Here is a 57,671-nt window from a genome sequence, read left to right as displayed (position 1 = left end):
CACCGAAGGCAGTATTACGCGCATAATAGGTGTTATCTGAGTGCATTTCTGATAATAACCAAGAACGGTCGTTGTAAATAGTTCTCAAGGGAACATAACATGCGTTGACCGCTTGCTCAAAGTCAGCTTGAGTTTTAAAGAAGGTCACCGAACTTAAATTGGTTTCCGGGGTAATATCCAAGAAACTTTCTGTACAGCCTGTCAACCCGACAGCTAGTAAACAGATTAATATGATTTTATTTTTCATGGTATCTAAAATAAACATGTTGATCAGCCTAATTAAAAGTTAAAGTTTGCTCCAATAGTGAAGGTACGTGGAACTGGGAAACTTGAGAAGTCAACTCCTTGGCTCAGGTTACCACCATCGCCTTGTCCATTTCCTTGCGAACTAACCTCTGGGTTTTGTCCACCCCAATAATTAGTGAAAATATATGCTTGTTGGCACGAAGCATACACACGAAGTGATTTGTAAACTTTAGAAGGTTTTGTGAATGTATAACCTAAAGTGATGTTTTTGATTGTAAAATAAGAAGCATCAGCAATGAAACGTGAGTTGATCCAGTCGCGCTCGATACCTGTTACGTTACCACCACCAACAGTTGTACCATATTTTCCATCACCTGGTTGAGCTTCTGATCTCCAACGATTTGCAACTTCTTTTAATAAGTTGAAAGGACCATCTAAGTTAGCAGTAGAGTAAATATGACGAACTAACAATTGGTTGCCATACGAACCAGAACCAATGATGTTGAAATCCCAATTCTTATAGGTTACATTGTTCGTAATACCATAAATAAAATCTGGGAATGGATTACCCATAATCACACGGTCGTCGAAGTTACCACCATTTGTGATGACACCATCACCATTAGCATCCCAAAGTTTGATGGTTCCAGGGAAAGAACGACCAGGTACTTTTGGGCTAGCATCCACATCTGCTTGGTTTTTGTACATACCTTGAGAAATGAAACCGTAGAACTGTCCGAAAGGTTGTCCCACCTTCGTGATGTGCCAAGTTCCATACACACGGTCAATACCAGGAGCTAAAGCAACTACTACGTTTCTATTGAAAGAGATGTTGGCATTTGTAGACCATTTTACTGCGCCAACCGTATTTTTAGTATTTACGCTAAATTCATGACCCCAGAATTTAATTTCTCCAATGTTGTCGTTGAAGTTTCCAAATCCTGATTCTTGTGCAATTTGAACTGAATACAATAAGTTAGTTGTATTCTTTAAATAGTAGTCATACGTAAAGTTTACGCGATCATTCCAAAGGTTTAAGTCTAAACCTAAGTCTAATTGGCGAGTTTTCTCCCAACCTAAATTTGGGTTAGCTAAAGAAGATACTGCTGCACCTGGAGCAACCGTGTTACCAAATACACCATTAACAGTATTGTTAATTAAAGCGTATTGTGTGTAGTTACCAATGTTATTGTTACCAATTTCACCGATACTACCTCTTACTTTCATAAAAGAAACTACTGGTAAATCTTTCATGAAAGATTCATCTGAAACAACCCAACCAATACCTACTGATGGGAATGTTCCCCAACGGTTATTTAAACCAAATCGAGAAGAACCATCGCGACGAATAGCCGCATTAATTAAATACTTTCCTTTGTAATTATAGGTAGCACGTGCTAAGAAGGAAGTCAAAGACCATTCTTGTACACCTGAGGTAGTTGCACCACGGTTGATGTTGATTGCCCCTTGAATTGTTGGAAGGCGGTCATCAGAATACGTATCAGCCTGAATGTTTGTAGATTCTTGGCGATAGTATTGATTGGTATAACCTCCTAATAACTCTAATTTGTGATCATCATTGAAAGTTTTGTTGTAGGTTAAGGTGTTTTCATTTAACCATGACAAGTTTTCAATGTTTTGACGAATAGAAACTGCAGTTGTTGGAGTTGGCGTATTCAGCGCATTTGTTGCAGTTGATGGATTAAAGAAGAAATATTTAGTTCTTAAAATTTCTCCATTCATACTTGATTTGAATTTCAATCCTTTGATTGGTTCATATTCAATAAATGCATTTGACAACAAGTTCGTTGTAGTTGTTTCATTGATAATTTCCTGTGCAGAACGAACCCAGTTTGCGTAAGCCCAGATGTTACCAGTACTTGCAGGGAACTTATTGAATTTTGTTAGAGTCGTTCCATCTGCTTCATAAATTGGCATAATTGGCCATGTGTGCATAGCGTTGAAAAGTATACCATTTGAACGGTCACCATCAGTTCTTGGCGTGTTGTCGTAAGAATATTGAGGTGCTACATTGAATCCAACAGTTACTTTATCTGAAATATCATACGCTGAATTCAAACGCATAGAATAACGCTTATAATCTGTACCAATTACAACACCTTTTTGGTCTAAAACCCCTGCTACTAATGAAGTTCTAGATTTTTCTTTATTTGAGGTGATAGATAAGTTGTAACTTGTGATAGGTGCATTCTTTTGAAGCAATGCATCGTACCAATCATTATTTTTACCCGCATATTGAGATGGGTTTTGGAATTCTACAGGAACAGGTTGTTTTGCATCTTCGTAAAATTCTTTTTTGAATTGTGCAAATTCAACTGCGTCCATCATTTGAACACGACCTTTCATAGGAACTTGTTGGATACCCGTGTAAGTATTAAAACTAACCGTTGTACCACTTCCTTTTCCTTTTTTAGTTGTGATTAAAACAACACCATTAGCAGCACGAGAACCATAAAGTGAAGTTGAAGCTGCATCTTTTAATACCGAAATATCTTCAATTTCATCTGGGTTCATAGCGCCGATGGAGCCTGTAATTGGGAATCCATCCACAACATACAAAGGTTCAGAACCAGCAGAAACGGATAATTGACCACGAACACGAATACTCATACCTTTTCCAGGTTGTCCGGTTGTTTGGTTAATTTGAACACCTGCTAATTGTCCTTGTAATTTTTGGCCAATTTGAGTTACTGGTAAATCTTTCAATTCTTTGTATCCTATTGTTTGTACAGCACCAGTAATTTCCTTTTTAGATTGGCTACCATAACCTACAACTACAACCTCGTTTAAGGTTTTGTCATCTGCCTCAAGAATAATGGATACATTATTTTGTCCAGTATAAGTGATGTTTTTAGAAGCATAACCAACCATACTTACACGAAGCGATTCATTTTTTGTAAGGTTGATTTTAAAGTTGCCACTGGCATCTGTTAGGGTTCCGCGGGAGGTTCCTACGACAGCAATTGTTGCACTTGCAAGTGGTTCACCGCCTGCACTACTTACTTTTCCTGTAAGTGCTTGTACAACTACAGTTTGTCCATTTGCAAAGGCCAAACACGAGAAAAAGAACGTCAATGTTGTTAAAAATTTAACGAATCGACCTCTTTTCTTTTCATAGTTAAAAGTGTTTTCCATAAAAAGGGGTTTAAGGTTAATAATTTAATTTGATGGAGTCAAGGTTTAGAGCTTAACTTGAGCAATTTAGAAGACTTATAAATTCGAACTATCCTTAGCTTACATAAGGATAGTCAAATTTTTTATTGAAATAGTTAAAAATAAGGACAAATCAGGGCAGATTTTTTCGATCGATTTTAGGTTTAAAATCGTATATTTGTAAGTCAATTATATTGATTATGAGCTTATTAATAGGTGTTTTGATTTTTTTGAATAGTTTTTTTAGTCAAAATCAAACGTCGAATTTTTGTCGTTTTGAAGACGGATTTTACACTTGTAAAATTTTAATAAAAAATATAAAAAAAAATGAAAAGGGCGAAGTAAAAAACGGGACTCTTGAAATACAAGGTTGCCATTTGATGCACGTTAAAATTGGCCAAAAAATTATTTTCACGAATAATCCGAAGTCGCCTATTTCTTTTGATGATGCGGGGGTGGTAGAAATTAAAGTCGGTGAGGAGGTGCTAGTGGTGGAGGCGGGTTATGAATTGTAAATTGTTAATTGTGAATGGTTAATTATGGAAGGTTCTTGAAAAAAAAATTAACAATCAACAATTAACAATTCACAATTATTTCCTACCTTTGCACCCCAAATAGAATTTTTATTAACTAAAATTCAACAAGTTAGCCCGGCTTGTTGATGTATCAAGGGCGACAAAATATGTCAAAATCTCCAAAAGATTTCAACTGGGACGAAGTTGAAGGTAAAGGATTCGGTGGAAATTATTCTGCTGCACAAATTGCCGAAATGGAATCAGCTATCGAAGCGACTTTGAATGCTGTTACCGAAAAAGAAGTAGTAAAAGGTATTGTAGTAAGCAAAACAGACCGTGAAGTAATCATTAACATTGGTTTCAAATCAGATGGTTTAGTTTCTGCTTCTGAATTCCGTGATATGCCAGATTTAAAGGCTGGCGACGAGGTAGAAGTGTACATTGAGAATCAAGAAGATGCTAATGGACAATTAATCCTTTCTCGTAAATTAGCTAAAGTGATGGGAGCTTGGACCAATATCGAAAAGGCATTGGAAGAGGATACTATCATCAATGGTTTCGTGAAGCGTCGTACTAAAGGTGGATTGATCGTGGATATCTTCGGTATCGAGGCGTTCTTACCAGGTTCTCAAATTGACGTGAAGCCAATCCGTGATTTCGATATTTTCGTAGGTAAAAATATGGAAGTGAAGGTGGTTAAAATCAACCACACAAATGATAACGTAGTTGTTTCTCATAAGGTATTGATTGAGAAAGATCTTGAAGAGCAACGTCAAACTATCTTAACTAACTTAGACAAAGGTCAGGTATTAGAAGGTGTAATCAAAAACATGACTAACTTCGGTGTGTTCATCGACTTAGGTGGTGTTGATGGTTTACTTCACATAACAGATATCTCTTGGGGTCGCATAAATCACCCACAAGAAGTATTGAAGTTAGACGAGAAAATCCAAGTAGTAGTTTTAGACTTCGACGAAAACAAAAAACGTATCTCTTTAGGTATGAAGCAATTGCAAGCACACCCTTGGGATGCTTTAGCTGCTGACGTAGAGGTAGGTTCTAAGGTTAAAGGTAAAATCGTTAACGTTGCTGATTACGGTGCGTTCTTAGAAGTATTACCAGGTGTTGAAGGCTTAATCCACGTTTCTGAAATGTCTTGGTCTCAGCACTTGAGAAATCCACAAGATTTCTTAAAAGTTGGCGATGAGATGGAAGCTGTTGTTTTAACTTTAGACCGCGCAGAGCGTAAAATGTCTTTAGGTGTTAAGCAATTGACAGAAGATCCTTGGACTAAAACTGATTTATTACAAAAATATGCAGTTGGAACGAAGCACAAAGGAACTGTTCGCAACTTAACTAACTTCGGTTTATTCCTTGAGTTAGAAGAAGGAATCGATGGTTTAGTTCACGTTTCTGACTTATCTTGGACCAAGAAAATCAAGCATCCTTCTGAATTTGTTAAAGTCGGTGATGCATTAGATGTAGTTGTAATTGAATTAGACGCTGAAAATCGTCGTTTAGCTTTAGGACATAAGCAATTAGAAGAGAATCCTTGGGATACTTTTGAAAGCGTATTTACTTTAGGTTCAACTCACAAGGCAACTATCGTTTCTAAAGGAGATAAATTAGCTGTTTTAGAATTACCATACGGCATCGAAGGCTTAGCGGCATTCAAGCAATTGGTAAAAGAAGACGGTTCTACTGCTGAGGTAGGAGAAACTTTGGATTTCGTAGTAACTGAATTCCATAAAGAAGATCGCAAGATCATCCTTTCTCATACACGTACTTACACTGAGCCAGCTCCAGAAGAGGTGAAGGCTGAGAAAAAGAAAAGTACTAAAGCAGCTGAAAAGGCTAGTACTTCTGTAGAAAAGTCTACAATGGGCGATATCGATGCGCTTTCTGCTTTAAAAGAGCAATTAGAAGGTGCTGAGAGGGCACAGGCTATTAAAAAATTAGAAAAGAAATCTAAGAAAGGCGAGTAATTTCTAATTATGAGTTATGAATTATAGCTCATATTCCAATTTAAACCTCCGGAGAAATCTGGAGGTTTTTTTGTTTTGAGAATGTAAGAAAATAGGAAAATAAGAATATAGGAATATAGGAATATAAGAATATAAGAATATAGGAATTTAAGAATATAAGAATATGGAGATATTGAAATTTAGGAACCATTAATTTTATCAAACAACTTTTAATTTTTACCATTATATTGCAGGGGGTAAGGGGAGTGATTTCCCCAACAAAAAAACCATTATATTTCCTATCTATAAATTGATAAAATATTAATGTTGGTAGATAAAATATCAAAAGCAATTCAAGTTATTTTATTCTATAATTAAACCCCTTTGGATGCTTACTAAAATCTAATTTCTTATATTCCTATATTCTCCAATTCTTCTATTCTCCAATTCTTCTATTCTCCAATTCACCGATTCTCCAACTCCTATATTCCCATAAAAAAATTGCCTTTTTCAATAAAATTTTCCAAATTGGATTTTCTAAATATTTGAAAATTTAAAAACCTCTAAATCAACAACAATATGAGTAATTCTTCAAGGCGTAATTTCATTAAAAACGCTTCTTTGGCGGCAGCAAGTTTTTATATCGTGCCGCGACATGTCTTAGGCAAAGGATTTACTGCTCCATCTGATAAGCTTAACATTATGGGTATCGGTGTAGGCGGAAAAGGTTACAGCGACGTAATGAGTTCTTTCAAAAATGGTGCTGAAAACATTGTTGCACTAGTTGATGTGGACGATAGACAAGCAGCTAGAGCCAGAAAAGAGCTACCAAAAGCAACTTATTACAGAGATTTTAGAGTAGCCTTAGATAAAGAAGGGAAAAATGTAGATGCTGTTATAGTGTCTACCCCAGACCATACGCACGCAACTATAGCTATGGAGGCTATGCGTAGAAGCAAACACGTATATGTGCAAAAGCCCTTGACTCACGATATTTATGAGGCCCGTATAATGGCGGAAAAAGCTCGTGAAATGAAAGTGGTGACTCAAATGGGTAACCAAGGAGCATCCGGAGATGGCGTTCGTAAAATGATTGAATGGTTCAATGGTGGTGTGATAGGTAAAGTGCATGAAGTGCATGTTTGGACGAACCGTCCCGTATGGCCACAAGGAATTTCTTATCCAACTGCTGGATTTGAAGTGCCTAAAGAAGTTGATTGGGATTTATGGTTAGGACCAGCAAAATATAGAGAGTACAACCCGGCCTTCTTGCCATTCAAGTGGAGAGGTTGGTGGGATTACGGTACCGGTGCTTTAGGTGACATGGGTTGCCATTTATTAGATCCTCCATTCAAGGTTTTGGGTATTCGTGATGCCATAGATGTAGAATGTTCAGTAGGGTCTGTCTTTTTACAAGATTGGACTCCAGAATGGATACCAGAAGGATGTCCCCCATCTTCATTGGTAACATTGAACTATGGTCCTTCAGAAAGAAATAAATCCAACGTGAAATTACATTGGTATGATGGTGGTCTTCGCGCACCACATCCAGAAGGAATTCCATCTTCGGAAATTATTGGAGAAGCAGATGGTGCGAACGGAGTTATCTTAATGGGCTCTAAAGGTATTATGACTTGTGCGACTTACGGTAAAGATCCAAAAGTTTACAAAGATGGCAAACGAGTTCCTGAAGAGTCACTTCCAAAAGCTTCTTTGCCACGTGTAAAAGATGGTGACGGTGGACACAACTACCAATGGGTAGAGGCTTGTAAAGCAGGCTTCGGAAACATGGAAGTAAGTTCTCCATTTGATTATGCTGCTCCATTTACTGAGTCGGTATTAATGGGTAACCTAGCAATTCGTTCGTATATGTTGAAAGATGGCAAAAACTTTGTAGGTCGCCAAAAATTAAATTGGGACGCTGCTAATATGAGGGTAACCAATTTCGATGCAGCTAATCAGTTTGTGAGAAGAGAGTATAGAAAAGGGTGGACGCTGTAGAATTGTTAATTATTAATTGTTAATTGTTAATTGTTAATTGTTAATTGTTAATTAGAAATTCTTGTTGGCAAACAATGTCAATTTAATATTTTCATAAAATAATTAACAATTAACAATTAATAATTAACAATTATCTTTGTCCATGGAAAAACAAAACATACTTAACCAGATAGAAAAGTGGGTTGCAGAGCAAGGATTTACTGTAGTAGCAAAAGATTTTGATCGCCCTTGGGGTGGTTTTTTTGTTTTAGATGAGTCGGAAGCTGCAAAATTTGCCGACAAGTTTTTCCCCGAATTGTCATTCGATGCAATTCAAATTACTCAAAAATTAAGTCCAAAGTTTTTAGTGGTTGCACCTCAGCAACGACTTTCTTGGCAGTATCATTTTCGCAGAGCAGAAGTTTGGAAAGTAGTGAACGGACCTGTAGCCGTTGCCATTTCTGAAACTGACGAGCAATCTGAGCCGAAGCAATATGACGACGGCGATTTTATTCAGTTAAACAAAGGCCAACGTCATCGACTAATTGGCTTAGGAAACTTTGGACTTGTTGCCGAAATCTGGCAACATACAGATATCAATAACCCATCAGACGAAGAGGACATCGTTCGCTTGCAGGACGATTTCGGGAGGTCTTATTAAAAAAATTATATAAAAAACTTTGTAACCTAAAATAGTTTCCATAGTTTTGTCAACCTTTTTAGTGGCAAAAAGATGAAAATTAGAATTCTTGATAGGGCAACAAAGTTATTTTTTCGTTACGGAGTGAAATCTGTAACCATGGATACCATTGCGTCAGACTTGGGAATATCCAAAAAAACTATCTATCTGCATTATCCAGACAAGGATACTTTGGTCAATGAAGTAGTAAAGAGCTTTATTGAAAAAGATACTTGCCAATGGAAGGAATTGAATCAAAAGTATCCCGATGTAATTGAAAAAATGTTTAAGTCATTTGAAATTATGAAGGAGATGTTAGTAGAATTGAATCCTGCATTAATGTTTGAAATCCAAAAGTATCATCCCGCATCATTTCAAATATTTGAACAACATAAAAAGGATGTGATGTATAGTTATTTGGTCAGTGATTTGAAATCTGGCATTTCGGATGGGTATTTCAGACCTGAATTATCTGTAGAAATGATTGCCAAATTGAGAATGGCAGAGGTGCATCTGATTTTTGATCCGGAATTCTTTGAAAATTCAACTAAATCAGTTTATGATATGCAATTGGATGCGCTTGATTATTTCATGCGAGGCATCATGACCGAAAAAGGTTTAAAAGTATATAATTCGTATTTAAATAAAACAAATAAATGATCCGCCTAAGAAAATTATCAACTTTGCTGCTTCTTATGGGAAGTACGAGCCTATGGGCTCAGCAATTCAGCTTAAAGGAGGCTGTGGATTATGCCGTTTCACATCACACGCAAATAAAAAATGCCCAAATTGATGTGTTGAATGCAGACGCCAAAATTAATGAAATCAAAGCAATCGGCTTGCCACAGGTGAATGGCAATTTTTCCCTTACAAACAATGTGCTAATGCAGCGTATGTTTATCCCTGCAAAGATTTTTAACCCTTCAGCCGCAGATGGAGAGTTGATCGCTGCAAAATTTGGAGTTGAAAATTCTGGATTTTCAAGCGTAGGTTTGAATCAATTAATCTTTGATGGTTCCTATTTATTGGGATTAAAAGCTTCTGCAGTTTATAAGGAATTATCACAAAAAAGTTTAACACAATCTAAGCAGCAAGTCGCAGAAAACGTAACCAAAGCCTATTATGGAATTTTGGTAAATGATAAGCGCATGGGTTTGTTGGATGCAAACATTAGTCGGCTAGATTCTATGTTAAAGGATACACGTGCATTGAATAAAGCAGGTTTTGCCGAAAAAATAGACGTACAACGTTTGGAAGTTCAATCTAATAATTTGAAAACGGAACATGAAAATTTGTTGCGTCTTCAGGAATTAGGTTATAGCTTATTGAAATTTCAGATGTCTTTACCCTTGGAAGAAAAAATTTCTTTAAAAGACAATTTGGAATCCGTAAATCTTCAAATTTTATCTAATGATTCTGCACCTTTTGATTATGCAAATCGAATTGAGTATTCCATGTTGAAAACCCAGGAAAACTTAGCGGAGTTGGATGTGAAAAATATCAAAGCAGGATATTTACCTCGTGTTGTATTTAGTGGAAATTATGGTATGAATACAGGAGCAAATGCCTTTGGCGATTTGTTTAGAAAGCAATGGTTTGACAATGCAGCTTTATCACTTGCCATTCAAATTCCAATATTTGATGGGTTCTCTAAAAAATACAAAAGCATTCAATCTGAAAATAATTTAAGAAAGGTTCGTCAAAGCTTTGATTTATTAAAATCTAGCATTGATCTTCAAAGAAATCAAAGTAGTATTTCTTTGAAAAATGCCTTGGAGTCGCTACGTGAACAAAAATCAAATTTGGAATTAGCAGATGAGATTTCTCGTGTATCTCGGGTTAAATACAAGCAAGGTGTAGGTTCAAGTTTAGAAGTATTGAACGCAGAGGCCTCTATCAAAGAATCACAAGTAAATTATTTCACCGCCCTATACAATGCCTTAATTGCAAAAGTTGAATTAGAAAAGGCAAATGGCACTTTATATAACGAATAAATAAAAACATTAAAGAAATGAAAAAGTACATTTATCTTTTAAGCAGTATCGCAATTTTGGCAGCTTGTTCAAAATCGGTAGATAAAAAGCAAGAATTAGCTGATTTGAAAAAACAAGCAGCAGAGATTACTCAGAAAATTGCAGTTTTAGAAAAAGAATTAGGAACCAATAAAAAGGATGAAAACAATCAAACAGTCGCTGTTTCGGTTACTCCTTTGATAGGACAAGATTTCAAACACTTTGTAGAATCTCAAGGCTCTGTGGTGGCTGAAAATACTGTATTGGTGAGCCCACAAACAGGTGGAACAATCCTTACCTTGCCAGTTGTAGCTGGACAAAATGTAAGCAAAGGGCAATTGATTGCTACCTTGGATAATTCGATTTTAAAAGAGTCGATGGAAGAAATTAAAAACCAATTGGGCTTAGCAAAAATTTTGTTTGAAAAACAAAAGACTTTGTGGGATCAACAAATTGGTACAGAGGTTCAGTTTTTATCTGCAAAAGCAAATAAAGAGGCTTTGGAAAAAAGATTAGTGACCTTGAAGGCACAATTGTCGATGTCACGTGTGGTAGCACCTATCTCAGGAACGATTGAAATTGTTCGCCAGAAAGCAGGCGAAATGGCTTCTCCAGGTATGCCAATTGTACAAATTGTCAATTTAGGTAAATTGAAAATTACAGCTAAAGTTTCAGATACCTATGTGGGTTCTGTTCGTGTGGGTGATCCAATTTCAGTGAAATTTCCGGATATCAACAAAGAGATTTCAGCAAGAATTTCAGTTGTTTCTAAAATGGTCAATCCATTGACAAGAACTTTTGATATTGAGGCTGCTATCCCAAATGCAGGAAATGAATTAAAACCAAACCAATTGGCTGTAATCAATATCAATGATGTAACGAAAGCCAAAGCCATTGTAATTGATGAAAATTTGATTCAAAAAACAGAAAAGGGAAGTTTGGTGTATGTAGCAGTTGAAGAAGGTGGCAAGAAAATCGCCAAAGCCAAAATTGTAACCTTAGGTTTATCGTACAATGGACAGGTAGAAGTGGTTTCGGGCTTGCAAGTAGGTGAGCAATTGATCACACAAGGCTACCAAGATTTGGTAGATGGACAGGCGGTAACATTTTAATTAATCGTATTTATTTCAATGGAAAATAATATAAAAAATGAACAATTGCCAGAAGGCAAAGGGTTCATCTATAACATGGTGGGTTGGTTGAGTACCAATCGCACAACCGTGTACATCTTTACGTTTATCATTTTCTTGGCAGGTTTCATGATTTACAGAAGCTTACCAAAGGAACAGTTTCCGGATATCGTTATTCCACAAATGGTGGTGCAAACGGTTTATGCAGGTGCAACGCCAACGGATATTGAAAATACGATTACCAAGCCTATTGAAAAACAATTGAAGTCGGCAACGGGTATTAAACGTATCAAATCAAACTCACTTCAAGATGTTTCTATCATCATTATTGAGTTTAACACTGATGTGGATGTGGCCGTTGCTAAGCAGCGAACCCAAGATGCTGTTGATAAATCGATAGCTGATTTGCCAAAAGATTTAACGCGTCAGCCTTCTGTGGCGGAAGTGAATTTCTCGGAATTTCCGATCATGAATATCAACATTGCGGGGGATTACCCTCTCGACAAGTTGAAGAAATATGCAGAAGATTTACAAGACGAGATTGAAGGAATGCCGGAAATTACTCGTGTGGATATTTTAGGTGCCTTGAAACGCGAAATTCAAATCAATTTAGATTTGGCAAAAATGCAAAGTTCAGGTGTATCTTTCTATGACATTCAAAATGTAGTTCAAGGAGAAAACGTAAACATTTCAGGGGGAGAATTGAATGTTGGGGGTGTTAGAAGAGCCTTACGAGTTACAGGAGAATTTAAAACTGTTGAGCAGGTAGGTAATTTGATATTACGTTCAAGCACTGGAGCAACGGTTCGTTTGAAAGACATTGCAGAGGTTACGGATAGCTATGAAGAAAAGCAAGATTTTGCTCGTTTGGATAAAAAATCTGTAATCACATTGAACGTGATTAAACGTGGTGGAGCCAATCTAATTGAAGCGGCAGATCGCATAGAAAAAACTATTGAAGAGTATCGCGAAAATCGTTTTCCGAAAGGATTGGTCGTTTCAATAACAGCAGACCAATCAGAAAGAACACGTGGCGACTTAGCAGATTTGATCAATACGGTTGTTTTAGGCTTCGTGTTTGTGGTGATTGTTTTAATGTTTTTTATGGGTGTTAGGGATGCGGTTTTTGTGGGACTATCTGTGCCACTTTCTGCCTTGTTGGCTTTCCTTTTCATGCCAGGACTCGACTTTACGCTGAACACTATCGTATTATTTGGATTTTTGTTGGGCTTGGGTATCGTGGTGGATGACGCCATTGTGGTAATTGAAAACGCTCACCGTTTGTACAACAATTTCAGGAAATTGAGCATTGCGGAGGCGGTAAAACTGGCAGCATCTGAGGTATTTGTGCCCGTTTTAACAGGTACATTAACCACTATTTCTCCCTTCTTGCCTTTGTTATTCTGGCCAGGTATGGTGGGTGAATTTATGAAGTTCTTACCAATGACCTTAATCATCACTTTGTTTGCTTCTTTGTTCGTAGCGTATGTAATGAACCCTGTTTTTGCGGTTTCATTTATGAAGCGACACGATGAAGAATCGAACGATGTGCATGCACCAGAGTTTGCAGATATTCGTAAGACCGTATTTATCTTATTGAGTTTGTCGGTTGCAGGCTATGTGCTTGGATTTGGGATTGGAAATTTCGGATTTGGAAATTTCTTCCTGTTTTGTTTAGGAATTTATGTGTTGAATCATTTTATCATCACCCCAAAGATGATTGTTCCTTTCCAGTTGAAAACTTTACCAAATTTCAAGAATAATTATAGAAAATTAATTCAGTATGTAATCACAGGAAAACGTCCTATTTACGTGGTTGTGGGTTCTTTCTTCTTATTGATCTTTACGTTTGTGATCATGGGAATTGTAAAGCCTAAGGTGATTTTCTTCCCTTCTGGTGATCCGGATTACATTTATATTTACAACAAAATGCCTGTCGGCACAGATGCACGTGTGACGGATTCTGTGACCAAGGTGGTAGAACAGAAAGTTTTCGAATTGTTGAAAAAGGAAAATGCAGGAAATCTTGTCAACTCAGTGATTTCTAACGTTGGAAAAAATGCGGGAGATCCAATGAATCCAGACCGCGCGGCAACTCCAAATAAATCGAAAGTTACAGTTGCCTTTGTGAAATTGACTGAAAGAGATGGAAGAAGTACCCAAGAATTATTGAATAAATTTCAAGATTACTTCTTTAAAAATCCACTTCCTGGTGTTGAAATGGCCATAGAGCGAGAGAGAAATGGTCCACCAACAGGTAAGCCAGTTGCTATTGAAATTTCAGGTGACGATTTCTTGACCTTATTGGATTTGGAGAAAAAAGTACGTTTTGCGGTTAAAAAATCAGGTATTCAGGGTATTCAAGAATTGAAATCTGATTTGGTTACGAATAAGCCAGAGATTATCATTGATGTGGATCGCGAAAAGGCAAGTAGAGAAGGTATAAGTTCTGCACAAGTTGCCATGGCAGTGCGTACGGGTTTGTTTGGTGCTGAGATTTCAAAGTTTAGAGATATCAAAGATGAATATCCAATTCAATTGCGATTGAAGGGCGAGTCGAGAAATCAAATTGAGCGTTTGCTATCGATGAATATAACGTATCGTGATATGAATATGGGTGGAGCCTTACGTCAGGTTCCCTTGAATTCAATTGCCTCGGTACATTATGCAACTTCATTCTCTCAGATCAATCGTAAGAATCAAGAGCGTATGATTACCTTGAGTTCCGATGTATTACAAGGTTACAACGCGAATGAAATCGTATCTGAATTGAGTAATTTGTTTGAGACCATGGATTTGCCGCAAGGATATAAAATTAGAATGGGTGGTGAGCAAGAAGATCAAAAGGAATCGATGAGTTTCTTAGGCTTAGCCTTTGGTGCAGCTTTGGTATTGATTTATTTGATTTTGGCCACACAGTTTAATTCTGCAACAAAGCCATTCATCATCTTTGCAACCATTTTATTGTCATTGATTGGCGTTCTTTTAGGCTTTATGACCTTTGGAATGACTTTCTCAGTAATTATGTCGGGCGTTGGTATCATTGCTTTAGCAGGAATTGTTGTGAAAAACGGAATTTTGTTGATTGAATTCATTGAAGAATTACGATTTAAACGCGGGTATGGATTGAAAGAAGCCATTATAGAAGGTGGAGGAATTCGTTTGACGCCGGTATTGTTAACCGCTTCTGCGGCTGTATTAGGTTTAATACCATTAGCGATTGGTTTGTCGATTGACTTTGTAACCTTATTTACAGAATTAAATCCACATATATTCATTGGTTCAGACTCTGCCGTTTTCTGGGGAATTTTAGCTTGGACAATCATCTTTGGATTAACGTTCTCAACAGTACTTACGTTGGTTATTGTGCCTTGTATGTATTATATCTCGGAGCGGATTAGAGAAAGGTTTTCTTAGTTATGGGTTATGGGTTATGGGTTATGGGTTATGGGTTATGGGTTATGGGTTATGGAGTTGATGTTAGAAGGTGAGGATTTATGAAGTAATTGATAATTTAGGGCTGTGGAGAAATTCCACAGCCTTTTTAAGTATCCCTAATCTTAATAAAGTAAGCCATTGTTAAATCCTACATTCGGGAAAAAATATCAAATTTCTTTTCAAAAAAAACCTTAAATTGCAGGGGGCCACCCTGGCGGGGATAGGGGTTGCATTTCCCCTAAAAAAAATAATTAAATTTCCCTATCACCAAACTGATAAAATAAGACATCAATTGTTCAGGAACCTCTCACAACCCAAAACTCATAACCCATAACCCAATATGCGTTTTCTCCTCCTATTTCTCCTCCCTCTACTTTCCTTTGCACAAACTATAAATGTTGGATTCAAGGATTTTCAATTAAAAGCAGGTTTGAATCAAAATCAGTTTCAATACCAAGTTTTATTCAAGGGTAAAGAAATTGTTGCACCTTCAAAACTTGGATTTTCTTTAGCGAAGCCTGCCATTGATTTGAATCGCTTTTCAATCATTAAAATAGATTCTTCTGAATCAAATTCTACTTGGAGGCCAATTTGGGGTGAAGAGGATGTAATTCAAGATCATCACAAAAAGTTGATTTTTCACTTGAGTACCATCGGTTTAAATTCAATCAAACTTGATGTTGAATTTCGAGTTTCTGGTAATGGGGTAGCCTTTCGATATAGTTTCCCGAAACAGGATAATTTACAGCACTTTATTATAAAAGAGGAATTGAGTCAAATTCAATTGACGGGAAATCATAAAGCATTTTGGATTCCGGGCGATTATGACACCAACGAATATCTGTACCAAACTACTTTGCTTTCAGAAGTGGATGCTCTAAAAGCAGCTGAGAAGGAAAAGGATATTGCCCTTACCACCTTGGTAGATGACCATACGATTCAAGTTCCGCTAACCTTGAAAACAAACGAGGGAATTTATATCAATATTCATGAAGCGGCATTAATTGGTTATCCCGCCATGATGTTGAAATTGGATCGATCAAATTATTCTTTGCATAGTCATTTAGTTTCTGATGCAGTTGGTAATAAAGCCTATTTAGAAACGGGTTTTTCTACCCCATGGAGGGTTATTCAGGTTGCTTCACAAGCAAAAGATTTATTGGCCTCTCGATTCATTTTAAACTTAAATGAACCAAGCAAATTGACAAATACTGATTGGATTAAACCGCAAAAATACATGGGAGTATGGTGGGAAATGCACATCGGAAAAGGTACCTGGCAAATGGCAGGTGGAAAACATGCAGCTACAACCGAAAACACTAAAAAATACATTGATTTTGCAGCTAAACACGGATTTGATGGCGTTTTAGTGGAAGGTTGGAACAAGGGTTGGGAAGATTGGTTTGGAAATTGGAAAGAAGAAGTATTTGATTTTGTGAGTCCATATCCCGAATATAACCTAGCCCAATTGAAAGAATATGCCAAATCGAAAGGCGTTAAATTGATCATGCATCACGAAACATCGGGAGCGGTGACCAATTATGAGCGACGTATGGACAAAGCCTTTCAATATATGGTCGACAATTCGATTAATACAGTAAAAACGGGTTATGTTGGTCGGATTATTCCACGTGGAGAGTATCATGATAGTCAATGGATGGTGAATCATTACCAACGTGTGGCTGAAAAGGCAGCTGAATATAAAATCATGGTGGATGCGCATGAGCCGGTTCATCCAACGGGCTTGCACAGAACTTTCCCTAATTGGATGTCGAACGAGGCCGCCCGAGGAACAGAATTTAATAATGCACCCACTTTAGGAATCAATCCTGAGCATCAAACCATTTTGCCCTTTACTCGATTAATGGGCGGGCCGATGGATTATACACCGGGTTTATTTCATTTTCAATTGAATCAGTTTGAAAAGGATAGAACTCAGAAAGTTTTGAGCACATTGGCAAAACAATTAGCGTTATATATTACAATATATAGCCCTTTGCACATGGCAGCAGATTTACCAGAAAATTACGAAAAACACATGGATGCCTTTCAGTTTATCAAAGACGTGCCGGTAGATTGGAGCAAAACGATTGTGTTGGATTCTGAACCGGGGGAATATGTTGGATATGCTAGAAAGGAGAAAGGTAAAGGGAACTGGTACGTTGGAGCGGTAACAGATGAGCATGGAAGAAGCTATAAAGTCAATTGTAATTTTTTAGAGAAGGGGAAAAAATATCAGGCTGTGATTTATAAAGATGCAGCAGATGCACATTTTGAGAAAAATCCGGAGGCTTTTGTAATTGAGAAAACGGAGGTAGATGCTTCCAGTATTTTAGTTTTAAATTTGGCGCCAGGAGGAGGAGTGGCGATTCAGATTTTAGAGAAATAATAATTTGTTTACCTTGGGGAAATTGGGTGCTTATTTGATTTTTTTATTTTTATAAAAATAAAATTTTATGATAAAAAGACTTTTAATTCTGTTTACATTTTGTTTTAATTTGGGACTATTTGCTCAAACTAAGACAAATCACCATCATGTTATTGTAATCATGACAGATGGCCTTCGTTGGCAAGATGTATTTCGTGGCATGGATCCGGAAATTGCCAATAATAAAAAATATCATCATGGCGATAGCCTGGAAATTTTTAAGAAATATTGGGCAAATACTGCCGAGGAAAGAAGACAAAAATTGATGCCATTTTTTTGGAGTACGATTCAATCGAAAGGTCAAATTCATGGAAACAGAGATAAGGGAAGTATGATGAATGTAAGTAATCCCTATTGGTTTTCTTATCCGGGGTATAGTGAATTGACAACGGGTCAAGTGGATACAGCTGTGAATTCTAACGATTATAAACCGAATCCCAATACCAATTTTTTTGAGTATTTAAATACTTTACCCACTTACAAAGGAAAGGTGGTGGCTTTTGGAGCTTGGGGAGCATTTGATCGAATTTTAAATGAAAATCGATCAGGATTTCCAGTTATAAATGCCTTTGACGAATATGTGAGTGTCGGAAAAGACGCAAATGCTCAATTGTTAACAAATATGGTAAAAGACACCCACAGGCCTTTTGGTGAAGGAGAAGTTTTGGATGTATTTATGCATTACCAGATTATGCATTATTTGAAAAAGGAAAAACCATTGGCTGCATTTTTATCTTATGGTGATACGGACGAATTTGCCCATGAAGGAAACTATTCTTATTATTTAGATGGAGCGCATTCATTTGATAAATATGTAAGCGATATTTGGAATTTTGTTCAATCTGATCCAGAATTTAAAGATAATACGACGTTATTAATTACCACAGATCATGGTCGTGGGGAGGCAATTAAATCTCAGTGGACCTCTCATGGACAAAAGGTTTTAGATTCCCACCAAACCTGGTATGTAATGCTGGGGAAAGGGGTTGCCAACTTGGGAGAAGTTTCAAGCAAAGAGCAAACTTACACCAAGGATTTAATTCATAAAGTTGCTGACTTGATGCGGGTGGATTTTAAATCTATTAAAAAGTAAACATTCCAATATTATCCATTTGCTTTCTTTTTGTTATTAAATTGTTATCAAGCTTTTGATTGGATAACAATTTAATAAAGATTGTTAAACATTGACTTAACATAGTTGCAAGTCGATGTGCCTAATTTTGTATTGTTAAAATGTTCGAATTTAAACAATGAAAAAAGTAGCAATTCAGTTCCCAAAACTATTTTTTATTCTAGCTATTACAGCATTTATTGCAATTTCTTGTCAAAAAGATTCTTCTCTTGTGCCTTCCCCGACAATTCAGGTAAATGCTCCCGTTTTTGGAGTAAAAGGAGAGCTGGTTCAATTAAAAGCCATTTTAAGTGCTGAGGCTGGAATTGAATACGTAGTGGTGTATAAAAACGGCATAGCATTTGATGTCCAAAATTTTGTTGGACAAAAGTCAGTTGAATATTTAAAATCTTATCAAATAGAGGATTTGCCCTCCGGTTCAAAAATAAATTTCACCTTTCAAGCAACAGATCAAAATGGGAAATCTTCTCAGGTAAAATTGCTAGAATTAATGGTAAAATAAAATATTAAGAAATTATATTGGTGTTTTAGGTCAATGCCATCGGGTTTCCTGATGGCATTACTCGTGTTATAAAAATAATTATATTTTTATTTTTTTGAATTTAATATTTAAGTAATATTTTGTTTATAATTTGTTAACATATACGTTTTTTGATGTTCGTAATTTTGTGTTGTAAAATTATAAATATTAAAAATGTACAATTTTAAGCAAGTAAAATGGACGCTGACGGCCTTATTTATAGGCTTCATTTTTCAAGTTTCGGCACAAATTACAACTTCTACTTTTACAGGTAAGGTAAAGGACAAAAAAGGGGAAGAAATTCCAGGTGCGACTGTATATATGATACATGAGCCAACAGGAACTAAATATGGTGCCTCCACACAAATCAATGGAAACTTCACCTTGGCAAACATGAATCCAGGTGGGCCATATACTGTAAGTGTAACCTTTGTGGGTTATGCAACTTTCAAGCAAGGTAACATAAATTTAACTTTAGGAGCAAATCCATTTGTTACGATTGAGATTGCCGAAGAGGCTACACAATTAAAAGAGGTAGTTGTGAAAGCTGATAAAGGTGGAACTCGTTCAGGCGCAGTGACTACTTTAGGCGAAACAACCATTAAAGCAGTACCAACTTTGAATAGAAGTTTGACGGATATGACGCGTTTAACCCCGCAAGGCTCTTCTTCAAACTCTTTTGCTGGTACAAACTTTCGATACAATAACGTAACCGTTGATGGTACGATCAATAATGATGCCATCGGATTTTCACCTTCTTTAGGAGGTCAAAGTGGAACTTCTGGAATGCCAGGTTCTTCTACTCGTACCAACCCAATTTCATTAGATGCAATCCAAGATGTTCAAGTTTACGTAGCGCCTTATGATGTGAAGATTGGTAATTTTACAGGAGGTTCTATTAATGCTGTAACGCGTACTGGAACTAATCAGGTGAAAGGTTCTGCCTATGGTTATGGCAGAAATGCAATTATCACCGGACCAAACAATGCCTCCGATGGAGCAAAGATACCATCTGGATATTCGGATTTTCAAACGGGCTTTAGATTAGGATTGCCTTTGATAAAGAACAAATTATTCTTTTTTACAAATCAAGAAATTACACAAAGAAATGAGCCTTTATTTTACGGTTCCAATGATCCAAGTTCTTTGATAAATTCTACTACTGCTAACCAAATCACAGATTTCTTGAAAACTAAATATGGTTTTGATCCAGGTGCTGCTGCAGATTATTCCATTTATTCTAAATCGACTAAATTCTTCAATCGTTTAGATTGGAATATTTCAGAAAAACATCAATTGTCGATTCGTAACTCTTCTGTGGCTTCAGAAGCAACTAACTTAGAAAGAGATGCAGCTAACTTCCGTTTTGGTTCAATGGACTTTAAACAAGTAAATAGAAATAGCTCTACGGTTGCAGAATTAAAATCACATTTCGGAAACTATTCAAACAGTTTAATTTTAGGTTATTCAGATATCAGCGATTACCGTGTGCCAAGTAGTGGAAACTTCGCTTTCCCTCAAGTTGAAATTTCTCACAACGGTGGTACTATTTTTTTAGGAAATGAGCGTGAGGCAACAGTTTTCAACATGAAACAAAAAACATTTGAATTCACGGATAACTTCACTTGGTTCAAAGGAAATCATACCTTCTTAGTAGGTACTCACAATGAGTTATATAAAATTGATTATGGTTTTGTGAACTCTTGGAATGGTCGTGTGGCTTATAAATCTTTAGCAGACTTCTTTGCATCAAACGTAAACCGTGTGCGTGGATCCTATTCATTTACCAACAATGACCGCGATGCAATTTTTAACAATCCGTATGCATCTTTTAACGTAGGTTTATACAGTGTGTATTTCCAAGATGAAATTCAGGTAAACGACAAATTAAAATTATCTCCAGGTTTGCGTTTCGACTTAGCCTCTACAGACTCTCCAACATTGAGTCCACAGACGGCTGCTACTAAACCAGATGCAAATGCAGGTACTACCTACACAGCAACTACTCCATTGAATCAGGTTTCTAATAAGATTTTCGGTCAAGTATTGGCATCACCACGTATCGGTTTTAATTATGATGTCAACGGAGATCGCTCTACAATCATCCGTGGTGGATCAGGTATCTTTACGGGTCGTATCCCATTCGCTTGGTTAGGTTATGCGTTCTATAATGACGGTGTTGGTTTCGGCGCTTTTGACGTAAACAATGTTGCTGGTAAGAACAAAGGAGATGTATTGGCAGATGGTGCAAAAACATTTGCATTCAACAATGGTCAAAAAAGCTTAACGCAGGTAGATGCAATGTCGAACAACTTTAAAATGCCACAGGTATTGAGAAGTTCTTTAGCAGTTGATAAAACAGTTAATGGTTACAAATTGACTTTAGAAGGTATCTACACAAAGACTATTTCAGATTTGAAATTCCAACAAGTGAATTTGAAAGACTCTGTTAAATATTATTCATTCGATACAGATCGCCAGATGCCAGTATATTTGTCGGGTGGTGCAACAGGACAAAAGTTAAATTCAAACTTTTCAAATGCCTATGAATTGTCAAATACTGATCAAGGTTATCGTTACAGTTTAACCGCTCAGATTTCTAAAACATATAGTTTTGGTTTCAATTTCATGGCAGCTTATACTTATGGAAAAAGTTATGATTTAACAAATGGTATTCGTAACTCAATGGAATCTAACTGGCAGTTGAATCAGTCGTTGAATCCTAATGATCCTAAATTAGCCTATTCAAACTTTGACATTCGTCATAGAATTATTGCTCAATTTGGTTACACAAAGGGTTGGAACAAAAATCATTCCACAACTTTATCTGGTGTAATCAGTGCACAGTCAGGTAATCCATTCACATGGGGATTTGTTAACTCTACCTTAGCAAATACACCACAAGCTGCTGGATTAGCCTATATATTCAAGGATGTTACTGAAGCAACTAAATACTTTGTTGATGATGCTAAATCAGGAACGGCAGCAGTTCAAGCGCAGGCTTTCATGAACTTCGTAGAATCTGATGAGTATTTAAGTACTCGTAAAGGAAATTTTACTGAAAGAAATGGTGGAAGAACACCTTGGAACACAACAATGGACTTGAAATTGTTGCATACGATTAAGTTAAACGAAAAAGGAAATGATTTACAATTCTCATTGGATATTATTAATGCAACGAATTTGATTAATTCTTCTTGGGGTAGAATTTATTTCTCACCAAATACATTTAACTCAACTGCAAGTTTAGGCTTAACAAGAACAAATTCAGGTTCTGCAGACCCTTTATTCAAGTTCTCAACTCCTCCATCAGCTTATTCTATCGATCAATTAGGTTCAAGATGGCAGATGCAGGTTGGTGCACGTTATTCTTTCTAAGAGAGAGTCAGTGAGCAAAGTGAGCTAGTGAGCAGAGTGAGCAAAGTGAGCCAGTGAGCCAGTGAGCAAGTAGTTCGATTTAAAAATCTGGCTTACTTTGCTCACTGGCTCACTTTTTATTTTTTAAATAAAAAATTGAATAAATCAAAGAATATTTCATTGATTGTAGTTTTTTAAGTTCATTTTAAGTTGGTGTTTTTCAAATTTGTATCAAGCATTTAAACACCAATGTATGAAAAAAGTAATTTTGGGATTTTGTACTTTTTTTAGTCTATCCCTTTCCGCTCAAACAGCTGTAGAATCTGAAGCTTTGAAATACAAGTTAAACGAATCAGGTTCTCGTTTTTTCCAAGTAACCTTTCTGAATCAAGCCTGGTTGCGTTTCAATCAAAGTAATCCTGGGACAACCGTTATTGGTGACCCACAGGCTAATACTTTTGACATTGGGCTGCGTAGAACTCGTATGCAACTGTTTGGGCAAATTACTGATCGTACTTTTGTTTATTTCCAATTTGGTCAAAACAATTTCAATTCGATGTACAATTCCACCTCGAATCGAAAAATTGCCCCATTCTTCCATGATGCCCTAGGAGAATATCGTGTAAGTTCAGGTAATCAATTGAAAATTGGTGGAGGCCTAACCATCGCCAATGGAATATCACGTTTTTCTCAACCAAGTATTGGAACTATTTTAACCACTGATGTGCCCGTTTTTGCACAAACAACGGTGGACCAAATCGACCAGTTTTCAAGAAAATTAAGCATTTACGCACGTGGACAAGTCGGTAAATTCGATTATCGTGCGGTTTTGAGTGATCCTTTCCCGGTAACTTCCAATGGACAAACGCCTCCAGCCTTATCAACTGTTTCTAATTTTGCTACAAAAGGACACAGTTTACAAACCGCTGGATATTTAATTTACCAGTTTTTTGACCACGAAAATCATACCACTCCTTATATGAATGGTACTTATTTAGGAAGTAAAAAAATCTTTAATGTTGCTATTGGTGGCGCTTATCAACCGAATGCCATGTGGAGCAAATCAGCATCGGGGGATACGCTTTATCAAGCCATGCAACATGTGGCTATAGAAAGCTTTTTAGACATGCCCGTAGGGACTAAAAACTCAATGATTTCTGCTTATTTGGGCTATTTCAATACCAATTATGGAAACAATTATTTGCGTTACAATGGAGCGATGAATCCAGCCACAGGTACAACTTTAACTGCGTCCAATTCAATTACAAGTCAAGGGCCAACTTATGGCAATGCTTATCCAATGTTCGGGACAGGAAACGTGATTTATTCGCAAATTGGCTATATGTTGCCTTCCCAAACGAAAGGATTAGCCAATCGTTGGATGCCCTATGCAGCAGCTACCTTGGCATCTTATGACCGCCTAAATGGATTACCTACAAATACATTTAATCTAGGAATTAATTATTACCTAAACGGCAACAAATCGAAATTGTCGCTCGACTACCAAAATCGCCCAAGCTATAAAGTAGAAAATAGTGAAATTAAAGCGGGAGACCGTTTGGGAACTGTGACGCTACAGATGCAGGTGTTTATATAAGTGAGGTATTGACCGCCCCCGGTTTCAGCCCTTCGACAAGCTCAGGGACCGAAGCCACCCCCTCCTTGCGAAGGAGGGGGCTGGGGGGAGGTAAAGTGATTCCAAATGCCCCAACATCAAATTCTTCCCCTTCTTGCACCACCAATGAAATTGCCCTTCGATAGACTCGTGATGTGGAAGGTATTCTGCCATAAGGTCTAAATCGAAATTTTCAGCAGCAAATCCTGCTCCAGCACGTTCTCCATCAAAGGCATTGATCATCTGTTCAACATGATTAGGAACAGGAACCATCATAACAGGTTTTCCTAAATACATAGCTTCTGCAACAGATTCGAATCCTGCTGTGGAAATCAAACCAGCGCATTTCGACATCTTATCCAAATATTTTACCGCATCAATCGGGTGAAAGGTTAAATTTGGTGAATATTCAAACGTTTCTTTTATTTCCGGATGATCCCAAAAACAATCAATTTTAACGTCTGGATTATGCAAATGCCAAACTGCAATTTCATCTGCTAATCGATAGTGTGTCAAATAAGCCAACCAAGAACCTTCATTGCAAGTTTTTATTTCTTTTACATCAGATCTTAAAAGAGGTGGTACGGTATATATTTTCTTTTTTTCATCGTTTTTTAAAGGAGCAAAAGATAGTCCCAAGAATTTTTGTGAGCCGTAGGCCGTAATTTTCGTATTGATGTTCAATAAAAATCGGTCAATTGCCTTTTCCTTGATGGTTACAAAATTTTTGTTCAACAATAAATACTGGTGTCCAATGGAAACACATGGAATTTTCGACTTACTAGTAAAAAAATACAAACCGGTGATTGATTCGTAAAAATTGACAATACTATCGGGTTGCAGTTCATCTATAAAATTGCCAAGTTTTTTAGCAGAATTTCTAAATATTTTAAATTTTTTAAAGGCTTGCATGGCAGTAGCGCCTAACTTTACCGAACGACCTGCGCCATAGATGATTGAAGGGGCCTCGTATTGAATGAGTGGCTTGTTGCCTATTACGTCCAAAAAAAAGTTAGGTATTTTACGATTTTCAAAGGTTCCTACTGCATATCCTACCACCTCATGTCCGGCCTCTGTAAGCAATTGAGTTAAGGAAATTGCTTGGGTTAAATGTCCCCTGCCTTCTCCTTGAATGGTAAATAGGTATTTTGCCATATTATTTACTGATAACTTTTGGCGCTAAGATTGAATCTAATTCAAATTCTATTTTTTGATTGGGTTCATGATAAACCAATTTCCATTCACCTTGATGGGTTTCTACCAAGGCCGACATCGACTCCACCCAATCGCCAGAGTTCATGTATTTAATGTTTCCAATATCCTTGATTTCTGGCTTGTGAATGTGTCCACATATAATTCCATGCGCCTCTTTTGCTAAAGCTAATTCTGAAAGTTTTTCTTCAAAATCAGAAATGAAATTTACGGCCAATTTTACTTTCTGTTTAATGGTTTGCGACAAGGAAAAATAGGGTTTTCCTCTCCATTCACGGTATTGATTGTACCATTTATTTAACCATAATAAAAAAGTATATCCAATGTCGCCCAAGTAAGCCAACCATTTCATTTGACTTGTAATACTGTCAAATATATCTCCGTGAATGACCAAATATTTTTTACCAAATGAATTCAACATATAATCTCTACGGATAGAAAATTGTTTGCCAATTTTAAAAGGAATAATTTGATCCAAAAAATCATCGTGATTCCCTCGTAGATAAATTACTTCCGTGTCATATTTATCCATCATTTTCAAAACAGCTCTGAAAAAACCAGTATGTTTTTTCTTCCAAACGCCGCCCTTTTTTAATTGCCAACCATCAATGATGTCGCCATTTAAAATAAGTTTGTCGCAAGAATTGGATTTCAAGAAGTCGTTAACCTCCTTTGCTTTTGACCCTGAGCTACCTAAGTGAATGTCAGAAATAACAATTGTTTTGTAGGTTGTTAAGTTATTGAATGACATGGTGTTAGTTTTTTTACAAAAATCGGAAACTCGTATTAACTGAATGTTATTGAATTATGAATTATGGGTTATGAGTTATGGGTTATGAGTTATGAGTTATGGGTTATGAGTTATGGGTTATGGGTTATGAGTTATGGGTTATGATTTAAATCCATTAGTAATTTTGGTGTCTTTAGTAGTTTCCTCATAATTCATAACTCATAATTCATAATTTTAAAATATCTTGCCAAAAATCCTCAAACTATGAAAAAACTTACATCATACATCTTCTCTATTACCTTTTACCTCTTACCTCTTACCTCTTACCTCTTACCTCATCCCTCATTTTCCCAGGATCGCCCCACTGGCAAACTTTGGGCGACTCGCTCGGAAGTAATTGCCCAATACGGAATGGCTGCAACATCTCATCCGCTGTCTACTCAAGTAGCATTGGATATTTTAAAAGCAGGTGGGACAGCAATTGATGCCGCTATTGCCGCTAATGCGATGGAAGGGGTGGTGGAGCCGCATGTAAATGGTATTGGGGGCGATTTATTTGCCATTGTTTGGGATGCGAAAACTAAGAAATTATATGGATTAAATGGTTCGGGGCGTTCTCCAAAATCATTGACCCTAGAAGAATTTAAAAAAAGAGGATTAACCCATATTCCGAGTACTGGTCCTCTCCCTGTTTCTGTCCCAGGTGCAGTAGATGCATGGTTTGAATTGCATAAGAAATTTGGTAAGATGCCAATGGAAAAAGTCCTTGAAAAAGCAATTTCATATGCCAAAAATGGATTTCCTGTACATGAGGAACTGGCTTCTGCATTAACAAAGGTGCAAGCCAATTATGGTAAATTTCCAAACGTGGCTAATCACTACTACCCAAATGGAAAAGTGCCTTTGAAAGGTGAAGTGTTTAAAAATCCGGATTTGGGAAATACCTTGGAAAAAATTGCTAAAGGGGGTCGAGATGCTTTTTATAAAGGTGAAATGGCCAAAACTATGGGTGAATTCATGAAGCGAAACGGTGGATTTTTAAGTTATGAAGATTTGGCGTCTCATACTTCCACTTGGTTAGATCCTGTTTCAACTAATTATCGTGGATTTGATGTATGGGAATTGCCACCCAACGGACAAGGCATTGCCGCTTTGCAAATGTTGAATATTTTGGAAGGCTATGATTTTTCTAAAATCCCGTTCGGCACTGCAGAACACATTCATTTGTTTACCGAAGCCAAAAAACTAGTTTTTGAAGATCGCGCAAAATATTATGCAGATCCAGAATTTGCCAAAATTCCTGTCAAAAGCCTCATTTCAAAAGAATATGCAACTGAAAGAAGGAAACTAATTCAAGAAAATAAAGCCTTGAAAACCATCAATGCAGGCAATCCCGCTTTAAAGGATGGGGACACCATTTACATGACTGTTGCCGATGCAGAAGGTAACATGGTTTCTTTGATTCAAAGTAATTATCGCGGATTTGGGTCAGGTATGATGCCCGATGGACTTGGATTTATGTTCCAAGATCGGGGAGAATTATACAGCCTAAAAGAGGGCGAAAACAATACATACGCACCCGGTAAAAGACCATTCCATACCATTATACCAGCTTTTATGACCAAAAATGGCGAGCCGGTAATGAGCTTTGGCGTGATGGGTGGCGCTTTTCAGCCCATGGGACATGTGCAAATTGTGATGGATGTGGTAGATTTTGGAATGAATATTCAAGAAGCGGGGGATGCCCCTCGAATCAATCACGAAGGTAGTTCAGAGCCCACTGGTGAAAAAATGGAAGCAACAGGAGGGATGATTACGCTAGAAAGTGGATTTCCCTATGAAACCATACGGGCATTAATGCAAAAAGGCCACCAAGTGGGCTATATGAATGGAATTTACGGAGGGTACCAATGTATTAAAAGGGATCCTTTGAATAAGGTGTATTATGGAGCATCAGAATCAAGAAAAGACGGTCAAGCTGCAGGATATTAACATGAAAAAAATAACAGCTCGTAAAGTTTTTACAGGGAAAGAATGGTTGGGACCGGTTGAAATACTTGTTGAAAATGAAATTATTCAAGCGATTCAATTTATTCCCGACAAAGAAGTAAAGGATTATCCCAATGGTTTTTTGTGCCCTGCTTTTATCGATTTACAAGTGTATGGTGGAAACGGAATTCTGTTCTCAAACCATCAAACCGTGGAGGCAATTCAAGCAACTTACGATGAACATAGTAAATCAGGTACAGAATTTTTTCAAATTACTTTAAATTGTAGTCCAAAGGAATCGATTTTCAAAGCAATTGACGCCGCCAAGCAATATCAACAAGAAGGTAGACCTGGACTATTAGGATTGCATTTGGAAGGGCCGTTTTTTAATCCCATCCGGAGAGGTGCACACAAGGAAGAGTTTGTGCAAAAACCTACAAAGCAATTGATAGATGCTATTATTCAACTTGCAGGTGATTTGCGAATTTACATGACCATCGCACCGGAAATGTTTGATGGAGATTTGTTGGATTATATTATCCAAAGTCCAATTATTTGTTCGATCGGACATTCAGATGCCACACAATCACAAGTTGAACATGCTTTTGAAAAGGGAATTAATAAAATAACCCACTTGTTCAATGCACAGTCGCAATGGCAAAGTAGAGCTTTAGGGATTGCAGGAACTAGTTTATTGCATGATGAAATATGGGCAAGTATCATTGTAGACGGCCTGCATCTCGATTTTGGAACCGTCAAGTTGGCAAAAGAATTGAAGCGTGATAGGTTGTTTTTAATTACAGATGCTGTGACAGAGGATCTTTCTGGGCCTTATCATTTTGCCAAAAAAGATGGCAAGTTTTCGAATGATCAAGGCACACTTTCTGGTTCTGCCTTAACGATGCACGAAGCCATTGAAAATTGCGTGAAGCACGTAGGTATTGATTTGGAAGAGGCTGTTCGAATGGGAAGTTTGTATCCAGCAGAAGTAATTGGATTAGAAAACGAATTGGGGACTTTGGAAGTTGGTAAAAGGTGGTCGGCCTACCATTGGATTGATTAATGGTTTAAAGCAAAAGTTTCATTAAAATATCAGTTTGGGCATCCTCTCCTAGGAGAAAAATATGCTTATCAAATGCAGTGAAACCATTTTTTTCATAGAAATGAATGGCTCGTTTGTTCTCCTCCCAAACTCCCAGCCAAACAAAAGAAACTCCTTTTTCTTTTGCAATCTGTATCGCTTGATTGTAAAGAAGCTGCCCAACTTTTTTTCCATGAAATTCTTTTAAAACATAAATTCGTTCAATTTCAATAGAATTTTGGTCCGACATTTCATTTTGTGCAGAGCTAATATTTAGTTTTAAATAGCCAATAATTGTATCTCCAATTTTGGCAAAATAGAAGCTACTGTTTTTGTTTCTTATTTCAGCACCTAATTTTTCATTTGAAAACCCTTCTGATAAATATTTTGTCATGTTTTCCTCTGTGTTTACTGCAGCAAAGGTTTCCCAAAAAGTTCTCCGACCAATTTCTTGTAATTGTTCTAAGTCCTGTAGTTCAACTTTAATTATTTTAATTTTTTCCATTTGTAAGCTCCAAGCCAATTTCTTCTCCAATTTTTTCTAAATAAATTGCAGCATTTTTTAATGCGTCTTCTTTATCTGATGCTTTTTTTATGATTTCATAGGTAGGATAAGGTGTTTCTGTTTCGCAAATCCCGCAAACCAATCGAATGTTTTTCCTTTTTGCGGCTTCTAATACCTTCGAAATTAGTTTCCCATCCCAAGTTTGTTCATCGATTTTTCCCTCACCCGTGATGATGAGGTCGAAGTCTTTCACCAATTCTTTGAAATTATATTTCTCTAACAAAAAGTCTGCTCCGGATATAATTTTTGCATTCAAAAAATATTGCGCCCCAGCTCCCAATCCTCCTGCTGCTCCTGCTCCTGCAGAATTTTTAATTTCTGGATCAACTTTTAGATCCCTCACACAAATTTCATCCAAATTATTTAAACCATTGTCTAAATATCTAATTATTTCAAGTGTTGCTCCTTTTTGAGGGCCGAAAACGGCGGAGGCACCCGATTGTCCAAGAAGTGGATTTGAAACATCCGTCGCTACAAAAAATGCTATTTCCTTAATTTTTTTCATCAGCGACAACTGTGGCTCAGACACTTGATTAATTAATGGTAAGTTAGCACCCTTTCCTTCCAAAGGAAGTTTGTCCATGTCCAAAAATTCATACCCCAAAGCACATGCCATGCCCATGCCGCCATCATTTGTCGCTGATCCGCCTACAAATAATATGATTTTTTTAGCACCCGTTTGAATCGCATGCAAAATCAATTCCCCCGTCCCATAGGTGCTTGTTTCCATCGGATTTCGATCCTCAGACTGTAATAATTCAATTCCTGAAGCTTGCGCCATTTCAATGTAGGCAATGTGCTTTTGCTCATCAAATAAATAATGGGCTTTTATGCTTTTGAATAAGGGATTCCGTACCGTAAGTCGGATTTTTTGAACAGGTAAAATGCTTTCTATTGCATCTAAAGTTCCTTCTCCTCCATCAGCTAAAGGCAGACAATGCACATGGGTGGTTGGAAAAACCGATTGAATTCCTTGCTTTAATGCTATTGCTACATCAAAAGCCTTTAGAGAATCTTTGAATTTATCAGGACAAATTAAAATGTTCATTCAATCAGTTCGAAACGATGCCTTGAAAATAAGGCTTTTTCCTTAGAATTCTGTAAATTGCAAGCTAATTTGATGGATATGATTCAAAGACCTAGAAGAAATCGCCAAGATGCAGTCATGCGTTCTATGGTGGAGGAAAATCGATTGTCAGTAAAAGATTTAATGTACCCTTTATTTGTAATGGAGGGGAGCAACAAGGAAACACCAATTGCGTCTATGCCCGGTATTTCTCGATTTACCTTAGATCTTCTTTTGAAGGAAATGGATGCTTGCATACAATTGGGGATTAAATCTTTTGCCTTGTTTCCTCAAATTCCAGAAAGTAAGAAAGATTCCACGGCTTCAGAAAGTATCAAACGTGGAAATATTTATTTAGAATCTATTTATCAAATTCACCAGCGTTTTCCAGAAATTGTCATGCTAACCGACGTGGCTATGGACCCTTACAGTTCAGATGGACATGATGGTGTGGTGAAGAACGGACAAATTATCAACGACGAAACCTTGCCTATTTTAGCTGATATGGCTGTAGCACAGGCTCAGGCAGGAAGTAAATTGATTGGTCCTTCGGACATGATGGACGGTCGAGTTGGGGTTATCCGTGATGCCTTAGATGATGCAGAATTTACCAATACGGGAATCATGGCTTACACGGCCAAATATGCATCTGCATTTTATGGTCCATTTAGAGATGCCCTAGAGTCAGCTCCAAAATTTGGAGATAAAAAAACTTATCAGATGAATCCTGCCAACAAGCGTGAAGCTCTGCGTGAGGCGATGTTGGACATGGAGGAAGGGGCAGACTTTTTGATGGTTAAGCCTGCATTGGCTTATTTAGATATTATTTCTTTGTTGAAAGATAACAGCGATTTACCCATCGCTGCCTATAATGTTTCTGGCGAATATGCAATGGTAAAGGCCGCCGCTCAGAATGGTTGGATTGATGGCGAAAAAGCCATGATAGAAAGCCTTTTGTCTATGAAAAGAGCAGGAGCTCAGGTAATCCTGACGTATTTTGCCAAAGAATTTGCCCAATTAAAAATAGATTAATATGTCGTCGAATCGATACATGCAACGTGGTGTTTCTGCCGCTAAAGAAGATGTTCACAAAGCCATTTCTAAATTAGACAAGGGTTTGTTTCCGCAAGCTTTTTGTAAAATTTCTCCAGATATTTTAGGGGGAGATGAGTCATTTTGCAACATCATGCATGCAGATGGGGCTGGTACAAAATCGTCTTTAGCCTATTTGTATTGGAAAGAAACTGGCGATTTATCGGTTTGGAGAGGGATTGCTCAAGACGCGGTTGTGATGAATACCGACGACCTAATTTGCGTAGGTGCAACTGACCAAATGTTGCTTTCATCAACCATAGGTCGTAATAAAAACTTAATTCCAGGAGAGGTCATTGGCGAAATCATCAATGGAACAGAAGAGGTTTTGGAGATGTTGCGCGAGAATGGGATTGGAATTCACAGTACAGGGGGAGAAACCGCAGATGTGGGTGATTTAGTGCGTACTATTATTGTAGATAGTACGGTTATTGCCCGAATGAAACGTTCGGACGTCATTTCCAATGGAAATATTCAAGCAGGAGATGTGATTATTGGTTTGGCTTCAGATGGACAAGCGTCGTATGAGAAAAAATATAACGGTGGCATGGGAAGTAATGGTTTGACCTCAGCTCGTCACGATGTATTAGGCAATTATTTAGCTACAAAATATCCAGAAAGTTTTGATCCTCAGGTGCCAGGAGATTTGGTGTATTCGGGTTCGAAAAACCTATTGGAGCCCGTTGCAGGGACTCCTTTGAACGTGGGACAATTGATTTTGTCGCCTACTAGAACTTACGCTCCTGTGGTAAAAGCTTTGTTATCTGAATTGAGAGGTCACATCCATGGCATGGTCCATTGTTCTGGAGGTGCCCAAACAAAGGTTTTACATTTTGTAGACAAGGTACATGTGATCAAAGATAATTTATTTGAAATGCCTGTTTTGTTTGAAATGATTCAAAAAGAATCTGGGACAGATTTCAAAGAAATGTACCAGGTGTTCAATATGGGTCATCGATTGGAAATTTACATTGACCCAAAATATGCGGATCAAATCATCGCTATCGCCAATTCATTTGGTATTCCAGCGCAAGTGGTTGGAAGGGTGGAGGCATCAGATGTGAAGAAATTGACGATTCGTTCAAATAAAGGAGAATTTGTGTATTAATTTTGTAAATCTTTGATACACACTTTGATAAAAAAATAAATGTTGCTATATTTGCAACCCGAATCAGGAAAGCTTAAGTACAAGTGGACCGCTGAGCCCTGATAATCACACAATAAAAAACATTGACAATGAGTGATTTAATTAAATTAGTAGAGTCAGAAAACGCAGCCCGTAGAGCTGAGCACCCAAATTTTGGTGCTGGTGATACTTTGAACGTTCACGTAAAAATTCGTGAAGGTAACAAAGAGCGTATCCAGGTTTTCCAGGGTTTAGTTATTCAAAGAAAGAACCACGGTGCGGGTGAGACTTTCACAGTACGTAAGGTATCTAACGGAATTGGTGTTGAGCGTATCTTCCCAATTTTGTCTCCAAATATTGATAAAATTGAAGTTTTACGTCGTGGTAAAGTACGTAGAGCTCGTTTATTCTACTTAAGAGGTAAGCAAGGAAAAGCTGCTCGCGTTAAGGAGAAGAAGAAATAATAGGTTTGATATTTATTATAACCGAAGGCCGTCTCGAAAGGGATGGCCTTTTTGTTGTTATAAAAAAATAGTAACTTGTTGATATTCTGTTTATATATCAATCTTACAAAATGAAAAATTTACTTGTACTCTTGTTATCAATTCTAACGTTTTCCACCATTGCCCAGCCTAAGGTACCTTATGGACAAAATAAATCTGCTGGTAAGTATTTTCAAATCAATGGAATTAAAATGTATGTAGAAACCTATGGACAAGGCAAACCCTTGGTGTTAATTCATGGCAACGGCGGCTCCATTGAGCACATGAAAAACCAAATTGCACATTTCAAAAAAACTAGAAAAGTGTATGTTGCCGATTCGCGTGGACATGGGAAATCGAGCTTTATTGAAGGGCAGGAGTATAATTATGACATCCTAACCAAAGATTGGGCGGTTTTATTAGATAGTTTGAAAATTAGCAATGTAGATATTTTTGGATGGAGCGATGGGGGAATTATTGGCTTATTGTTGGCCAGAGATTACCCGAATAGAATTGGAAAAGTGTTTTCGTATGGGGCAAATTTAAGCCCATCAAAGGATGCGACAGATCCTAAACTTGACAGTGGTGTAAGAAAATTTGTAAATTCTCAAGAGCCAAAGACAGCTACAGAGAAAAATAATTTAGCCATCATGAAAATGATGATTGATTATCCAAATTATGATTTTAAAACTTTTAATCAAGTGAAAATTCCAATCATGGTGGCCACTGGGGATCATGATTTAATTTTGCTCGATCACAGTTTGAAAATTTACCGAAGTTTAGGTAATGCGGCTTTTCATGTGTTTGGCATGGCCAATCATTTTATTTCTTGGGATGAGCCAGCTCGAATGAATAAGGAAATTGAATTATTTTTCAACAAGCCCTTCAAGCAAAAGAATTTGGTGCCGAAAGAATACGAATTTTTGTTGGAATAAACCTAAATTAAAACTGTACCTTTGTATAAAAATCAACCATTATGAAAAAATTAATTTTTATATTTTTATTATTTGTTTCACTCGGATCAATTGCACAAACCATCAAATCTTCTACAATTGGAGCGGGCGGTGCAACAGTTAATAGTCAAGGAAAATATTATAGCCATGTGATTGGTCAACAAAGTATTTCAGGTACTTCTTCTAAAAATGGGGTGACGCTTCGACAAGGATTTAAACAGCCTAATTTTTTGGTAAAAAGTATCAAGAAGTCTGGACTTGATATAAAAATTGAAGAGGTAAATCCAATTACTTATACAATCTTTCCAAATCCATTTAAGGAAAAATTTACGATTAAATTCTCCCAGAAATCTGTTTCAGATTCTTATGTTGTTCTTTATGATTTAGGTGGAAATGTGATTTTTGAAAAGACTTATCCAGGAGATATCGATGAAATAAACGTTAGTTCCTTATCTCAAATTAGGGTTGGAAATTATATTTTGAATATTGTTTATAAAGGAAAACCTTTTTCAGCAAATTTGATTAAAGAATTGTAAAAATTAAATGAATCGCTCCAAAATTGCCTTATTACTCTTGGTCGTTTTTTTCGGATCAGGAATATTTTACGTCTTTTTTAATAATAAGTCAAAATCTACAGAATCTTCAATTTCTGCATCATCTGTGGTCACAACTCCCACATTTTCCGAAGATTCTGCTTACCATTTTGTTAAAAAACAAATTGATTTTGGGCCGAGAGTTCCAGGGTCCTCTGCTCATTCTTCTTGTAAGGATTGGTATATCAGTGAATTTAAGCGATTAGGTTGGCAAGTTCAATTGCAAGAGTTTAAAGAGAATTCTTACGAGGGAAAAGCATTAACAGGATATAATATCGTGGCTCAATTTGCACCTGAAAAATCTAAACGTATTCTGCTGGCAGCTCATTGGGATTCAAGACCTTGGGCAGATAAAGATTCGGTTCGTAAAAATGAAGCAATAGATGCAGCAAGTGATGGTGCTTCGGGACCGGGAGTGCTTTTGGAAATAGCTCGACAATTAAACCTCGCAAAAGAAAAGCCAAATGTGGGAGTTGACATCGTATTGTTCGACTTGGAAGATTTAGGAAGTACAGAAGACGTAACTGGTAATTCCTGGGCATTAGGTTCCCAATATTGGTCAAAAAATTTGTTTCCAGTTGGTTATAAGCCTTATTATGGCATTTTGCTAGATATGGTTGGTGCCAAAGGTGCGACTTTCCCTCAAGAAGGTTCTTCTATGCAATATGCAGCCGGCATCGTTCAAAATGTTTGGAATGCTGCTGCCGATTTAGGCTATAGCAATTATTTTATTGCAGAACCAGGGGCTGGAATTACAGATGACCATACCTCCGTAAATGAGATTGCAAAAATTCAAATGATTGATATCGTTGACCTTAAAAATGGAAATGATGTGTTTCCAAGTTACCATCATACCCATCAAGATAATTTACAAATCATCGACAAAAATACGCTTAAAGCAGTTGGACAAACCTTACTACAGGTTTTGTATCGCGAATAAATTATGGAAGAAAATTTAAAACAAGTTCATCTAAACGACGTTCATGTGGGTTTAGGTGCTAAAATGGTTCCTTTTGCAGGGTATAATATGCCCGTGCTTTATACAAATCTGATACAAGAGCATTTGTGCGTTCGCTCAAATGTGGGAGTTTTTGATGTTAGCCACATGGGGGAATTCTTTTTATCAGGTACCAAGGCATTGGATTTGATTCAATACGTTTGTTCAAATGATGCCTCCAAATTGGTGGATGGTAAAGTTCAATATAGTTGTTTGCCCAATGAAACAGGTGGGATTGTAGATGATTTATTAGTTTATCGAATCCAAGAAAATGAATATTTATTGGTTGTGAATGCTTCAAATATTGAGAAGGATTGGAATTGGATTTCTTCGAAAAACACGTTTGGAGTTGAAATGAAAAATGCTTCAGATGAGTATTCTTTATTTGCCGTTCAGGGTCCTAATGCCATAAAGGCCCTTCAAAAATTGACAGCAGTTAATTTGTCTGAGATGGAATATTATTCCTTCAAAATTGATGAAATGGCTGGAATCCCGGATGTGATAATTTCTAATACAGGTTATACAGGGGCAGGAGGTTTTGAGATTTACGTGAAAAATGAAAATGCACTTGCCATGTGGAATGCTATTTTTGAAGCTGGAGCTGAATTTGAAATGAAACCTGTAGGCTTAGGGGCACGTGATACCTTACGTACCGAAATGGGCTATGCACTGTATGGACATGATATAGATGATACTACCTCTCCAATTGAAGCTGGTTTGGGTTGGATAACCTCATTCAAAAAGGATTTTATTGCGAAAGATATTCATCAGAAAATCAAAGAAGAAGGTCCTCAAAAGAAATTAGTTGGATTTGAAATGATCGATCGTGGTATTCCTCGTCAACATTATCCTATTCAAGATAAAGATGGGAATGTGATTGGAGAGGTTACATCCGGAACTCAGTCGCCAAGTTTGAATTTAGGCATTGGAATGGGTTATGTGTCCACTGAAAATGCTAAAATTGGTACTGAAATTATGATTGCCATTCGTGATAGAGTTTTAAAAGCAAAAATTGTAAAAACGCCCTTTTTGAATAAATGAGAAAAATAGACGTTTGCCTATCTCCAGATTTAATTCATTTATATTCCTTAGAAAATACTGCCGTTGTGGTTGTTGATATTTTTAGAGCAACTTCTTGCATGGTAACTGCCTTTGCAAACGGCGCCCAAGAAATACTACCTGTAGAGGATGTTGACTTTTGTCAATCAAAAAAGGCAGAAGGCTATCTGATTTCAGCGGAAAGAAACGGAATTACTCCAGCGGGATTTGATTTTGACAATTCACCCTTTTCCTACCAAGTGGAAAAGGTAAAAGGGTCAAAAATATGTGTTACTACTACCAATGGAACTGTAGCCATTAGAAGAGCTGAAAAAGCTCCCTTATTGATGGTGGGTGCATTTTTGAATTTGAGTAAAGTTGTTGAAGCTTTAAAAAATTGGGAGGGTGATGCACTTGTTCTATGTGCTGGTTGGAAAGGGAAACCCAATTTAGAAGATACGCTTTTTGCAGGTTGCGTTATAGATGAATTGAATGGACATTATCAAGTTGCAGATGATGCAGCCTTAATGGCTTGGCAAAATTATAATATCGCCTCAAAAGACTTACAAACCGCAGTTAAAAACTCCTCTCATGTAAATCGATTGTTGAAATTAGGCATAGAAAAAGATATTGCATTTTGTTTGGAAAAGGATAAATATGCTGTGCTGCCAATTTGGTTAAGTGGAAAGTTGAAAGTGGAAAGTTGAAAAATTTTGGTTTAGTAGGTAATGTATATGAATTCAAAATTTTTGAATTTTAAATATTTTTTTTCAACTTTCAACTTTCAACTTTTAACTTTTAACTTTTAACTTTCAACTTTTAACTTTCAACTTTCAACTTTTAACTCCTATGCGCTTCCTCCCTAACATTCCAACCTACCTAGCGGCATTTATGTACTTATTTTCTTCGTTTATGTTTTTCTTTCCAATGATGGAAATGCCGGCAATGACAGGAAATCAGGCAGTTTTTATGAATTTATTTACAACTACTGGATACATGGCTGTTGTAAAAATTTTTGAAATTATAGGTGCAGTACTTTTATTAGTCCCTTCAAAAAGAGCCTTGGGCTCATTAATTCTAGCACCCATTGCAGTAAATATCGTATTGTTTGAACTAATTATCGCTCACCAACCAAGTGCTGGTATCGTAATGTTGATACTTCAAGCAATAATCTTGTATCAAGAAAGAAGTAAAATTAATGTTTTTTAAATTCTAAAGTTCTTTTAGTAAATACTCTTTAAAGCCTTTAAAGTCGCAGTTCATAGAAATGGCGACTTTTTGTTTGTCTAGCAATTCTTCTAATCTTGCTGGAATAAGCACTTTTTGGCCTAAAGTTCCCTCAACTGTAGGTAGAAATTTGGCATAATGAGCAGTAGAAAGTATAATTCCACAATTATCTGAACCAAACTCTTTGCGATATTGCTTGAGACCGTCATAGGCAACTGCAGTATGTGGACACATGATGTAATCGTATTTCTCAAACACCTCTTTCATGGTTTCGCGCGTTTTTGCGTCATCTGTGTGATAACCCTTCACGATATTTTGGATTTTTTCTAATTCTCCCCCTGCCAAAATCTGCATTCGTACAAAATTGGACGGATTCCCAACATCCATGGCATTTGAAAGCGTTTCTTGGCTTGGCTTTGGTTCGTATTTCCCAGATTTTAAAAAATCTGGGACTATTTTATTGACATTTGTAGCGGCAATAAATGCTTTAATGGGTAATCCCATTTGATAGGCCATAATTCCTGCACTTAAATTTCCAAAATTTCCACTCGGAACGGAAAAAACAATCGGCAATTTATTACCTTTTTTCTTTGCTTGTGCGTATGCCGAGAAATAATAAAAGGATTGAGGAATTAATCGTGAAATATTAATAGAATTTGCAGATGCTAAATTAAACTTAGAACGTAATTCTTCATCCAGAAAAGCTTGTTTTACCAAGGCCTGACAATCGTCAAATGTGCCATCTATTTCTAGGGCTGTAACATTTTTGTCCAAAGTAGTCAATTGCTTTTCTTGAATATCTGAAACTTTTCCTTTGGGATAAAGAATTGTGACCGAAATTCCTGGAGTATCGTAAAATCCTTGTGCCACTGCCCCACCAGTGTCTCCAGAGGTGGCTACTAAAATTCGGATTTCTTGCTGACTTTTTTGAAGGTAATGCGACATGATGGCAGCCATGAAGCGAGCGCCAAAGTCTTTAAAAGCCATGGATGGGCCATGGAATAACTCCAAAACCTCTGTACCTGTCTCTAATTCTACAATGGGTGCTTCAAAGGTAATGGATTTGGAGATGATTGATGAAATTTCAGCATCCGTTAAATCATTTCCTAATAAGTTTTTACATACAGCGAAAGCAATTTCTTGAATAGATTTCTGATCTAGATTGTCAATAAATTCCTGAGGAAGTACTGGGATGGATTCTGGCATATACAAACCATTATCGGGAGGTAATCCACGGAAAATAGCTTCTTGTAAATCTACGTCTGGACTCTGACCTGCTGTACTATATAACTTCATCTTAATTCACTTTATACGCATTAAGGGGCAAAATTAGGTATTTAAAGCCCCTGAAACAAATTATTCTCCAATATCTACAATTCTCGCCTGAACTGATTTTCGCCCATTGAACTCGTTGATATCTAAATGATAAACAATTTTAAAAGGTTTTTGTTGGTGAAAGGCATCTACTAAATCTTCATAGTAAGAATTTCTCATGCCAAAGGCAACTGCCTCAATTTGTTTTAGTTCTGGTTGTTCTCCTAAAAACAATTTCAAGTGCTCGTCTTTCATAATTGTCGGACTAGCATGCAAATAAACCTCACTTACAAAGTAGGGTTGCATATTTCCAGGTCCAAAGGGGGCCAAGCGATTGATTAATTTTTCTTGAAAATTGATTGAAAGTGTAGAAACAGGCAATTCAACATCTATCAAAACTTCAGCTTTTTGCTCTTTTTCTTTTAAAGAATTGGCAACCAGTTGGTCAAATCGTTGAATAAATTCTGGCAAATTTTCTTGTTCCAAATGAAGTCCTGCCGCGTGGGTATGTCCCCCAAATTGCAATAATAAATCAGCACATTGCTCCAAGGCATGGTGAATATCAAATCCCTTCACAGACCTTGCTGATCCAACAACATGTCCGTTTGATAAGGTTAAAACAATGGTTGGTCGGTAGTAATGTTCTTGTAATTTACTGGCTACAATTCCCACTACTCCTTTGTGCCATTCTGGATGAAAAATGACAGTTGAGTTTGCATTTGGCAGGAAATCATCTTTGACAAATTGTTCCAAAGCTTGTTTGGTGATTGCTTTTTCAACTGCTTTTCGTTCAATATTTTGATTCAACACAGGTTGTGCCAATGCAGCCGCCTCTTCGGCATTTTGTGCTAACAACAGTTTTACCGCACCATAAGCATGGTCCATTCTACCTGCAGCATTAATCACTGGTGCGATTGAAAATACTACATCTGTGATGGAATAGGGACTTTTTCTACCCGCTTTGGTTAATAAATATGCTAAACCCGGACGAGGATTTTCGTCCAATTTTTTCATACCAAAATAGGTCAATATTCTGTTTTCGCCAATAATCGGTACCATATCGGCTGCATTTGAGCAGGCCAATAGGTCTAATTTTTCGTATATGGGCTCAAAATCTAATTCATGAGCCATTGCGAAGGCCATCAATAATTTGAAGCCTACACCCGCTCCTGTGAGTTCTTTAAAAGGGTAGGGACAATCTTTTCTTTTGGGATCTAAAACGGCCACTGCCTCTGGCAAGTCTCCTTCCGGAAGATGGTGGTCGCAGACGATGAAATCTATTTCGTTTTCCTTACACCAAATAACTCTTTCATGGGCTTTTATGCCGCAGTCGAGCGAAATGATGAGCGTATAACCATTATCTCTTGCATATTCAACTCCGGCTTGTGAAACGCCATAACCTTCTTTGTATCGATCAGGGATGTAGTAATCGACATCGGCTCCCAATTCTTCACTTAAATAACTATAAACAATTGATACAGCAGTTGTGCCATCTACGTCATAGTCACCATAAATCAATATTTTTTCTCCGGTTTCTAAGGCCATGGAAAGTCGGTCCACTGCCACATCCATATCCTTCATTAAAAAAGGGTCGTGAAGGAGTTCGATTTGTGGCAACATAAATTCTTTCGCTTGGTCAAAATTTTTGATGCCACGAGAAATTAATAATTGCAGAAAATAGGGATTTTTGGTCGTTTGTAATTCATCCCCTAAATTTTCAATTTCCCTTTCTGAGGCCTTAGGTACGAAATTCCATATTTTCTTTGCTTTCAACATATCAATTCTTTTCAACAAAATTACATAATTGAAAGCCTAAAAAAAGCTCATTTTGCAAATTATCAGTTGATTGATAATCTTTTATGTGACAAAATATTTAATTTTGTTCCTTATGATTCTTCGCACAGAAAACTTAGTGAAAAAATACGGTCAACGATTGGTCAATGACCATATCAGTTACCAGGTTGCACAAGGTGAAATAGTTGGTTTGTTGGGGCCCAATGGTGCCGGAAAAACAACTTCATTTTACATTGCAACAGGACTTGTTAAACCCAATGAGGGTAAGGTTTTCTTAGATGACTTGGATGTTACCGACCTCCCCATGTACAAGAGAGCCCGATTAGGAATTGGTTATTTGGCTCAAGAGGCATCTGTTTTCAGAACATTAAGCGTGGAAGAAAATATTTTGGCCGTTTTGGAAATGACCACTTTGACTAAATCGGAGCAGAAAGAAAAAACGGAAGCCTTATTGGAAGAATTTTCCTTGACGCATGTTCGGAAAAGTTTAGGTCAGGTATTATCGGGTGGGGAAAGAAGAAGAACGGAAATTGCTCGCGCATTAGCTGTTGATCCTAAATTTATCTTATTGGATGAACCATTTGCAGGAGTTGACCCAATTGCTGTGGAGGAAATCCAAACCATTGTAGCCAAATTAAAATATAAGAATATTGGTATTCTCATCACAGATCACAATGTAGATGAGACCTTATCCATTACAGACCGTGCCTATTTGTTATTTGAAGGTAGAATTTTAAAGGCTGGTAGTCCTAAAGAATTGGCAGAGGATGAGCAGGTTCGTCGGGTGTATTTAGGTCAACATTTCAAATTAAGAGAATAAGTGATGAAAAAATCTACGCAAGTTGTTCAAGGAGTTCATTTTTTGGATGAAACGGCACATGCCATTGCTACCCCAATTTACTTGACAACTACTTTTGAGCGGGATTCGGATGGGACTTATCCAAAAGGTCACATGTATTCTCGAAACTCAAATCCCAATCGTGATTTGTTTGAAAAAAACATGGCTCTGCTTGAAAATGGGGCAGGGGCTCTTGCCTTTTCTTCAGGATTAGCTGCTGTAAATGCCATATTTCAATGCCTAAAAAAGGGAGATCATTTATTGATGCCCCAAGTTGGTTATTATGCCTCCTATAAATTAGCTGAGGAGATTTTAGGTCCTTGGGGATTAGAGGTTTCCCAGGTAGATATGACCGATTTACATGCAGTGGAAAAAGCTATTCAGCCCAATACGAAATTAATTTGGTTGGAAACTCCTGCCAATCCCATGTTGGAAATTCATGACATTGAAACTATTTCAAAATTAGCCCATAGTAAAGGAATCAAGGTTGCTGTGGATAATACAATTGCAACTCCTTATTATCAAAATCCATTGGACCTAGGAGCTGATTTTGTTATGCACGCCAGTACCAAATACATTGGAGGGCATTCAGATGTATTGAGTGGTGCGGTGGTTTACAAAAAGGAGGATGAATGGTCGGCGCGCATGCAGCGTGTTCAAATTTTGATGGGAGCAACTCCCAATCCAATGGATTGTTATTTGTTGTGCCGTGGTTTAAAAACCTTAGCAGTTCGAATGAAACAACATAGTAGCAATGCCTTGGAATTAGCTAAATATTTGGAAACTCATCCATTAGTTGAAAAAGTATATTATCCAGGTTTAGCAAGTCATCCTCAGTATGATTTAGCCAAAAAGCAAATGCCAAATGGCCAATCTGGTATGGTTTCTGTATGTTTCAAATTATCAGAATCCGAAACACATCAATTGGCTTCAAAGTTTACTATTTTCAAACAAGCAACTTCTTTAGGTGGAGTGGAAAGTTTGGTGGAGCATCGCAAATCTATCGAAGGTCCTCAAAGCACTACTCCAGGTAATTTGTTGCGTTTTTCAATTGGATTGGAGGATTTGGAGGATTTGAAGCAGGAGTTTTGGGGTTTAAGAATATAGGAATTGAAGAATTGAGGAATATAAGAATTGAGGAATATAAGAATATAAGAATATAGGAATATGGGAATATAGGAATATAAGAATTGAGGAATATAGGAAAATAAGAATTGAGGAATATAGGAATATAAGTTTTCTGTTAAATATTTCAGGTTATCAGTTTTTATGTCAATTTACACCCTTTATTAAATTAATTTTAGGAATGTATATAAAATCATTTCAAGAATTAATCGTTTGGGAAAGAGCTAAGGAACTTAGTGTTTTAACCTATCCTATTTCCAAAAAAATCAATGAGTATTCTTATCGGGATCAATTAAACCGGGCGGTGCTTTCAATTTCAAATAATATTGCAGAAGGATTTGGCAGAAGATCAAAAAAAGAATTTAACAGATTCCTAAATATCTCCCTTGGATCAACTTATGAGGTTAATTCTATGTTATTAATTTTTAAAGATCTAAAATTAATTTCAGAAGAATCTGCAATACAAGCACTTGAACTAGTTAAAAATATTATTGCCCTTTTGATAGGGCTTATTTCCAAAATTATTATTTAAATCTTATATTCCCATATTCCTATATTCCTATATTCTTATATTCCTCAATTCCTCAATTCTTATTTTCCTATATTCCTCAATTCTTATATTCCTCAATTCCTATATTCTAAGAATAAAAAAAGCCGCTATTCGCGGCTAATTTTTTATAAGAATTGATTCACATTCCCAGCATTCAAATCTTCGAATGCTTCTTTCAATCGAGCAACGAAGGTTTCTTCGCCTTTTCTCAACCAAACACGTGGATCGTAGTATTTCTTGTTTGGAGCATCGTCACCAGTTGGGTTACCGATTTGTCCTTGTAAGTAATCTCCTTTTTCTTTGTAGAAGTTTAAGATACCTTCCCAGAACGCCCACTGTAAGTCAGTGTCGATGTTCATTTTGATAGCACCGTAGGAGATTGCCTCACGGATTTCTTCACGAGAAGAACCTGAACCACCGTGGAATACAAAGTTGATAGGCTTTTCAGCTGACAAACCGTATTTCGCTTTGATGTGCTCTTGAGAGTTTCTCAAAATTTTCGGCTCTAATTTAACGTTTCCTGGCTTGTACACACCGTGTACGTTTCCAAATGCCGCAGCAATTGTGAAACGATGAGAGATTTTGCTTAATACTTCATATGCATAAGCAACCTCTTCTGGTTGTGTATATAATTTTGATGAATCTACGTCTGAATTATCAACACCATCTTCCTCACCACCAGTAACACCTAATTCAATTTCAAGCGTCATACCCATTTTAGCCATACGCTCTAAATACTTTGCACAGATTTCAAGGTTTTCCTCTAATGGCTCCTCAGAAAGGTCAATCATGTGAGAAGAGAACAATGGCTTACCAGTTTCTGCAAAGAATTTTTCACCTGCGTCTAACAAACCGTCTAACCAAGGCAATAATTTCTTTGCACAGTGGTCAGTGTGTAAAATAACTTGAACACCATAAACTGCTGCTAATTGATGTACGTGATGTGCACCAGAGATAGCTCCTGCAATCGATGCTTCTTGATTTCCATTTGGAAGAGATTTTCCAGCGTAAAACTGAGCACCTCCGTTTGAGAACTGAATGATAACTGGAGAATTGATAGCTTTTGCAGCCTCTAAAACACCATTAACAGTATCAGTACCTGTAACGTTAACTGCTGGTAAAGCAAATTGATGCTTTTTCGCAATTTCAAACAATTCTTGCACGGCATCTCCGTGTAAAACTCCTTTTTGGTTTGCTAAACTTGACATAATGAAATATTATCTTGGTATTAAACTAAATGAGATAGAAAACGAAAGCCTCCGTTTGGAGGCTTTCATTTTTGTATTATAAACCTTTTGCTTTTTTCACTACTTCTTCAGCAATATTTTGCGGAACGAATTCGTAGTGAGAGAAAGTTAAGGAAGCTGTTGCACGACCTGACGACATAGTACGTAAGTCAGTCACGTATCCGAATAATTCAGATAAAGGTACATCAGCCTTTAAGATTACAGCTCCTTGGCGAGAGTCCATACCTTTCATGATACCACGACGACGGTTTAAGTCACCTGTGATAGGTCCAGTATACTCATCAGGAGTAACGATATCAACAGCCATGATTGGCTCCATCAATTTAGCACCTGCTTGTTTCGCTGCTTCTTTGTAACCCATTCTTGCTGCCAATTCGAAAGATAGTGAATCTGAATCGACATCATGGAAGGATCCGTGGAACAAACGAACTTTCATTGAATCCATTGGGTATCCAGCCAAAGCACCTGTTTTCATTGCTTCTTCGAAACCTTTTTGGATTGCAGGGATAAATTCTCTTGGAATTACACCACCTACGATATTGTTTACGAACTCTAAGCCAGATTTCTCATCTTCTCTTGGTCCGATTTCAAATACGATATCAGCAAATTTACCACGACCACCCGACTGTTTCTTGTAAACCTCACGGTGTTCAGTAGTTTTTGTTAAAGCCTCTTTGTATGCTACTTGAGGAGCACCTTGGTTAACTTCAACTTTGAACTCACGACGCATACGGTCGATAATGATTTCTAAGTGAAGCTCACCCATACCTTTGATGATAGTTTGTCCTGTTTCTTCGTTAGACTCTACCTGTAAAGTTGGATCCTCTTCGATCAATTTAGTGATTGCTTTTGAGAAGTTGTCAGCATCAGCTGTTTTCTTAGGCTCAATTGCGTAACCGATTACTGGCTCTGGGAATTCCATTGCCTCTAATACGATTGGGTTTTTCTCATCAGAAAGAGTATCTCCTGTCTTGATGTCTTTGAAACCTACTACCGCACCAATATCACCAGCACCTAAGCGCTCAATTGAATTTTGTTTGTTAGCGTGCATTTGGAAGATACGAGAAATACGCTCCTTATTTCCAGAACGGTTGTTCAAGATGTAAGAACCTGCATCCAATCCACCTGAATACGCACGGATGAAACACAAACGACCAACATATGGGTCAGTTGCAATTTTAAATGCTAATGCAGAGAACGGACCATCTTCAGTTGGCTTTCTTTCGATTTCAGCACCCGTGTTTGGATCTGTTCCTTTGATACTTTCTTTGTCTAATGGAGATGGTAAAATCGCCATTACGTAATCCAACATTGTTTGAACTCCTTTGTTTTTGAAAGAAGAACCACATAACATTGGAACGATTTTCATTGAAATTGTAGCTTGACGTAATGCAGCTAAGATTTCGTCTTCAGTAATTGAAGTTGGATCTTCGAAGTATTTTTCCATCAAAGACTCATCAAATTCAGCTACTGCTTCTAATAATTTTTCACGGTATTCAGTTGCCTCATCCAACATATCATCTGGAATTGGAACCTCAGTGAAAGTCATACCTTTATCATGCTCATTCCACTTGATACCACGGAAGTTAACTAAGTCAACTACTCCTTCAAATTTATCTTCAGCACCAATTGGCAATTGCAAAGGTACTGCGTAGCTTCCTAACATTTCTTTTACCTGACGGCAAACGTTTAAGAAGTCTGCACCTGAACGGTCCATTTTGTTAACGAAACCAATTCTTGGTACGTTGTAGTTGTTAGCCAAACGCCAGTTAGTTTCTGACTGTGGCTCAACACCATCTACTGCTGAGAATAAGAATACCAAACCATCCAATACACGAAGAGAACGGTTTACTTCCACTGTAAAGTCAACGTGACCCGGAGTGTCAATGATGTTTACGTGATAAGGTTGGTTACGGTAGTTCCAAGAAACCGTAGTTGCAGCAGATGTGATAGTGATACCACGCTCTTGCTCTTGCTCCATCCAGTCCATTGTTGCTGCACCATCGTGAACCTCACCAATTTTGTGGCTAACACCTGCATAATACAGGATACGTTCTGTGGTGGTTGTTTTACCCGCATCAATGTGGGCTGCAATACCAATGTTTCTGGTAAATTTTAGGTCGCGTGCCATTTTTTAAATGTTGATTATAAGAATTCTTTTGTTTATGCTTTAATTATCAAGTCCTTGGACAATTAAAAAATTAATTTTCGTTTAAGGACCTACTTTAGGGGTGCAAAATTACTGAATCTTAATTAAATACAAAAATTTTTTCGCAATGTTTACATTCATTTTACAATTGATTTATCCGAAACAATGCTGTGCTTGCCAACAGACCTTGCTTTTACCCCAAGAATTTATTTGTCTCGACTGTCAATATGCCCTGCCGAGATATGATTTTCGTGCCGAAAAATCCAATTATTTGCTAGAAAAGTTTGATGGAGAATTACCAATTTCCTCATTTTTTACCTATGCTTGGTTTTCGGCAGGTGGACATATGCAGCACATCATGCACCAAATAAAATACAAGGGGAATGTAAAATTAGCTCAAAAAATGGGTGTTCTTCTTGGAAAAGCTTATGCTGATGAATGGTCGAATTTAGGCATAAACGGTATTGTTCCTATACCCCTGCACCCAAAAAGATTCAAGGCCAGAGGCTATAATCAAGCCGCTGAAATAGCCAAAGGGGTGTCAAATTACCTAAATGTTCCACTTTTAGAGCATGCCTTAATTCGAACCAAACACGGGGAATCACTAGTATCTCAAAATCGACAAAGTAGATTTGAACAATTGAACAATTGTTTTGAATTAGGCTCTGAAAATGTAATGGGTAAAAGAATTGTCCTCTTGGATGATACCTTAACTACGGGTGCAACCTGTATTGCAGCAGGGAAAGAATTGTGGAAGGGAGGGATTCTAGATCTTTCTTTAGCAAGTTTAGCGGTGGTACGTTGAGACGGCCACCGCTAAATTTTATTTCAATCTGCCCGCAGAAATCATAGCACAACGGAAACCGATTGTTGAAGTTGAAGAATCTTCATCAATGAATCTTCTAGTTCCTGGTGCCAACCAATAGGCAACGTCTGCCCAAGAACCTCCTTTGTAAACTCTCGATTTGTTGTCAATTAGAGAGTTGTTGTTCTTTTTATCGTATAAATTAGATTTGTCTAAATAATCATTTCTACGAATCGGATTTAAATCGTTGAAATCTTGAAAAGATAAGGGACGATACAAGTCGTATACCCACTCATTCACATTACCAGCCATTTGATACAATCCGAAATCGTTAGGAGCATAACTGTAAACCTCTGTAGTAATGATAGCGCCGTCGTTCGATTTACCTGCAACACCGGCATAATCTCCACGTCCTCTTTTGAAGTTGGCTAACATTTTACCTTTGGTTTTTTTGCCAAATTGGTCACGCATGTAAGGGCCATCCCATGGATAAATACGTTGGTTACTTTGGTTTTCATCTTCCTGAATTGTTCCGATAAGTGCTTTTGCCGCATATTCCCATTCTGCCTCTGTTGGAAGTCGATAAGAAGGTAATACTTTTCCAGATTCAATAGTTGGTTTGGATTGAGCAACTGTACGCTGAGTTGCTGCTGCGGCAGCTTTTGCTTGTGCTTTTTTGCCTTTAGGAGCTTTGCCTTCGGCAACTTGGTTGTATCCACCTGCCAATTGTTTATTTACGGCAGCTGTTCTCCATTTGCAATAATCATTGGCTTGTTTCCAAGAAACACCCACTACAGGATACATTCTAAATCCTGGGAAACGTAAATATTGTTCAACATAAGGGTCATTGAAAGCTAAATCATTTCTCCAAACTGTTGTGTCTGGTAAGGCCGACTCGTAAAATTCTTGGGTAGAATCCTTTTGAACTGCATATAAATATTCCAACCAATGAATATTAGCAATTTCTGTTTCATCCATGTAGAATGATTGAACAGATACAGTTCTTTCAATATTATCATGAGTGCCCAAAACATCCTCTTCTACAGTACCCATGGTAAATCGTCCTCCCTCAATAAATACCAGGTTGGGGCCAGTGGTTTGTCCTGAAAATTTCTTTTCTACCTGAAAACCACCTTTTTGATTGTAGGCAATTCCGGTTGCAGTTGAAGCAGAACCAATATTTACACTAGATGTTTTACCTGAACCAAAACCAAGTGCACTACCTAATTTATCTTTTTTACAAGATGAAAATCCGATTAATCCCACAAAAACCAACGCCACTAATTTAATCTTATTCATTATTTTTTTCGTTTTCTACAGAATAATAAAAGCAAAGGTAAAAAAAATCAAATATCACTCAAAACTAAGAGGCTATATCTATCAAAATACTTTCTAAATCCTTTATGGAACTAATTTTGTCAACCTGCAAAATCAAATTACCTGCTTTTTCTCGCAATTGACAAAGTCCTTTTTTGTTTTGTACAAATTGAACAATCTTACCTACCAATTGAACATTTTGTGCCTCGGAGTTAACGAAATATAATTTCAAATTATTGTTTTTCAATAGAATTTTTTCAATTCCAAGCTGTTGCGCTTTCCATCTACATTTGACCAATTCCACCATATCTTCAACTTCCACAGGTAATTTGCCAAATCTGTCTTCTAATTCTTTGATGAATGTTTGCAATTTATCTTCTTCCTCAATTTCATCTAATTGGGTGTAAATTGAAAGTCGCTCTGATATACTTTGCACATAAGTTTCTGGAATTAAAACACGTAAATCGGTCTCAATTGAACAATCAATCTTTAGATTTTCAGCAACTTGTTGCAAATCGTGCTCAAATAAGGCTCTAAATTCTTTTTCTTTCAATTCTTGAACAGCCTCATCCAATATTTTATGATACATTTCATAACCTAAATCGTTGATAAAGCCACTTTGTTCTGCACCTAATAAATTACCAGCACCTCTAATATCTAAATCGCGCATGGCTACTTTGATACCATCTCCTAAATCAGAAAATTCCTCTAAGGCGCTCAACCTTTTGCGGGCATCTGAAGTTAAAGTGGATAAGGAAGGTACCGCCAAATAGCAATAGGCTTTCTTGTTGCTTCTTCCCACACGTCCACGCATTTGATGTAGATCCGAAAGTCCAAAATGATTGGCGTTAATAATATAAATGGTGTTGGCATTCGGGATGTCAAGTCCCGATTCGATAATATTTGTAGCAACGAGCACATCATAATGCCCTTCAATGAAGCTCATCATGATTTTTTCTAATTTATCGCCTTCCATTTGTCCGTGAGCAACTGCTACTTTTGCATCTGGAACTAATTTCAAAATTCTATTGGCCGTACTATCTAATTCATTAATTCGGTTATGCACCACAAAAACCTGTCCTCCTCTGTTTACTTCATTTCGAACTCCATCACGTAAAATCTCGTCACTTAAAACTACCATTTTCGTATCAACTGGCTGACGATTAGGTGGAGGAGTGGCAATTACCGACAAATCTCTTGCTCCCATCAAGGAGAAGTGAAGCGTTCTTGGAATTGGAGTGGCTGTCAAGGTCAATACATCCACATCCACACGCATTTCTTTTAGCTTGTCTTTTACTTTTACCCCGAATTTTTGCTCTTCATCAATGATCATCAAGCCTAAATTTTTAAACTTAACGTCTTTATTGACCAAGCGATGGGTTCCAATTAATATATCTGTTTCACCTGAGGCCACTCGGTCAAGAGTTGCCTTAATATCTTTTGTAGACCGAAAACGGTTAACATATTCTACTTTACAAGGAAAGGCCGCCAATCGGTCGTGAAAAGTTCTAAAGTGTTGCATGGCCAAAACAGTTGTCGGCACCAAAATGGCCACTTGTTTAGAATCAGCAACCGCTTTAAATGCCGCCCGAATGGCAACTTCTGTTTTTCCGAAACCCACATCGCCACAGACTAATCGGTCCATTGGGTGCGGCTTTTCCATATCGGCCTTAACTTCTGCCGTAGCCTTTGCCTGATCTGGGGTATCCTCATATAAAAAGGAAGATTCTAATTCAGCTTGTAAATAAGTGTCTGGAGAAAAGGCAAATCCTGGCGCAGCTTTTCTTTTGGCATACAGAGAAATAAGTTCTTTGGCAATATCTTTGACCTGCTTCTTGACTTTAGATTTTTTGTTTTCCCATTCCGGCGAACCCAATTTCGACATTGTAGGGGCATTTCCATCTTTGCCCGAATACTTGGAAACTTTATGTAAAGAGTGTATTGAAACGGACAATAAATCATCATCGCGGTAGATCAAACGCAAGACTTCTTGTTCTCCATTGGGAGTTTGCACTAGGGTAAGTCCTGCGAAACGACCAATTCCATAATCTACGTGGGTAACATAATCTCCCACTTGCAAATTGCGAAGTTCCTTTAAGGTTAAGGCTTTATTTTTTGAAAATTTGTTACGCTCTTTATAGCGGTGATAGCGTTCAAAAATCTGGTGGTCGGGATAAAAAGCAATTTTAGTTTGCTGGTCAATAAAACCCTCTCGCAAGGAAATTTGGATAGGTTTAAATTGAATGGCTGAATTGATTTCATTAAAAATTACTTCCAAGCGCTCTAGTTGTCGCGGCGATTCGGAAGAAATAATATTGGTAAAACCTTTGGTCTGATTGTCTAAAAGTGCGTCTGCAAGTCTTTGAAAATCCTTTTGAAACGATCCTGGATTTGTTGATGTATAAAAAATGGTTGTTGCATTTTTTTGGACAAATCGTTTTCCTATTTCAATCAAAGAAAATTTATTTATTTCTTTGGAAAAGTCTTTTTTTGTTTCCCATCGCTCTTCCGGTTTTGAGATAATTTGAATGTTTCCACTTTTGATAGAAATTTGTTCAAAGTCTATTGTTACTTTTTCAAAATTTGTTTCAATTGCTTCTTCCAAAGCAGCTAAGTCTTTGATCCAAATGGTAGTTTTTTCTGGTAAAAAATGAAAAAAACTTTCTCGGGTTTCCTGAATTAATTTCGTTTGAACATCTGGAATCAGGTGCATGGCTGAAACCGAGGCAATGGAAAGTTGAGTTTCTGGATTAAATGTTCGAATACTTTCAACCTCATCTCCAAAGAAATCTATTCGATAGGGGAATTCCGCAGCGTAGGAAAAGACATCTACGATGCCTCCACGAACCGAATATTGTCCAGCTTCATATACAAAATCAGTTCGCTCAAAGTCGTATTCATTGAGTGTTTCTGCAATGAAAGTTGGATCAATTTTATCTTTAACACGTATAGAAAGCGTGTTTTTAACTAAAGATTTTTTGTTGATTACCTTCTCGGTGAGCGATTCCGGATAGCAGATAATAAAAAGCTTTTGTCCAGAATAATTTCCTAAAAGATTTAAGGTTTCTGCTCTAAGTAACACATTTGCATTGTCTACCTCTTCCCATTCATAGGGTTTTTTGGCAGAGCTTGGAAATATAGCTACCGATTGATCGCCTACCAGGCTTTGTAGGTCATTTTGCAAATAATAGGCCTCCTCTTTGTCTTCACAAATGACCAAATGTAGGCCAGTTTCAGACGCAATACTGCTCATTAAAACCGCATCCATGGCGCCAGAAATGCCTTTTAGAGCAAAATTGCTACCTGTAGCTGCCGCATTGATTTGGGAAGCTATGTTCTGAATAAACGGGTCGTTTTTATAGAGTTGTAGAAAATCCTTTACGATCATCCTTGGTCTGAAATTATGCAAATGAGTTTGCAAAGGTAGGAAATTTTGTATCTTTGTGCATCCACAAAAAGGGGTGCCTTAAAATTAAGGCTGAGATTATACCCATAGAACCTGATGCAGGTAATGCTGCCGAAGGGATTTTGTAGAGATTTTAGCGCTGAAATCTCAAAAAAATCGAAAATATGAAGGGTGTTATGTTAAATTCAAACAGGATTTGACTCCTTTACCTGTTGTTAAAATTTCAATTAAATGAAAAAATTAACGACAATCGTTTTTGTTACAAGTTTGTTAAGCTTGATTTTTGCGCCAATTTGGGCACAAAATGTAACTGGCCTTGTTGAGGGCCAAATTGTTGAAAAAGATTCCCAAACACCTTTATGGGGAGCAACAATTGTAATTGAAGGTACCCAAAAAGGTACTGTTTCGGATGCTAAAGGGCATTTTTATTTGAAAAATGTTCCTGTTAATGCTGTTTTATCGGTTTCGTATGTGGGTTATTCTACCCAAAAAATTGTTTCCAACAATTCTAAAAAAATTGAATTAGCGAAAAACAATTTCTTAAATGATGAGGTAATCGTTCAAGGCACTCGAGCGAATAGCTCTTCTGCAATGGCTTATACCAATGTAGGCGCAGAGGAATTGAGAAAAAGTAATTTGGGACAAGATATGCCTATTTTACTGCAATTCACACCCTCTATTGTAACTACTTCTGATGCGGGTGCCGGAGTTGGTTACACAGGAATTCGTATTCGTGGTTCTGATGCCTCTCGTGTCAATGTGACCATCAATGGAATTCCGGTGAACGATTCTGAATCCCAAGGAACCTACTGGGTGAACATGCCCGATTTTTCTTCCTCAGTAGCATCGGTTCAAATTCAAAGAGGGGTTGGAACAAGTACGCATGGGGCTGGAGCCTTTGGGGGTTCGGTCAATATGCAGACCAATGAATTTGAAAAAGATGCTTACGCGGAGGCAAATGCATCTGGAGGTTCGTTCAATACGCTAAAAACTACTTTGAAATTTGGTTCAGGCTTGATGAAAGGCAAGTTTACCATAGATGGTCGTTTGTCTCGAATAACTTCGGATGGTTATTTAGACAGAGCTTTTTCAAATCTTCGTTCTTTATACCTTTCGAGTGCCTATTTCGGCAAAAAATCCATGCTTCGTTTGAACTTTTTTACGGGAAAGGAAAAGACCTTTCAGTCCTGGTACGGAACTCCAGAAAGTAGAGTAAACAACGATGTCGAAGGAATGAATGCCTATATCGATCGTAATTGGTTGAGCGAGGAGGATGCGAAAAATTTGTTAAACAGTGGTAGAACTTACAATTATTATTTGTACCCAAATCAGACCGATAATTATGCGCAGGATCATTACCAATTGTTGAGTCAGCATACATTAAACGCAAATTGGAACCTGAATTTTAACTTGCATTATACGTATGGCAGAGGATATTATGAGGAATTTAAGCCCTATGATGCTTTGTCGAAATACGATTTAAAACCATTTTCACAAGCAGGGGAAGTGGTGACAGATGCAAATATTATTCGTCAAAAATGGCTCGATAACGATTTTTATGGGAGCACTTTTGCTTTGAATTATGAAGGACAAAAAGGTTTGAAATTCACATTTGGTGGAGGCTGGAATAAATATATTGGCCGACACCATGGCGATGTGGTTGGTGGAGATATCCCCGCTGAATACATCGGTAAGCGCTATTACGAAAGTCGTTCGCAAAAAACCGATTTAAACTTGTATTCCAAGGCAACCATTGCCATCAATGATTATTTGGAAGGAATGGTCGATTTGCAATACAGAACGGTGGGGTATGTGATGGCTGGTATTGCCGACAAACGTCAGGATATTTCCCAAACTAACACTTACTCTTTTTTTAATCCCAAATTTGGATTGACGCATAAAACGGGAGATAATAGTTCGGCGTACGTATCGTATTCGGTAGGAAGCAAGGAGCCGGGCCGACAAGATTTTGTAGATAATCCGAACAAGAAACCGAATCCAGAGTTTTTGAGAGATTTAGAACTTGGATTCATTCAAAAAGGAACAAAGGTTTCCTACCAATTGAATGGATATTTCATGGATTACAAAGACCAGTTAGTTTTGACCGGAAAATTGAATTCAGTAGGAGAGCCGATTCGTCAGAATGTAACTTCTTCTTATCGTTTAGGAATAGAAGGAAACCTTACTTGGAAATTGTCTAAACAAGTAATTTGGCAAGGAAATTTGACCTTGAGTCAGAATAAAATCGCTGATTTCGTAGAATATATTACCGATTATGATTCGGGAGAGGAAAAATCCATTGCTAGAGGAAAAACCGATATTTCTTATTCTCCATCCACGATAGCGGGCAGTAATTTGACTCTTAATTTGGGGAATTTAGAAACTTCGTTTTTAACCAAATTTGTTGGCAAACAGTATTTAGATAATTCTGGATTGGAAGGAAGAACGATTCAGTCGTATTTAACTCAAGACATTCGTTTTAGCTTACCCGTTCAAACCAAATGGACAAAAAAATTAGCGTTTACCTTGTTGTTGAACAATGTTGCGAATACGATGTATAGCTCCAATGGCTATACCTACAGTTACATTTATGAAGGAAAAACGATTACTGAAAACTTTTACTACCCACAAGCAGGATTTAATTTCTTAGTGGGCACATCACTCCGTTTTTAATGTATATTTAGGTTGTTACCCATCCACGCTCGGCTTTGTCGGGCGTGGATTTTTTGTTGCATACACTCAGCTCTGCTGGGAGTAACCTCACGCTCAGCTCTGCTGAGTGTGGACTATCAGAAAAACTTGTAGTTTTGATTTATCGAAAACAAGTTCGATTCATATTCCGCACTCAGCGGAGCTGAGCGCGCGAAATTATCAATTAATTGATTCAATTTCAATTAAGTTTTTACGTTTTCAAGAGAAAACATTATGTCAGAATTTAGAAAAACCCACGAAGGCTACTTATATTTCATCACTTTGACAGTTTCAGGTTGGGTAGATGTTTTCTCAAGACGTGAATATGCCGAAATCATAATTGAAAATTTAAAATATTGTCAAGTAAATAAGGGATTAGAAATTTATGCTTATGTAATCATGACAAATCATTTACATTTGATTGTTTCCAGAGATAAAGGAAAAATAGGGGATTGGGTTAGAGATTTTAAATCATTTACTTCTAAAGAATTAACGAGATTAATTAAAAAAAATCCTCAAGAATCAAGAAAAGATTGGATACAAATGGTTTTTAAGTTTAATGCCAAATTGAGAAATAAGGAATTTGGTTTTAGTTTTTGGCAAGATGGTTTTTATCCAGTATGCTTGGATTCAAATGCTAAAATTGATCAAAAATTAGATTATATACACATTAATCCTGTCAAAGCAGGCTTTGTTTCAAATTCGGAAGATTGGCGATTAAGTAGTGCGCATATTGAAAGTCCAATCAAAGTTTTGGAGTTTTAAGGTTTTTGCACGTTTAGCACCGCTGGGAGTAACCTCATGCTCAAGCTCTGCCAAACTCACGCTCAGCTCTGCTGAGTGTGGACTATCAGCAAAATTTTTAGTTTTGATTTATCGAAAACAAGTTCTATTCATATTCCGCACTCAGCGGAGCTGAGCGCGAGGTTTTTGATATTTCGAAAACAAGTTCGATTCATATTCCGCACTCAGCAGAGCTGAGCGCGAGTTTTACTTCACCAAATCCCAGCTAAGCCCCCATTTAGCCAAACGATAACGGATCGACCACCAAATAACCCCTAATCCATAAATAGAACTTCTTTTGAAATTGATCGACGAGGCTTCTTCGAAATATTTGGTTGGACAAGTGACCTCACCAATTTCAAAATCCTTCCAGAAAATTTGAAGGACCATTTGGTTGTCGAAAATGAAATCGTCGTCACATTTTTCAAAGTTTACCGCTTGTAAAACTTCTTTGGTGAAACCACGGTAACCGGTGTGGTATTCAGATAATTTTTGACCAATCAGAATATTTTGAAACAAGGTCAAAATTCGATTGGCAATGTATTTGTAGATTGGCATTCCACCTTTCAAGGCTCCTTTTCCTAAAATTCTGGAAGCAAAAACTACCGGGTAAAGTCCGTTTCCCATAATAGAGATCATGGCTTTCAATAGGAGCGGAGTGTATTGGTAATCTGGATGTACCATAATTACAATATCCCCATCCAATTCCAAGGCTTTTTTGTAACAGGTTTTTTGATTGCCGCCATAACCTTTGTTTTTATCATGACGAATGACATGTTGGATACCCACTTGTTTGGCTACTTCAACGGTATTGTCTGGACTATGGTCATCTACCAAAATAACATCATCCACCCAATCGTGTGGAATTTCGTTGTATGTTTTTTCTAATGTGAGTGCCGCCTTGTAAGCTGGCATTACTACGATAACCTTTTTGCCGTTATACATAAATGTTCGCTGAAAATTTCCGAAATTTGTGGACTATTTTTCAAAATTACGTATTTATGAGCGAAACTTTGTTTTTTACCTTATTTTCTATCGGAGTTATTTTAGTGATGTTGGTCGATTTAGGGTTCTTCAAAAAAGGTCCAGAACAAGAGGTAACATTCAAAGAAGCTGGATTTTGGTCAGCTGCTTGGGTAAGTTTAGCCATTTTATTTTATTTCTTTTTGAAATATTTTGGGGGCATGGTTCATGGAATTTCTGACTTGGCAAGTCTTTCAGAAATTCAACAATTATATGCTAAACACCTAAATTTAGATGCTACTAATTACGCAAAATCATTAACCGTTTTTCAGGATAATCTCTCTTTAG

44 protein-coding genes and 1 riboswitch (2 of these 45 only partly in view) are annotated in these 57,671 nt (G+C 37.2%); of the genes, 31 read left to right on the top strand and 13 right to left on the bottom strand.

Translation table 11 applies throughout. The features are described from left to right. Together EOJ36_RS11715 and EOJ36_RS11710 are read right to left on the bottom strand one after the other, a co-directional pair. On the bottom strand, nucleotides 1-247 hold the 5' end (the start) of the coding sequence (locus tag EOJ36_RS11715) for a RagB/SusD family nutrient uptake outer membrane protein (protein WP_127805606.1). 1,268 nt of this gene lie to the left of the window's left edge; 247 of the gene's 1,515 nt are visible here — the first part of the coding sequence; its start codon is at nucleotides 245-247; its stop codon lies beyond the left edge, outside the window. A gap of 32 nt (nucleotides 248-279) precedes the next feature. Next, a complete protein-coding gene (locus EOJ36_RS11710; protein WP_127805604.1) occupies nucleotides 280-3,402 on the bottom strand; it encodes a SusC/RagA family TonB-linked outer membrane protein in 3,123 nt (1,040 codons plus the stop codon). 218 nt (nucleotides 3,403-3,620) lie between these two features. On the opposite strand from EOJ36_RS11710, the gene EOJ36_RS11705 reads away from it, so the two are divergent. From EOJ36_RS11705 to EOJ36_RS11645, 13 genes are all read left to right on the top strand, one after another. After that, nucleotides 3,621-3,935, top strand: a complete 315-nt coding sequence (locus tag EOJ36_RS11705; protein ID WP_127805602.1) for a hypothetical protein — start codon at nucleotides 3,621-3,623, stop codon at nucleotides 3,933-3,935. Between the two features lie 167 nt (nucleotides 3,936-4,102). Beyond that, the gene (gene rpsA, locus EOJ36_RS11700; protein ID WP_127805600.1) at nucleotides 4,103-5,920 is read left to right on the top strand and encodes a 30S ribosomal protein S1; all 1,818 of its coding nucleotides are present in this window, start codon (nucleotides 4,103-4,105) and stop codon (nucleotides 5,918-5,920) included. A 558-nt stretch (nucleotides 5,921-6,478) separates the two neighbouring features. Further along, nucleotides 6,479-7,900 carry a Gfo/Idh/MocA family protein gene (locus tag EOJ36_RS11695; protein ID WP_127805598.1) on the top strand — a complete coding sequence of 474 codons (1,422 nt, stop codon included), beginning with the start codon at nucleotides 6,479-6,481 and terminating at the stop codon, nucleotides 7,898-7,900. Nucleotides 7,901-8,042: 142 nt separating this feature from the next. Then, on the top strand, nucleotides 8,043-8,540 hold the full coding sequence (locus tag EOJ36_RS11690) for a cupin domain-containing protein (RefSeq protein WP_127805596.1): 498 nt from the start codon (nucleotides 8,043-8,045) through the stop codon (nucleotides 8,538-8,540). Between the two features lie 72 nt (nucleotides 8,541-8,612). Next, the gene (locus tag EOJ36_RS11685; protein ID WP_127805594.1) at nucleotides 8,613-9,218 is read left to right on the top strand and encodes a TetR/AcrR family transcriptional regulator; all 606 of its coding nucleotides are present in this window, start codon (nucleotides 8,613-8,615) and stop codon (nucleotides 9,216-9,218) included. Next, a complete protein-coding gene (locus tag EOJ36_RS11680) occupies nucleotides 9,215-10,552 on the top strand; it encodes a TolC family protein (protein WP_238944487.1) in 1,338 nt (445 codons plus the stop codon). Before EOJ36_RS11685 ends, EOJ36_RS11680 begins: the two co-directional genes overlap by 4 nt. Nucleotides 10,553-10,569: 17 nt before the next feature. Then, nucleotides 10,570-11,682, top strand: coding sequence for an efflux RND transporter periplasmic adaptor subunit (locus EOJ36_RS11675; protein ID WP_127805592.1), 1,113 nt, complete (start codon nucleotides 10,570-10,572; stop codon nucleotides 11,680-11,682). 75 nt (nucleotides 11,683-11,757) lie between these two features. Beyond that, nucleotides 11,758-15,117 (top strand): efflux RND transporter permease subunit, encoded by a 3,360-nt coding sequence (locus EOJ36_RS11670; RefSeq protein ID WP_238944489.1) that lies wholly within the window; start codon nucleotides 11,758-11,760, stop codon nucleotides 15,115-15,117. Between the two features lie 361 nt (nucleotides 15,118-15,478). After that, the gene (locus tag EOJ36_RS11665) at nucleotides 15,479-17,527 is read left to right on the top strand and encodes a glycoside hydrolase family 97 protein (protein WP_127805588.1); all 2,049 of its coding nucleotides are present in this window, start codon (nucleotides 15,479-15,481) and stop codon (nucleotides 17,525-17,527) included. A 67-nt stretch (nucleotides 17,528-17,594) separates the two neighbouring features. Continuing rightward, on the top strand, nucleotides 17,595-18,659 hold the full coding sequence (locus tag EOJ36_RS11660) for a phosphoglyceromutase (protein WP_127805586.1): 1,065 nt from the start codon (nucleotides 17,595-17,597) through the stop codon (nucleotides 18,657-18,659). Between the two features lie 157 nt (nucleotides 18,660-18,816). Next, nucleotides 18,817-19,200, top strand: coding sequence for a hypothetical protein (locus EOJ36_RS11655; RefSeq protein ID WP_127805584.1), 384 nt, complete (start codon nucleotides 18,817-18,819; stop codon nucleotides 19,198-19,200). Between the two features lie 192 nt (nucleotides 19,201-19,392). Next, on the top strand, nucleotides 19,393-22,596 hold the full coding sequence (locus tag EOJ36_RS11650; protein ID WP_127805582.1) for a TonB-dependent receptor: 3,204 nt from the start codon (nucleotides 19,393-19,395) through the stop codon (nucleotides 22,594-22,596). Between the two features lie 232 nt (nucleotides 22,597-22,828). Continuing rightward, nucleotides 22,829-24,172, top strand: coding sequence for a hypothetical protein (locus EOJ36_RS11645; protein WP_127805580.1), 1,344 nt, complete (start codon nucleotides 22,829-22,831; stop codon nucleotides 24,170-24,172). A 24-nt stretch (nucleotides 24,173-24,196) separates the two neighbouring features. Here EOJ36_RS11645 and EOJ36_RS11640 read toward each other — a convergent pair whose 3' ends face one another. Together EOJ36_RS11640 and EOJ36_RS11635 are read right to left on the bottom strand one after the other, a co-directional pair. Then, nucleotides 24,197-25,345: a glycosyltransferase family protein gene (locus EOJ36_RS11640; RefSeq protein WP_127805578.1), complete on the bottom strand. Its 1,149-nt coding sequence runs from the start codon at nucleotides 25,343-25,345 to the stop codon at nucleotides 24,197-24,199. A gap of 1 nt (nucleotide 25,346) precedes the next feature. Further along, complete coding sequence (locus EOJ36_RS11635; protein ID WP_127805576.1) at nucleotides 25,347-26,153, bottom strand: UDP-2,3-diacylglucosamine diphosphatase; 807 nt, start codon at nucleotides 26,151-26,153, stop codon at nucleotides 25,347-25,349. A gap of 243 nt (nucleotides 26,154-26,396) precedes the next feature. On the opposite strand from EOJ36_RS11635, the gene ggt reads away from it, so the two are divergent. Further along, nucleotides 26,397-28,124 (top strand): gamma-glutamyltransferase, encoded by a 1,728-nt coding sequence (gene ggt, locus EOJ36_RS11630; RefSeq protein ID WP_127805574.1) that lies wholly within the window; start codon nucleotides 26,397-26,399, stop codon nucleotides 28,122-28,124. 1 nt (nucleotide 28,125) lies between these two features. Continuing rightward, the gene (nagA, locus tag EOJ36_RS11625; RefSeq protein ID WP_164847904.1) at nucleotides 28,126-29,184 is read left to right on the top strand and encodes an N-acetylglucosamine-6-phosphate deacetylase; all 1,059 of its coding nucleotides are present in this window, start codon (nucleotides 28,126-28,128) and stop codon (nucleotides 29,182-29,184) included. Between the two features lie 4 nt (nucleotides 29,185-29,188). Here the strand turns inward: nagA and EOJ36_RS11620 are convergent, their stop codons facing one another. Both EOJ36_RS11620 and EOJ36_RS11615 read right to left on the bottom strand, forming a co-directional pair. Next, nucleotides 29,189-29,707: a GNAT family N-acetyltransferase gene (locus EOJ36_RS11620; protein ID WP_127805570.1), complete on the bottom strand. Its 519-nt coding sequence runs from the start codon at nucleotides 29,705-29,707 to the stop codon at nucleotides 29,189-29,191. Beyond that, nucleotides 29,694-30,815 (bottom strand): glycerate kinase, encoded by a 1,122-nt coding sequence (locus EOJ36_RS11615; RefSeq protein WP_127805568.1) that lies wholly within the window; start codon nucleotides 30,813-30,815, stop codon nucleotides 29,694-29,696. Before EOJ36_RS11615 ends, EOJ36_RS11620 begins: the two co-directional genes overlap by 14 nt. Nucleotides 30,816-30,887: 72 nt before the next feature. Here EOJ36_RS11615 and hemB point away from each other — a divergent pair, with 72 nt between their 5' ends. The 9 genes from hemB (at nucleotide 30,888) to EOJ36_RS11570 (ending at nucleotide 38,323) form a co-directional block, all read left to right on the top strand. Further along, a complete protein-coding gene (gene hemB / locus EOJ36_RS11610) occupies nucleotides 30,888-31,865 on the top strand; it encodes a porphobilinogen synthase (protein WP_127805653.1) in 978 nt (325 codons plus the stop codon). Between the two features lies 1 nt (nucleotide 31,866). After that, a complete protein-coding gene (locus EOJ36_RS11605) occupies nucleotides 31,867-33,033 on the top strand; it encodes an AIR synthase related protein (RefSeq protein ID WP_127805566.1) in 1,167 nt (388 codons plus the stop codon). 128 nt (nucleotides 33,034-33,161) lie between these two features. After that, nucleotides 33,162-33,515 carry a 50S ribosomal protein L19 gene (gene rplS / locus EOJ36_RS11600; RefSeq protein ID WP_127805564.1) on the top strand — a complete coding sequence of 118 codons (354 nt, stop codon included), beginning with the start codon at nucleotides 33,162-33,164 and terminating at the stop codon, nucleotides 33,513-33,515. Nucleotides 33,516-33,625: 110 nt separating this feature from the next. Next, nucleotides 33,626-34,468 (top strand): alpha/beta fold hydrolase, encoded by an 843-nt coding sequence (locus EOJ36_RS11595; protein WP_127805562.1) that lies wholly within the window; start codon nucleotides 33,626-33,628, stop codon nucleotides 34,466-34,468. A 41-nt stretch (nucleotides 34,469-34,509) separates the two neighbouring features. After that, a complete protein-coding gene (locus tag EOJ36_RS11590) occupies nucleotides 34,510-35,022 on the top strand; it encodes a T9SS type A sorting domain-containing protein (RefSeq protein ID WP_127805560.1) in 513 nt (170 codons plus the stop codon). 7 nt (nucleotides 35,023-35,029) lie between these two features. After that, on the top strand, nucleotides 35,030-36,019 hold the full coding sequence (locus EOJ36_RS11585; protein ID WP_127805558.1) for a M28 family peptidase: 990 nt from the start codon (nucleotides 35,030-35,032) through the stop codon (nucleotides 36,017-36,019). A 3-nt stretch (nucleotides 36,020-36,022) separates the two neighbouring features. Next, nucleotides 36,023-37,117 carry a glycine cleavage system aminomethyltransferase GcvT gene (gene gcvT / locus EOJ36_RS11580; protein WP_127805556.1) on the top strand — a complete coding sequence of 365 codons (1,095 nt, stop codon included), beginning with the start codon at nucleotides 36,023-36,025 and terminating at the stop codon, nucleotides 37,115-37,117. Continuing rightward, nucleotides 37,114-37,821, top strand: coding sequence for a 2-phosphosulfolactate phosphatase (locus EOJ36_RS11575; protein WP_127805555.1), 708 nt, complete (start codon nucleotides 37,114-37,116; stop codon nucleotides 37,819-37,821). Before gcvT ends, EOJ36_RS11575 begins: the two co-directional genes overlap by 4 nt. Nucleotides 37,822-37,963: 142 nt before the next feature. Next, complete coding sequence (locus tag EOJ36_RS11570; protein ID WP_127805553.1) at nucleotides 37,964-38,323, top strand: hypothetical protein; 360 nt, start codon at nucleotides 37,964-37,966, stop codon at nucleotides 38,321-38,323. Between the two features lie 3 nt (nucleotides 38,324-38,326). Here the strand turns inward: EOJ36_RS11570 and thrC are convergent, their stop codons facing one another. Together thrC and recJ are read right to left on the bottom strand one after the other, a co-directional pair. Next, a complete protein-coding gene (thrC, locus tag EOJ36_RS11565) occupies nucleotides 38,327-39,637 on the bottom strand; it encodes a threonine synthase (RefSeq protein WP_127805551.1) in 1,311 nt (436 codons plus the stop codon). A gap of 60 nt (nucleotides 39,638-39,697) precedes the next feature. After that, nucleotides 39,698-41,449, bottom strand: coding sequence for a single-stranded-DNA-specific exonuclease RecJ (gene recJ / locus EOJ36_RS11560; protein ID WP_238944486.1), 1,752 nt, complete (start codon nucleotides 41,447-41,449; stop codon nucleotides 39,698-39,700). A 94-nt stretch (nucleotides 41,450-41,543) separates the two neighbouring features. Between recJ and lptB the strand changes: the two genes are divergently transcribed. From lptB to EOJ36_RS11545, 3 genes are all read left to right on the top strand, one after another. Next, nucleotides 41,544-42,269: an LPS export ABC transporter ATP-binding protein gene (gene lptB / locus EOJ36_RS11555; protein WP_127805547.1), complete on the top strand. Its 726-nt coding sequence runs from the start codon at nucleotides 41,544-41,546 to the stop codon at nucleotides 42,267-42,269. Between the two features lie 3 nt (nucleotides 42,270-42,272). Next, the gene (locus EOJ36_RS11550) at nucleotides 42,273-43,394 is read left to right on the top strand and encodes a trans-sulfuration enzyme family protein (RefSeq protein ID WP_127805545.1); all 1,122 of its coding nucleotides are present in this window, start codon (nucleotides 42,273-42,275) and stop codon (nucleotides 43,392-43,394) included. Nucleotides 43,395-43,593: 199 nt separating this feature from the next. Next, entirely contained in the window at nucleotides 43,594-43,944 is a 351-nt protein-coding gene (locus EOJ36_RS11545) for a four helix bundle protein (protein WP_127805543.1), read from the top strand. A gap of 143 nt (nucleotides 43,945-44,087) precedes the next feature. Here EOJ36_RS11545 and fbaA read toward each other — a convergent pair whose 3' ends face one another. Beyond that, nucleotides 44,088-45,170, bottom strand: coding sequence for a class II fructose-bisphosphate aldolase (fbaA, locus tag EOJ36_RS11540; RefSeq protein WP_127805541.1), 1,083 nt, complete (start codon nucleotides 45,168-45,170; stop codon nucleotides 44,088-44,090). A 76-nt stretch (nucleotides 45,171-45,246) separates the two neighbouring features. Beyond that, nucleotides 45,247-47,340: an elongation factor G gene (fusA, locus tag EOJ36_RS11535; RefSeq protein ID WP_127805539.1), complete on the bottom strand. Its 2,094-nt coding sequence runs from the start codon at nucleotides 47,338-47,340 to the stop codon at nucleotides 45,247-45,249. Nucleotides 47,341-47,485: 145 nt separating this feature from the next. On the opposite strand from fusA, the gene EOJ36_RS11530 reads away from it, so the two are divergent. Next, complete coding sequence (locus tag EOJ36_RS11530) at nucleotides 47,486-48,163, top strand: ComF family protein (protein ID WP_127805537.1); 678 nt, start codon at nucleotides 47,486-47,488, stop codon at nucleotides 48,161-48,163. Between the two features lie 18 nt (nucleotides 48,164-48,181). On the opposite strand, the gene gldJ is transcribed toward EOJ36_RS11530, so the two are convergent. Beyond that, nucleotides 48,182-49,462 carry a gliding motility lipoprotein GldJ gene (gldJ, locus tag EOJ36_RS11525; protein WP_127805535.1) on the bottom strand — a complete coding sequence of 427 codons (1,281 nt, stop codon included), beginning with the start codon at nucleotides 49,460-49,462 and terminating at the stop codon, nucleotides 48,182-48,184. A 64-nt stretch (nucleotides 49,463-49,526) separates the two neighbouring features. Continuing rightward, on the bottom strand, nucleotides 49,527-52,868 hold the full coding sequence (gene mfd / locus EOJ36_RS11520; RefSeq protein WP_127805533.1) for a transcription-repair coupling factor: 3,342 nt from the start codon (nucleotides 52,866-52,868) through the stop codon (nucleotides 49,527-49,529). Nucleotides 52,869-52,927: 59 nt separating this feature from the next. Next, nucleotides 52,928-53,023: riboswitch (TPP riboswitch) on the top strand. A 94-nt stretch (nucleotides 53,024-53,117) separates the two neighbouring features. Between mfd and EOJ36_RS11515 the strand changes: the two genes are divergently transcribed. Together EOJ36_RS11515 and EOJ36_RS11510 are read left to right on the top strand one after the other, a co-directional pair. Continuing rightward, entirely contained in the window at nucleotides 53,118-55,559 is a 2,442-nt protein-coding gene (locus tag EOJ36_RS11515) for a TonB-dependent receptor (protein ID WP_127805531.1), read from the top strand. Nucleotides 55,560-55,811: 252 nt separating this feature from the next. Next, a complete protein-coding gene (locus tag EOJ36_RS11510; protein WP_127805529.1) occupies nucleotides 55,812-56,342 on the top strand; it encodes an REP-associated tyrosine transposase in 531 nt (176 codons plus the stop codon). A gap of 225 nt (nucleotides 56,343-56,567) precedes the next feature. On the opposite strand, the gene EOJ36_RS11505 is transcribed toward EOJ36_RS11510, so the two are convergent. After that, entirely contained in the window at nucleotides 56,568-57,305 is a 738-nt protein-coding gene (locus tag EOJ36_RS11505; protein ID WP_127805527.1) for a glycosyltransferase family 2 protein, read from the bottom strand. A 56-nt stretch (nucleotides 57,306-57,361) separates the two neighbouring features. On the opposite strand from EOJ36_RS11505, the gene EOJ36_RS11500 reads away from it, so the two are divergent. Next, nucleotides 57,362-57,671 carry the 5' end (the start) of a TerC/Alx family metal homeostasis membrane protein gene (locus EOJ36_RS11500; protein ID WP_238944485.1) on the top strand. It continues 737 nt past the right edge of the window, so only the first 310 of its 1,047 coding nucleotides appear in the window; the start codon lies at nucleotides 57,362-57,364; its stop codon lies off the right edge, out of view.

Source organism: Sandaracinomonas limnophila (genome assembly GCF_004005965.1).
Lineage (GTDB): Bacteria > Bacteroidota > Bacteroidia > Cytophagales > Spirosomataceae > Sandaracinomonas > Sandaracinomonas limnophila.
The sequence above is the reverse complement of the archived record's forward strand: the minus strand, read 5'-3'. Positions and strand labels throughout refer to the sequence as shown.

What these genes read in the sequence shown, in the direction of transcription:
- rpsA (WP_127805600.1), top strand. Translation starts at nt 4,103, where the DNA reads ATGTCAAAATCTCCAAAAGATTTCAACTGGGACGAAGTTGAAGGTAAA.
- nagA (WP_164847904.1), top strand. Translation starts at nt 28,126, where the DNA reads ATGAAAAAAATAACAGCTCGTAAAGTTTTTACAGGGAAAGAATGGTTG.
- lptB (WP_127805547.1), top strand. Translation starts at nt 41,544, where the DNA reads ATGATTCTTCGCACAGAAAACTTAGTGAAAAAATACGGTCAACGATTG.
- fusA (WP_127805539.1), bottom strand. Translation starts at nt 47,340, where the DNA reads ATGGCACGCGACCTAAAATTTACCAGAAACATTGGTATTGCAGCCCAC.
- mfd (WP_127805533.1), bottom strand. Translation starts at nt 52,868, where the DNA reads ATGATCGTAAAGGATTTTCTACAACTCTATAAAAACGACCCGTTTATT.
- EOJ36_RS11585 (WP_127805558.1), top strand. Translation starts at nt 35,030, where the DNA reads ATGAATCGCTCCAAAATTGCCTTATTACTCTTGGTCGTTTTTTTCGGA.
- EOJ36_RS11590 (WP_127805560.1), top strand. Translation starts at nt 34,510, where the DNA reads ATGAAAAAATTAATTTTTATATTTTTATTATTTGTTTCACTCGGATCA.
- EOJ36_RS11690 (WP_127805596.1), top strand. Translation starts at nt 8,043, where the DNA reads ATGGAAAAACAAAACATACTTAACCAGATAGAAAAGTGGGTTGCAGAG.
- EOJ36_RS11550 (WP_127805545.1), top strand. Translation starts at nt 42,273, where the DNA reads ATGAAAAAATCTACGCAAGTTGTTCAAGGAGTTCATTTTTTGGATGAA.
- EOJ36_RS11685 (WP_127805594.1), top strand. Translation starts at nt 8,613, where the DNA reads ATGAAAATTAGAATTCTTGATAGGGCAACAAAGTTATTTTTTCGTTAC.
- EOJ36_RS11675 (WP_127805592.1), top strand. Translation starts at nt 10,570, where the DNA reads ATGAAAAAGTACATTTATCTTTTAAGCAGTATCGCAATTTTGGCAGCT.
- EOJ36_RS11615 (WP_127805568.1), bottom strand. Translation starts at nt 30,815, where the DNA reads ATGAACATTTTAATTTGTCCTGATAAATTCAAAGATTCTCTAAAGGCT.
- EOJ36_RS11640 (WP_127805578.1), bottom strand. Translation starts at nt 25,345, where the DNA reads ATGGCAAAATACCTATTTACCATTCAAGGAGAAGGCAGGGGACATTTA.
- EOJ36_RS11575 (WP_127805555.1), top strand. Translation starts at nt 37,114, where the DNA reads ATGAGAAAAATAGACGTTTGCCTATCTCCAGATTTAATTCATTTATAT.
- EOJ36_RS11570 (WP_127805553.1), top strand. Translation starts at nt 37,964, where the DNA reads ATGCGCTTCCTCCCTAACATTCCAACCTACCTAGCGGCATTTATGTAC.
- thrC (WP_127805551.1), bottom strand. Translation starts at nt 39,637, where the DNA reads ATGAAGTTATATAGTACAGCAGGTCAGAGTCCAGACGTAGATTTACAA.
- gldJ (WP_127805535.1), bottom strand. Translation starts at nt 49,462, where the DNA reads ATGAATAAGATTAAATTAGTGGCGTTGGTTTTTGTGGGATTAATCGGA.
- EOJ36_RS11605 (WP_127805566.1), top strand. Translation starts at nt 31,867, where the DNA reads ATGTCGTCGAATCGATACATGCAACGTGGTGTTTCTGCCGCTAAAGAA.
- EOJ36_RS11530 (WP_127805537.1), top strand. Translation starts at nt 47,486, where the DNA reads ATGTTTACATTCATTTTACAATTGATTTATCCGAAACAATGCTGTGCT.
- EOJ36_RS11705 (WP_127805602.1), top strand. Translation starts at nt 3,621, where the DNA reads ATGAGCTTATTAATAGGTGTTTTGATTTTTTTGAATAGTTTTTTTAGT.
- EOJ36_RS11670 (WP_238944489.1), top strand. Translation starts at nt 11,758, where the DNA reads ATGGTGGGTTGGTTGAGTACCAATCGCACAACCGTGTACATCTTTACG.
- EOJ36_RS11655 (WP_127805584.1), top strand. Translation starts at nt 18,817, where the DNA reads ATGAAAAAAGTAGCAATTCAGTTCCCAAAACTATTTTTTATTCTAGCT.
- fbaA (WP_127805541.1), bottom strand. Translation starts at nt 45,170, where the DNA reads ATGTCAAGTTTAGCAAACCAAAAAGGAGTTTTACACGGAGATGCCGTG.
- EOJ36_RS11650 (WP_127805582.1), top strand. Translation starts at nt 19,393, where the DNA reads ATGTACAATTTTAAGCAAGTAAAATGGACGCTGACGGCCTTATTTATA.
- EOJ36_RS11635 (WP_127805576.1), bottom strand. Translation starts at nt 26,153, where the DNA reads ATGTCATTCAATAACTTAACAACCTACAAAACAATTGTTATTTCTGAC.
- EOJ36_RS11645 (WP_127805580.1), top strand. Translation starts at nt 22,829, where the DNA reads ATGAAAAAAGTAATTTTGGGATTTTGTACTTTTTTTAGTCTATCCCTT.
- EOJ36_RS11505 (WP_127805527.1), bottom strand. Translation starts at nt 57,305, where the DNA reads ATGTATAACGGCAAAAAGGTTATCGTAGTAATGCCAGCTTACAAGGCG.
- EOJ36_RS11695 (WP_127805598.1), top strand. Translation starts at nt 6,479, where the DNA reads ATGAGTAATTCTTCAAGGCGTAATTTCATTAAAAACGCTTCTTTGGCG.
- EOJ36_RS11680 (WP_238944487.1), top strand. Translation starts at nt 9,215, where the DNA reads ATGATCCGCCTAAGAAAATTATCAACTTTGCTGCTTCTTATGGGAAGT.
- gcvT (WP_127805556.1), top strand. Translation starts at nt 36,023, where the DNA reads ATGGAAGAAAATTTAAAACAAGTTCATCTAAACGACGTTCATGTGGGT.
- EOJ36_RS11620 (WP_127805570.1), bottom strand. Translation starts at nt 29,707, where the DNA reads ATGGAAAAAATTAAAATAATTAAAGTTGAACTACAGGACTTAGAACAA.
- EOJ36_RS11515 (WP_127805531.1), top strand. Translation starts at nt 53,118, where the DNA reads ATGAAAAAATTAACGACAATCGTTTTTGTTACAAGTTTGTTAAGCTTG.
- EOJ36_RS11545 (WP_127805543.1), top strand. Translation starts at nt 43,594, where the DNA reads ATGTATATAAAATCATTTCAAGAATTAATCGTTTGGGAAAGAGCTAAG.
- hemB (WP_127805653.1), top strand. Translation starts at nt 30,888, where the DNA reads ATGGATATGATTCAAAGACCTAGAAGAAATCGCCAAGATGCAGTCATG.
- ggt (WP_127805574.1), top strand. Translation starts at nt 26,397, where the DNA reads ATGAAAAAACTTACATCATACATCTTCTCTATTACCTTTTACCTCTTA.
- EOJ36_RS11510 (WP_127805529.1), top strand. Translation starts at nt 55,812, where the DNA reads ATGTCAGAATTTAGAAAAACCCACGAAGGCTACTTATATTTCATCACT.
- EOJ36_RS11660 (WP_127805586.1), top strand. Translation starts at nt 17,595, where the DNA reads ATGATAAAAAGACTTTTAATTCTGTTTACATTTTGTTTTAATTTGGGA.
- EOJ36_RS11665 (WP_127805588.1), top strand. Translation starts at nt 15,479, where the DNA reads ATGCGTTTTCTCCTCCTATTTCTCCTCCCTCTACTTTCCTTTGCACAA.
- rplS (WP_127805564.1), top strand. Translation starts at nt 33,162, where the DNA reads ATGAGTGATTTAATTAAATTAGTAGAGTCAGAAAACGCAGCCCGTAGA.
- EOJ36_RS11710 (WP_127805604.1), bottom strand. Translation starts at nt 3,402, where the DNA reads ATGGAAAACACTTTTAACTATGAAAAGAAAAGAGGTCGATTCGTTAAA.
- EOJ36_RS11595 (WP_127805562.1), top strand. Translation starts at nt 33,626, where the DNA reads ATGAAAAATTTACTTGTACTCTTGTTATCAATTCTAACGTTTTCCACC.